We start from the raw sequence: 45970 nt of genomic DNA on the forward strand, positions 1-45970 counted from the left end.
ATCAATATTATTTTGAACTGTACTCTCTACATTGCTTGACCCACTTAGCCATTTCATCACATCATTTGCTCCGACGGCTTTTATATAATTGAGAGTTTTAATCACATCTACATTGCCCCCTTCTTCTTCCATGAGAGCATAAAGATCTTCTGGATGAATGGAGAACCCTTTGTCATATTTATCCACAACAATATAAATATCTTCTATTTTCTCCATATAAACAGCCAATATTATATTCCTCATAAGAGAACTATAGCCTTGTGATATTTCTGCTCCATAGCTATTGATAATTATTAAGTCTTCTAGTTTTCTATTTGTAATGTCTTCAAAATATCTTTCAATCTCTCTGTCTAAACCTGTTAAAACTAGTGCTTTGGTATTCTCCATAATAACTACCTCCTAATTAAGCAATTTTGCTATTTCATAATATAAGGGAATCCCAATAATTAAATTTAATGGGAATGTTACACCTAACGATAATCCCAAATAAATAGAAGGATTTGCTTCTGGTACAGATGTTTTTAATGCGGCTGGCGCAGCGATGTATGAAGCACTCCCTGCTAAAACTCCCATCAATGTAGCTCCACCTAGTGATAACCCTGTGCCATTTCCAATAAAAACTCCTAAAGTTCCCAAAAACAAGGGAACAATTAAACCAAACAATAAAAGCTTTACTCCGTGCTGCCTAACTTCTGTTAATCGTTGTCCGGCTATTAGTCCCATATTTAATAAGAAAAGAATAAGGACACTATTATATAGATCCATAAACAGGGGTTTCACTATAGGAATTATTTCTTCCCCAAGAGCCAAGCCAATCATCAAGCTACCAAGTAAAAGCAAGATACTCTTACCAAAAAGGCTTTCCCTAATAACTTCTTTATCAATCATTTTGGTGGATGCCGGCATAAACCCTATGCTTTGTGTGGGCACATTTAACGTCGTATTGTTTCTCTCCATTACTTTCATCAAAAAGATAGAAACCAAGATTGCAGGGCTTTCCATTAATACAACCATTGCATTCATAAACCCTTCATATTTCGTACCATTGCTATCGAGGAAGGAAACTGCAGCGCCATACGTAACAATACTAATAGAGCCATAGGTAGCTGCAAGACCAATAGAGTTTTTAATATCCATCTTCATAAAACGCATAATAAATAGGATGATAAATGGAATCATACCCCCTAAAAGCAGCGTCGCTATAAGGGGTCTAATAACAGAATGAAGGGAGTATTGGGATAGTTCGATCCCTCCTTTAAGCCCAATGGCAATTAGAAGGTAAATACTCAAACCTTCACTTAGTCCATTCGGAAACTTTAAATCGGATTTAAAGATTGCTGCTAAGAGTCCTAAAACAAAGAACAGGACTACTGGTGATAATAAGTTTTGCACAATAATTTCGGACATTGCAGGCTTACCTCCTACGTTTGATTCAATAAAAAAAACCGACAAATCTAGAAAAATAGCCGTTTACAGCCTTTTTCCATCAATTCGTCGGTTTACTTCCAATTGTTAATAAACCCTTGGAAAGTCTCCCTAATTATTTTTATTTTTTCCCAACTAGCTCCTCGAAGTTACTAGCTAGCTTAAAGACCATGACTCGCTCTCCTGTCACAGTACTAATATCTGTATAAAAGCTTTTCGTATCTTCTCCGGTAATATTTTTAATAATTTCTTTGAGACCTTCAACCCCAGACTCGACTAAATCCGAGCGGGTTCTTTTTATGGATATCATTCCTTCCTTCGTGCCACATATCGTTAACTCAGCGGGTGTTAGAACTCCCTTTAAATTTACTATAATCATATCGCGCAATATATCCGTTTTAACAGACACTGAGCCGCGTCCCAAATAGTCCTTTTCCCACTGTGTCAAGGCTTTGCTAATTTCTGATTCAATTGAACCTTTTGATTTCATAAGTGTTCCTCCCTTACATAACCACAAAAAAAACGGTATACTTCTTAACAGTATTCCCACGTTAAGAAATATACCGATTTATCTTGATCTCTTTCTAAATTTGAGCCAGAAAAATCTTTTTCACACAATCAATCCATTATTAACAGTGCGCTAAAGCATTCTAAAATCATCAGAAAGGATCCCAATCTGTCGGTTATTAACTTAAATAATACTTTACCTTTTATTATTTGGGATGTCAATCTCTAATTTCATTCCACCTTTTCTTCTTAACTTGAAAGACACTAATCCTCATCTAATAGTGACAAAACCCATTTTTTTATTTCTTTCATACGTAAATAGGATGGCTGTGAGTTAGTTCCTGTAACAACTAATGGAATCAATGAGTCTTGTTTATGAAGGCCGCCATGGCTTGCGCCTCCTACATGAGTGGGCGAGCCTTCACCGATGAACTCATACCCCGGCTTCGCGCTGACAACGATAAAATCGCCTTGATGGGAATAAAGACTACTATAAAGTCTTTCGAGGGCATCAGGATAGTCCCCATAATGAAGTTTATTGTCCCTTATTGTCAGATCCAGTAAATTTAAGTCTCCTTCGAGGTTCCATGATTGGTTATAGGAATCAATCAATGGTCCTCCCTTGCGGAAACGGAGTTCCCCTTCTGCTTTTCCGGCCTGAACTACTATGTAGGAACCATTCCTCCAAGCAATCACGTCAATTCGTTCCTCATTTTGCACGGTTTGAACAAGCTCTTCAATTGATAATTTTTGCTTATCTAATGTGTATATATAAGACATCCGTTCATTAACCGCCAACACTATTTGATTTTGAGGCTGATTTCCTTTTTTCAGCTTCATAATGTCATATTCACCAAATAGCTTCCTTAAATCTATCAGAGCCTTTTTTCGGTTGGAATCAATCCATGCCTGCCCATTGTCCCCCATCGTTAACCATATATTTTGATGGATGGCTTCTTCCCATGTATCATATACATTCAGCAGTTTCTGTAGATGGAGATCAACTTTTTCTATGCCTTGAATGTCCATGCGACCATGTTTGTGAACCCGCTGGTCCAGTTCGGGAAAGTAAACAATTGTAAATGCAGGTAATTGATCTGTTTTGATTAAATGGGTTAACTCTTGTATAGAAAAAGAACTATTGAAGCCAAACCTCTGCCACAGCCGTTGAAAACGGAATGAACCACTTATATTTTTTAGCGAACCATATGTAAAAGCTGCTGGAGCAGATGTTGGTCGGTCTTTTTTAATTTTGGTAAACCAGGTTATTAATTTTGGCAATTTATAAAAATGGGGAGAATAGCCGCGATAAATAAGTGCATTTATGGAAGCCGACTTTTTACCTTTTTCCTCTATCTCCTCATGAATCGTTTTTACATCCTTGCTGATATGGGAGCCGTTCATGTTAAATAAAATATCTTCAAGTGACTGGCTTATACCCAGCTTCCATAGTTCACGAATATGACTGCCATAATTCACGAGTCGATTTTCCTTGCTATCGAACCATACCAGTCCAGGTAGACAATGTTCATTGCAATAGGTACCTGTTAGAATTGTTGTATCCACATTGACTGACATGGTTGGAAAAGGACTAACCACATTTGGAAAATACCTACCTTTTCCAATTAAAAATTTTAGAGCAGGTGCTCGATTACCTTTTATAGCTTCCTGCAAAGGTTGGTCCATTAAAGTATCGATAACAAGCATAATAATTGGCTTTGATTTAGATGACACCATGTAAACCATCCTGTTCAATTATTTTAAGGAAGCGTAGGAACATACTCTCCATTTGTTAAACCTCAATAATTATAGGTAAGATCATCGGTTTCCTTTTCATTTGTTGAAACAAATATTGACCAACTGATTTTTTCATACTTTGTTTTATTATGTTCCATTGATTTTTGTCCTCTTTTTTCAAGTCGCTAACCGTTTTCTTGATAAGACTTTTAACGTCTCTGAAGAGATCTTCGGAATCCCTTTGAAACACGAATCCTCGAGAAATGATGTCTGGGTCATGAATTAGCTTTGCTTCCCTTTTACTCATTGTTAGTATAATTATAAGCATACCGTCTTCAGAGAGTTGTTTACGATCCCTTAAGACAATATCCCCAACATCACCGACTCCAAGTCCGTCAATATAAGTATTTCCAGTAGGGATTTTGCGAGTTTGCCGGGCAAGTGAATTGGTAATATCGACAACATCACCATTATTCATAATGAACGTGTTTCCTTGCTCTACTCCAACTGACTCAGCTAACAAGCGGTGATGGTATAGCATTCTATATTCACCGTGTATTGGGATAAAATATGTTGGTTTCATCAAGGTGAGCATCAGTTTTAAATCTTCTTGATAACCATGCCCAGAAACATGCATACCTGAAGAACTTCCCGTGCCATAAATTACTTTTGCCCCTAATGAAAGTAAATTGTCTACCACACGTGTAACATTCCGCTCATTTCCAGGTATTGGACCCGCGGCAATGATAACTGTATCCTCCGGTAAGATTTCAACTCCACGGAAATTTCCAGTTGATAATCTAGAAAGGGCAGCTAATGGCTCTCCTTGACTCCCTGTACATAAGATAGCCACTTTTTCAGGGGCCAGTTCATTGATTTCATGTTGTTCTATCAACATACCATCTGGTACTGTTAAATACCCTCTTTCCATGGCCACATCCACTACATTCACCATACTTCGTCCAAGCAGAGCAACTTTACGACGTGTTTTTTGAGCAGCATCGACCACTTGCTGGATTCTATTGATATTGGACGCGAAGGTAGAAAGGATTACTTTCCGCTCCGCTTTCATGAAGGCTTCCTCAACATGCTTACCCACCATTTGTTCCGATGGGGATAAACCTGGACGTTCTGCATTGGTACTTTCAGAGAGAAGAAGAAGTACTCCCTCCCTACCGATTTGGGCCATTTTATGAATATCAGAATGCTCATTGTTTGCAGGGGTTAAATCAAATTTGAAATCACCCGTATGTACTATTTTCCCCTCTGGTGTTTGAAACACTATCCCTAAGCAATCTGGAATACTATGATTTACCTTAAAGAATTCCACACCTATATCATCAAATCGTAAGCTTGAATCAGAATCTATTTCTACAAGTTCCGTCTCCCTTAACAGCTTATGCTCGCTTAATTTCAACTCTATTAATCCCAGCGTAAAACGTGTCGAGTATACAGGGACATTTATCTTTTTCAAAAAGAAGGGAATCCCTCCAATATGATCTTCATGGCCATGTGTAACAATTAGTGCCCTTATGTTTTCTTTATGTTCAAGCAAATAAGTTATATCCGGGACAATTAAATCTATCCCTAATAGACTTTCATCTGGAAATTTATTGCCACAGTCTATAATTACTATATTTTCTCCATATTCAATAGCATACATATTTTTACCGATTTCATTAAGACCGCCTAAAGCGTAGATGGATAATGCATTTGCCGTTGAACTCATGGTCCTTCCCCTCCACATTGTTTTTCAACAATAAAGTTTACAAACAGAGTAGATTTTATTCGTTAAAAAACAATCTAATAAATTTAAATTTCTTAAATAATGGTTATTAAAGCACCCTGCTACTTCCTCATGAATAATCTTTTGTAGGGAGTAAAAAGGAGGCTATAAAAGAATGAATTTACCAGCTGTTGACCTTGGAATTATGGCAGAACACTTAAGTACCCATGAAGGGGTCATTAATAGAATGAAAATGTATGATCATTCAGTACAAAACCCCATGCTAAAGAAATTATTGGACTTGCATATTAAAACATTAAAGAACCATGCTGAAACTATGCTTGCTCTTATTGAACCTGATAGGACACAAGAAATACACTTACCTGAAATGGATACTATTGTCTGGGAAGGTGATTTTGGGGAGCTCGAGGAATATGAAAAAGATATAGCATTAGACTTAAGATCTACTGCAAAACTTATGGGCAGTGATAATTTTAATTCGGCCTTAATGATGAAAGATTACAACGTAAAAAACATCCACCTAAAAATGTCCTATCAAGATGTAACTTTGCAGGTGATGTATGATCATTTAATAAAACTTGCTCAAGGGGAATTTATCCCAATAGTAAGTAAGGATATGCAACTATTAGTTCTAAACCACTATTACCATGTTTTAAATGAAAAATGAAAAATATATGCGGATAAAACGTAGAAAGCGTTAATTCAACCTTGAATTAACGCTTCCTCGTTTATTTAATGAATTGAATAAACCTCTTTTTACCTATTTGCAATACCTCACCGTTAATTAGTACACGGTCTAATTCATCGATACTTAATTTTTCTTTGTTGAGTTGGACTCCGTTTTGCTTGACTAAGCGCATGAATTCGCTTTTGCTTTTCACTAGTCCTTTTTCCACTAATTGTGGAATGATGGCTAGGACTGTTTCGGCTCCGACTTCTATTAATAATTCTGGAATGTCATCTGGTATTTCTTTTTTCCTAAAGGCAGTTTCATAGAATGCAATCGCTCTTTTAGTTTCTTCTTCTCCGCGGTATAGGCTTGTAATGATTGTAGCTAATTTAAGTTTAACATCTCTAGGATTTACTCCTTGTTCTAGTTGTTGTATCCAGGTTTGAATATCTTGCGGGTGTTCATCCGTCGCTAGTTCAAAGTATTTGATTATGAGTTCGTCTGGTACCTCCATTACTTTTTTGAACATTACTTCAGCAGGTTCATTGACACCGATGTAGTTACCAAGGCTTTTACTCATTTTTTCTACTCCATCTAATCCTTCGAGAAGTGGCATGAAGATGGCGACTTGCTTTTCTAAGCCCCACTGTTTTTGGAGGGTGCGTCCCATAAGAATATTAAATGTTTGGTCTGTGCCACCTAGTTCAATATCAGCTTGGATTTCGACTGAATCAAATGCTTGCATTAATGGGTAGAAGAATTCATGAATTCCGATCGGCACTTGGTTGTTGTATCTTTTTTGAAAATCGTCTCGCTCTAATATTCTTGCTACGGATGTGGTGGCTGCTAGTTTGATGATTTCCTCAAAGCTCAGTTTACATAACCACTCACTATTGAAACGGACCGTCGTTTTTTCTGCATCTAACACTTTAAAGATTTGCTCACAGTATGTTTGTGCGTTGAGTTTTACCTGCTCATCACTTAAGGCTTTCCGACCCTTTGCTTTTCCTGTCGGATCCCCGATACGCCCAGTGAAATCCCCAATGATAATGACGATTTTATGGCCCAGGTCTTGCATTTGTTTCATTTTCCTTAGAACCACTGCATGCCCCAAATGGATATCAGGTGCGGAAGGATCTAGTCCCAATTTTACTGTCAGAGGTGTCTTTGATTCAAAAGATTTCTCTAATTTTGCTAGTAACTCTTCTTTGTTTACAATTTCTTGTGCACCTTTCATGATGATGGTCAATTGTTCTTCTGGTTTAAGCAACATACTAACATCTCCTTGGAATATTATTTCTAATATTGCAAGATCTATAAGAACCAAAGGAATAAAAAAATCGCCCTTTTGGATTAACCAAAAGGACGATTTATCTCGTGTTACCACCTTTAATTCATAAGCAACTCACATTGCCTACCTTTGAAAGTACAGTCATATGACGATACTCCAGCACATGATTACGGGTGCTTCACCGGTGTAGCCTACTCAGTCATTACTTTTCGGTACACAGCTCCAAGATGTATTCACAATCGTTCAACATGCACCTCTCATCAGCCGGTAACTTTCTGTCTGTTTACATGATTGCTACTCTTTCTTATCATAGCCTTTGTTCTTATACTCCGAAATGTTGAAAACAAATCTTCGTTATGCAGATATTACTAGTTATTTTATCTATTTATTTACAAATGTCAATATATTTATTTTTGCTTATAATACGTAATCCCTAAAGCAAATGCGAGCACAAGGCCTTTGACGATATCCATCGCATAATAAGGAACAGACATCATGACAAGGCCGTTTTGCAGGATTCCTATTAATACTGCTCCAATAAATGTCCCGAATGCATTCGGTTTGCCCGCTCCAAGTACGGCAAACCCTATAAATGCCGCTGCTACAGAATCCATTAAATATGGGGTTCCGGCATTTATTTCCGCTGTCATAATCCTTGAAGCCAGCACCATTCCGCCGATTGCTGCTAATAAGGCAGAAAATAAATATGCCACTACTTTGTATTTATTTACTGCAATTCCTGAAAGCTTGGCGGCTTCTGCATTTCCACCGATGATGTACATAAATCTTCCATGCTTCGTGTAGGTGAGGAAAATATGAACCACCACCACAATCGTTAACATGATGACAATAATCCATGGGACCTGCCCTAATTTCTGAAAAAACGGGCTGATGGTTCCCGTTGCAAACGTACCGTCAGGCATGACCATATTTTGCGAAATAGTAGAGCCTTTTGTATAGGTTAAAGCGATTCCCTGAATGATGAACATTGTCGCAAGAGTCATTAGCATATCAGGAATTTTCAGCTTTACAATCATAAAAGAGTTGAAAGCCCCTACTAACAATGCTGCCGCGATTGCAGAAAAGATTGCCACTGCCGTATTTTGCAAAAACCAGACGAACATGGAGATTACAATGGCATTGGATAGGGAAGCAACAGAACCTACCGATAAGTCGAAGCCATTTACTGTTAGAGAGATGGTGATGCCGATCGCGATTATCGTAACAATTGATATGGATCTTAGGATGTTGATGACATTATTGGATTGAATGAAGGTTGGGTTCGCTAGGGCAAAAACGGCAATCAATACAAAAATGGTAATGATGGTCCCGTATTTATATAAGAAGTCGAATAATTCAAAGCGGAAAGTCGGTTTTGCATTCTCTTGAAATTCTATATCAGTTTTCATTTCTTTGTCCCCCTGTTGAAAAGTATAGAAGCTCTTGCTCGTCTGTTTCTGCGGTGGAAAGCTCTTTTGTAACCTTGCCGTCGTAAAGGACATACACCCTGTTGGTCAAACCGACAATCTCTGAAAGCTCTGATGAGGCGTAAAGGATGGCCTTACCGCTTTTGGCAAGGGCGGCAATCAGTTTGAAAATGTCGCGCTTTGCTCCAACATCCACTCCTTTTGTCGGTTCATCAAAAATATAGATATCCGCATCAGAGACAAGCCATTTCCCGATAGCGATTTTTTGTTGATTTCCTCCTGAAAGTGTGTGGACGCTCGTGTCGGGTGACGGCGTTTTAATTCCTAAAGCTCTGATGGTTTCTTGTGATTTTGTTTTTTGCGCTTTTTTATCAAGAAAATGCAGAGCCTTAGTGAATGCATGGAGATTAGCGGAAATTAAATTTGTTTGTACGGATTCGTGGAGGATGAGACCTTCTTTTCTCCGCTCCTCCGGGACAAAGGCCAATCCGTTTTGAACCGCAACATGAGGGTTTTTTACCTTTACCGTTTCCCCTTTGATTCGGATGTTACCAGTAGTTTTTTGTGTATCTCCGAATAGCGCCTTGCACAGTTCCGTTTTCCCCGCTCCAACAAGGCCAGCTATTCCCACCACCTCTCCTGCTTTAACGTAGAGGCTTACATCTTTCACCACACTATGGTCGCTGAGTTCTTCTATTTCTAGAATGGTCGCACCAAAGGTTGAATCGTGTTTAGGAAACTGCTGCTCCAGTTTCTGACCGAGCATCCACTCTACAATCTTTTCTGGTGTAAGGTTAACAACCATGTCCCGTTTGACCACTTGACCATTTCTCATAATCGTTATTTCATCACAGATCTCGACGATTTCAGGAATCCGGTGGGAGATAAAAATGATCCCAACCCCTTCCTCTTTCAATCTCTTGATAACAGAAAACAATCTTTCTGTCTCTCTATTGCTAAGGGGCGCTGTTGGTTCATCCAGAATCAAAAATTTACAATCTGTTGAAATGGCTCTTGCCAGGAGGACCATTTGTTTTTCTGCCAACGTCAGCGTGTTTACGAGACGATCGGTTGAGATGTTACTATCTAATTTTTTTAAGTGAGTTTCTGCTTTTTTATGTATCTCTCTCCAACGTATCCATTGCTTTTTTCCAGCGTGCTGCACCGTCTCTTGCAACATTATATTCTCCGCTACCGTCAAAGTAGGAATCAACGCCGCATCCACTTCCTGATAAACGATTTGTATCCCTGCCTTTTGGGAGTCAGATGGTTTAGAGATGGAGAGTCCCTTGCCACCGAGTTTAATTTCCCCGCTAAAATGATCGTACGCTCCAGCAAGCACCTTCATTAACGACGATTTTCCCGCTCCATTGGCCCCAATTAAGGCATGAACACTTCCGGGTTTTGCGGTAAATGTCACCTGGTCCAAAGCTTTCACGCCAGGAAATTCTAAGGAGATGTCTTTCATTTCAAGTAATGTGTTAATCATTCTGCTCCCCCTCTCTATAAAACACACAAACACTCTCTCCTAATGAAGAGAGTGCCTTTTATTATTTTTTGTAATGCTCTATCAACGTGTTCATCCATTCTTCTAAAAAGGCATCTGACTCTCCCCAGCCTTCTACTACAGATGAAAGGTTGCCCATGTTTACCGCTTCGCTAGATTGTTGCAATTCTTCTTGAGAGATTAACGAAGCTTCCAAGTCATAAGTTTGCGGTGTTTCTTCCCCGGCAAGCTTTTTCGCAAGCAAACGAAGGTTAATAGCACCAATCAATTTCGGATCCACAGCTGCTGTGTATTTCCAAGGGCTTCCTTCAGTACTGATTTCCTGCAAGTCTGCATTCGAAACATCAATTCCGTAAATCTTGATTTCCTCTCTGCCGGCCTCTTTCAACGCACGTGCCGCTCCGACTGCAAATGCATCCCATGTAGCAAAAATAGCATCAATGCTTCCTTTTGGATGTTTGTTCAACATTGCCGCAACCGCGTTCTGTGTTTGAATGGAAGTATCTGCCGCTGCCACTCCAAAGCGTTCCACTTCGTTCAGACCAGGATTATTTTCTAACGTTTGTTTATACACATTGTTACGTCGAACCATCGGTGGGAAACCGTCCACCCAAAGATACACCACATTCGCTTCCCCATTGAAATCATTGACCAATTGATCAAGTGCCAACGTTGCCAGTTCTTCATCATCTTGAGAAGTTAACGTAACGCCTTCAATGTTGCCCAGGTCTCCGTTAGAATCAAAAGTGACCACTTCTTTGCCACTGTCTATTAGCTGTTGAACACCTTCCACTGTTGCAGCATCATCGCCATGTGAAATAATGACCCCATCATAATCTTGGTTAACCGTCTGATTAATTGCGTCATGGAATTTTGCACTGTCACCATTTGCAGTAAACACATCTACTGTAAACCCAAAGGATTCTCCTTCCTCTTTCGCCCCTGCTAAAAATTGAGCCGTATGGTCATCCCCGCCAATCTTTCGGATAACTTTAATTTTTGCACCTTCTCCGTCAGCAAACTTATCAGGTACATTCTCAATTGGTCCCGTCGGCTTACTGCTAGCTGCAGAATCGCCTCCAGCACTACATCCTGCTAATAATAAAGTTGCTGTTGTTAATGCTACAATTCCTTTTTTAAAGATGTTCTTTTTCATTTTTTTTGCTCCCCTTTTTGCTTTATTTTTCTTTTGTTAAGTTGGGATAACCCAGCTGTTGATTGGAGCATAGAGCGAAGACTCCTGAGGGAGATAGCGCTAGGTGGATACCCCTCAAGCGTTGCGAGGAGGCTCCAGCGACTCCCCTAGGAAAGCGAAGCTCAGTGCGGAAATCAATCGCGGTGTTTATTCGAACCCAAAATAAAAAACCTCTCCAAGAAAGAGAGGTTTGAGCGCTAATTGAAAACAAAAAGACTTGTCCCTCTCTTATCTTTCAAAACATCACTGTTTTGCAGGATTTAGCACCAATTCCAAACGGAACGGTTGCTGGGCGTCATAGGGCCAGTCCCTCTGCCACTCTTGATAAGAGATCGAAATATTTAGTTTATTAAGAATTAAGTATTACTTTACCGCCTTAAAGAAGAGGTGTCAATGACTTTTTTTGAAGAATTATAAAAATTTCATGTTGAAGGTTTAAATTGTGGCCCACCTCGCCTACATAAGGTCGTTTCTCACCAAACTGACGTCTTGATAAGAGCGATGAAGACCTCGCTCCTCCCGTTCTCACCTTACTGACGTCTTCATAAGAGTGATGAGGAGCTCTCTCCTGCTTTTCTCACCTAACTGATGTCTTCATAAGAGCGATGAAGACCTCGCTCTAGCCTTTTCCACTTAACTGACATCCTCATATGGCCGATGAAGACCTCGCTCTAGCCTTTTCCACCTAACTGACGTCCTCATTATGGCGATGAAGACCTCTCTCCTGCTTTTCTCACCCTAACTGATGTCTTCATAAGAGCGATGAAGACCTTTCTCTAACCTTTTCCACCTAACTGATGTCCTCATATGGCCTATGAGGACCTCGCTCTAGCCTTTTCCACTTGACTGACGTCCTCATATGGCCTATGAAGACCTCGCACTAACCTTTTCCACCTAACTGACGTCCTCATATGGCGATGAAGACCTCTCTCATTAGATTTTATGGATAAAGAGGTCTTCATCATCGGCGCTTAGAAAATTCGTTACCTTTTCTCACCATAAAAAGAAAAGCCTCACCTAAAATGGTGAGACTTTCCCAAGCTATATCTTATTTCGAAACCACGTAAACACGAGTTTCATAAGGCTTCAATGTCAATTCAGACACACCTTTATGAGCAGCAACATCATAGTTTTGAAGACGAAGGTCAGCAGAAGCAACCTCAAGTTCTTCAAGCTCTATTGTGACTTCTTCTTCACTCAAGTTACATAATACAACAGCTATTTTGTTATCAAGCGTTCTTGTGTAACCGTAAACTTGTGTATCATCTTCAAGAATTAGGTTGTATTCACCATAGACAAATACTTCCTCTTCTTTACGGATTTTGATCATGTCTCTGTAGAAGCTTAATACGGAATTCGGGTCGTTCCATTGCTTTTCCACATTGATGGTTTTGTAGTTTTCATTCACGCCCATCCATGGAGTACCAGTGGTGAATCCTCCGTTTGGCTCGTCATTCCATTGCATTGGCGTACGGGAGTTGTCACGGCCTTTAGCCCAGATGATTTCCATCACCTTTTGGGCATACTCTTCCCCTTTAGCACTCTCAATATTGTAAAGGTTTTTCATGCCAACATCATCGTAGTCGTTAATGCTGTCAAACTTCACATTCGTCATACCAAGTTCTTGACCTTGGTAGATGAAAGGAGTTCCTTGCATTAGGAAATACAGTGCACCAAGGGATTTCGCACTTTCTACTAGGTATTCTTTATCATTACCCCATGTCGAAACAGAACGAGCCTGGTCATGGTTTTCAAGGAATAATGCATTCCAGCCGTTTCCTTCCAACCCTTTCTGCCATTTCGTTAATGTTTTCTTTAGTTGAAGAAGGTCTACGCCGCCTTCTGTTCCTTTTTCCCAAAGACCAAGATGTTCAAATTGAAAAATCATATTGAATTTCCCGTTTTCTTCGCCAACCCACTCATCCGCTTGGTTCAGCTTCACACCATTTGCTTCCCCGACAGTCATGATGTCATAACGCGCAAACGTTTGCTCTTTTAATTCCTCAAGGTGTTTTTGAATTCCTTCCACATTCATCATGTAGTCAAAAGATGGAACATAATCTAAACCTTTTGGATTCGGCAGGTCTGGGAATCCAGGTTCTTTTTTGATATGAGAAATAGCATCCACGCGGAATCCGTCAATCCCTTTATCCAACCACCAGTTAATCATATCGTACAATGCAAAGCGTACATCTTTATTCTCCCAGTTCAAGTCAGGCTGTTCTGTTGCAAAGATGTGCATGTAATACTGGCCAGTCTTCTCATCCAACTTCCAAGCCGGACCATTGAAAATACTCTCCCAGTTGTTCGGCTCCTTGCCGTTTTTTCCATCTTTCCAAATGTACCAATCGCGTTTTGGATTGTCCTTAGAAGATGCAGATTCAATGAACCACTCGTGTTGATCAGAAGTGTGGTTGATAACTAAATCTATGATAAGCTTCATGTCGCGGTTATGCACTTCTTCTAATAACTCATCAAAATCCGCCATGTTTCCGAAGTCTTCCATGATGTCCTGATAATCACTAATATCATACCCATTATCTACATTCGGAGACTTATACATCGGACAAATCCAAATAACATCTATACCCATATCTTTTAAATAATCTAGTTTAGAAATAACTCCTCTTAAATCACCAATACCGTCACCATTGGAATCCATGAAACTTCTTGGATATACCTGATAGGCAACTGCTTCTTTCCACCATATCTTTTTCAATCTTGATACACTCCCTTATCAACTACACTTCGCTATGATAACGGTTGCACGATTGCGTAACCGTTTGCACAAATCTACAAAAAAATATCACTTGGAATAATTCCACTACTTTACTATACCATCTTTTTCACTAATTTCAACTTAAATTCTGATTTTGTTTTATTCATGAAATGATGGTAGCTGGTAACACTAAGGTGTAGGAATATTTTAGGAGGATTTTATCATGAAATATTTATTGATTTGCCTATTGGCTGTAACTGTTGTTTTTGCACCTTTGTCTAGCTTTTCTGCAGCAACGGAACAACCAAAAGTTGCTTTTACAAGATACCATTCCTTATGGCTGTTTGATGGTACGAAGGAAGTCCCATTGCACGAAAACATTGAAGTAGGAAAATTTAATTGGTCAAATGACGGTAAATGGCTTGTTTATGAAGCTAAACAGGTGGATCTGCAAACAGAATCTGAAGAATATGACATCTGGTTATATAATTCAGAAACTATGAGTTCCAGTAAACTAAAAATTGCCGGGCATGATCCACAGTGGAATCCCGTTGACCGTACATTTGCCTTTCTGACAGGCTCTATTCTCTGTGTAGTGGAACTCACTTCCGGAACGCCTATTATTCATCAGCTTACAGGTGGTGTATCAAGTTTCACTTGGGATGCTGAAGGTGTTAACTTAATCGCCTCTGCTAGTGCGGCTTTGTTTCCTGATGGCTGGAGCCACCCGAGACTTTACGAAGTTCATTGGGGCGTAGAAAAAGAAGCTCACGAAATGGATGTAAAAGTAACACCTCTTCACACGGTTTCATCACCTCTAAAATACGAGGACACTTCTATTTTAGCAGTAGATGTAGAGGATTATTCTTGGTCTCATGACGGGAAAAACTTAGCGATGGTGGTTACCCCTACAGCTTCATGGTCAGCTGACAGCAATATGCTGAGTGTATATGTAAAAGAGAATAAGCTATTTATTCCACTTGGAGAAATGTTACTTGATCCCAACTGGATAAAGTGGGCACCGACTAAACCATTTCTTGCTTCTATTCAGGGCGGAGGTAGGATGACCAGTGGCGATGTGCAAAATAAGATACTGATGACAAGCACCATTATCCCGAATTATAAAAAAGCACATACACCACAAGGGTTTGCGGATGTAGATTTTGACTGGGTCGATGATGAGAATATTGTCGTGGCTCGCGGTAGAGAGACCAGTGAGAGCTCCGAGAAATTTGTTTCTTCTTTATATTTGGTAGGCTTGAAGGAAAAAGAGGCAGTTAAGATTTCGAAAACACCAGAAGGTTATTCTGATGGAGAGCCTGTGGTTTTGGGAGAAGGTTCATCTTTGGCTTGGATACGCGAAGATGCGGATGGCAGGAGGCATATTTGGATGAGTAAGGTTGATGGTTCTGACGGTAGGATGCTTGTGGAGAATGTGTTTGAGGTGGTTTGGTTTGGGAAGTGAAATTGGGTTTTAATCTATTTTCTTGTTTGAGTGGGGGTTGTTGGGGTTCGGGCGTAGAGACGGCTTCTCTCTTAATTTTTATGGTTTGGGATGCTGTTCGGGCGTAGAGACGGCTTCTCTGTTACCGTTTTTATGATTTGGGTTGCTGTTTGGGCGTAGAGACGGCTTCTCTCTTACCGTTTTTACGATTTTGATTGCTGTTCGGGCTTAGAGACAGCTTCTCTCTTACCGTTTTTACGATTTTGGTTGCTGTTCGGGCGTAGATACAGCCTCTCTCTTACCGTTTTTATGATTTGGGATGCTGTTCGGGCTTAGAGACAGCTTCTCTCTTACCGTTTTTATCAATATGGTTGCCGTTCGGGCGTAGATACAGCTTCTCTCTTACCGTTTTTATGATTTGGGATGCCGTTCGGGCGTAGAGACGGCTTCTCTCTTACCGTTTTCATCAATATGGTTGCTATTCGGGCGTAGAGATACCTTTTATTTCCTTCTATTGACACTTCATCCGGATTTCATTGAAGTTGGAGCTCATAGAACGCCTCTATTTTACGATTCAGCCAGGATTCACAGCCGTTCGGGTATATAGAAGTTATCTACTGGACACTTCACCCGGAACTCACAGGAGTTCGGGTTTATAGATTCCTTATATTAGAAAAATCACAACCCACAGAATGCGCACACAGCAACAAAAAAAGGAGAAGCCCCCCCATACCAACAACAAGGGACCTTCTCCTATTTTTTTAAAAAATCAAATTAAGCTCTTGAAACGTAAGAAGAATCAGTCGTATTGATAATCAATACGTCTCCTTCGTTCACGAAGAACGGTACGTTAACTGTTACACCAGTTTCCATAACTGCTGGCTTCGATCCGCCGGAAGCTGTGTCGCCCTTAATTCCTGGCTCTGTTTCAGCTACTTTTAGTTCTACTGTATTTGGAAGCTCGACTCCAAGCGTCTCGCTTTGGTACATCATGATGGCAACTTCCATGTTTTCTTTCAAGAATTTCAATTCGTATTCGATTTGAGCAGATGGAAGCTCCAACTGGTCATAGGACTCGTTGTCCATGAATACGTGCATGTCGCCGTTTGCATAAAGGTATTGCATTTTGCGGTTGTCGATCTGTGCTTTTGCTACTTTTTCGCCTGCACGGAATGTTTTTTCTTGGATAGCACCATTACGTAAGTTACGTAATTTAGAACGTACGAATGCCGCTCCTTTTCCTGGCTTAACGTGTTGGAAATCCATTACACGCCAAATCCCATTGTCTACTTCGATTGTTAAACCTGTACGAAAATCGTTTACTGAAATCATTTATTAGTTCCTCCTAAAGCTATGTAAAATAATGCCCTACACGTATTGTATCCTTGAGTGCGTTACTCTAGTCTACATCACGCAAGATACACTTTTACTAGATGAGCTTGTTATAACAACGCTGTTGATTTCCACGCAAGGCTCGCTTTCCTAGGGGCGCTGCTGGAGCCTCCTCGGCCTTCGCCTGCGGGGTCTCCGCCTAGCGCTATCCCCCTTAGGAGTCTTCGCCTTTCGTTCCAATCAACAGCTTTGATATATTCTTTAACAATGTTTACAAAATAATAAGTTCTTTTGTAGAGAAGGAAAGTGTTTCGTTACCTGTTTCTGTAACGATAGTATCGTCTTCGATACGCACTCCGCCTAATCCAGCAACATAAATACCAGGTTCTACTGTTACAATCATTCCCGGTTCTAAAACTGTGTCTGATTTTACAGATAGAGAAGGACCTTCATGCACTTCCATTCCAAGTCCATGACCTGTAGAATGTCCAAAGTACTCTCCATAACCCTTTTCCGTAATGTAATCACGTGTCAATGCATCCGCTTCACGGCCGGTGATGCCTGCCTTGATGCCTCTCATGCCTCGTAACTGTGCTTCCAATACAGTATCATAGATCGTTTTCAGCTCATCGCTTGGCTGTCCCACAGCAAGTGTTCTTGTAATATCAGAGTTGTAGCCTTTGTAGTAAGCTCCAAAATCAAGCGTTACAAACTCACCTTTTTCAATCACTTTATCTGAAGCGACGCCGTGTGGTAGGGCTGAACGGTAACCTGAAGCGACAATAATATCAAAGGATGAGGAAACAGCGCCTTGTTTTCTCATGAAGAATTCTAACTCGTTGGAAACATCCAATTCTGTTAGTCCTGGCTTGATGTATGTAAGAATATGTTCAAAAGCTGCGTCAGCAATCTGTGTAGCTTCCTTTAATATCTTAATCTCTTGTTCACTCTTAATCAAGCGTAACTTTTCAATTACGCCAGAAACAGGGACTAGATCCGCTTTAATTGTTGTTTTGTAGTTTAAATAGGTAGAAAAAGTGACATGGTCCTGTTCGAAGCCAAGTTTTGCTACTCCAAGGTCTTTGACCACATTTGCAATTTCATCTACAAGTCCGCCTTTGTGCTGGACAATGTCAAAGCCTTCACATTGCTTGGCAGCTTGTTCGGTGTAACGGAAGTCGGTGATAAATACAGCTTTGTCTGCAGTTACGATTGCCACACCTGCTGAGCCGGTGAACCCTGTGATGTATTGGCGGTTCTTTCCGCTTGTAATCAGTAATGCATCAATTCCTGAAGCTTGAAAGCTCTCTCTAAGTTTTGTTAATTTTGTCATCTTGCTATTCCCCCTTGTTCTGATGTAATAAAGCTAATAGTGCCAGTTCGTATCCGTAAAAGCCAAGGCCTACAATCTGGCCTATTGTTACTGGTGCGGTGACGGATGTGTGTCTGAATTCTTCCCGCTTATGTATGTTGGAAATGTGCACTTCCATTACCGGTACAGTTATACTTGCAATGGCATCGCGGATTGCATAGCTGTAATGGGTGAAGGCGCCAGGGTTTATGACAATCCCGTCGTAATGGCCTTCCGCATCGTGAAGCTTATCAATAAGCTCTCCTTCGTGATTGCTTTGAAAACAAGTTAGTTCACACGAATTTTTGCTTGCGAATGCTTGAAGTTGCGCTTCGAGATCCTGCAATGTTTGATTGCCATATACTGTGGGTTCCCTTAATCCCAATCTGTTTAGGTTAGGCCCGTTGAGAACAAGTAAGCGCATTCTGCGGTCTCCTTTTTATAAAATCAACACCCCTATTCAAAAAGAAAAAGAATGTCCAATTATTGAACATTCTATCACATTCCGTTATTCCCTACTACTCATTCGATGAGGATTGTGTTTGTTGTTGGGAGTGTTGTTTATCCTGATTCTGCATTTCATTGTGCTCGAATGAAATGGAATAGCCTACAAAAACCCCGAACAATATGTACAAACATACATTTGTCACGTTTGTATCTAGGGTAAGTTCCTTGACTGTTTTAATGGAAGGAAACATTGGGTTTAATAAGAAGAAAACCAGTCCCCATAGTGCAATGCCGTAAACAATCCCAATCCAGAATTGCTGAAACTTTTTTAGTATCGCGGCATAAATGAGCGCAGCGCCGATACCAAACAGCCCAAGCAGGATGATACTAATTACATACCCCAACCATCCCTTTTTCCAATCACCAATTGCCCAGGGTTGAAGCACCACATTTGGGCTGATTTCGGTAAAGCTGAATATGTAGGCAATATATCCGATAATACTCCAGAACACACCACCGACAAATCCGGTAACGATTACTTTTGTCATAAACCCCATCGGTTCTTCTCTTTGGTTTTGTTCTAATTTCTTATTATCACTCATGATTTTGCTCCCTTTCTTCTGCAGCATTACACATATCTTTCCATAAGAACGACAGAACCATACAGTACCAGGGAACTTTTTCAAACAAAGAATCTCAGGGAGTAGAGGTTTTTTGAAGATTCGGGTAGAATATTAAGTAATAGAAATTTTTTCTTCTTAGAAAAGTTAGGTTGGTGCTATTTATGTCAAATGAATCAAAACCTGTTTATGGAGGACAGGCTGTGGTTGAAGGCGTGATGTTTGGTGGAAAACGCCATTATGTTACTGCCATTCGCAGAAAAGATGACTCCATTGAATATCTGCAAGTGCCAAGAAAATCAAACCCGACATTACAGTCGCTTAAGAAAATTCCTTTTATTCGAGGAATTGTTGCAATAGTGGAAGCAGCAGGGAATGGATCCAAGCATCTGAATTTCTCCACGGAACGATATGATGTGGATCCGAGTCAAGATGAGGAAGAGATATATAATAAAAAAGAGCCATCCAAACTAGAAATGATCCTTAGCGTTGCAGCAGTCGGGGTTTTATCGTTTATTTTCGGGAAGTTCATTTTCACACTTGTTCCCGTCTTTTTGGCAGAACTAACAAAGCCCATTTTCCCAGGAGATTTTGCACAGGTATTGATTGAAACGGTCTTTAAATTAATGCTTTTATTGGCATACATATACTTCATTTCCTTTACCCCGATCATTAAAAGGGTATTTCAATATCATGGCGCAGAGCATAAAGTGATTAACGCTTATGAAAACGGGAAAGAATTAACTGTAAGCAATATCCAAGCGCAATCAAGATTGCATTATAGATGTGGCAGTAGTTTTATTCTATTTACAGTCGTTGTAGGCTTCTTTATATACCTTCTTGTACCGACAGATCCTTTATGGTTACGTGTTTTGAACCGTTTAGCTCTCATCCCCGTCGTTTTAGGTATCTCATTTGAGGTATTACAGCTTACAAACAAAGTCCGCGATATTCCTGTTTTAAAAGTTTTAGGGTATCCTGGTCTTTGGTTGCAACTGCTAACAACAAAGGAGCCAACAGATGACCAAGTAGAGGTTGCCATTCTTTCCTTTAAGAGATTATTGGAGCTAGAACAAGATTCAGAGAAAAAGATTACCGAAGAAATAGTATAAAAATCCGCAACAAGCCTTATCCTAGAAAATATACTATTAAAACAATCAGTGGTGGTAACCATCGAAAACAAGCATACTGGTTACCTGGGAGGTGGCGAAGATGAAAAGAAGCTATCGGAAACCAATTTTTTATACTCTTGTTTCTTTAGCAGCTTTTTATTTGATCATTCAATTATTTAGCAATCCAGGAGGATTATTTACAAGTCTCCTTTTAATTGTAGGGGGTGCAACCGTATTTTATTTGATTTTCCGCTATTTTATCCAAGGGAAAATCGGAGCGAAAACGGATGCCCGGTATAGTAAGGCTGTGAAGCAATCTAAAAAGAAATACGCAGCCACAGGAAGTGCAAAACCAACTATCAGCCCGATAACATCTAGCAGAGATCGTGCAAGCTCGAAGCCGTCAAAACCATCCGTACCAAAACGAAAAGCCCCGTCCCATTTGACCGTCATTGAAGGGAAAAAGGGCAAAAAGAAAAACCGAGCTTTCTTTTAAAGAAAGAAGCTCGGTTTTTTCTGTATTAGTAACACCACTTCATTAGAAATGCCTCTGCTCTTTTTCTCCCTATTTCCACCAGTCCCCTTTTCCTTTCCTCTGTTAACGCAAATTCCGTCACGGCAATATGGTCCATTGGTATAAAAATGACATCCTTCTCATGTCGACTTGAGATATGCTTGGCATCATGAGCATCCTTCATCGTCTCAAACAAAGCACCAAACATGGTGATGGCATTGTTTATTTTGTTGACTGGCCGATCCTCTTGTTTTGCACTTAATTGAATTCCGAGTACAGGGCGCACTTTTGGGATTCGATCATTATCAAATAGCCATATAGGAAAATTACTCAATACTCCACCGTCTACAAATAAATAGGTAACTCCCTTTCCCTTAAGCTTGACAGGTTCAAAAAAATACGGAATGCTGCAGCTCATCCTTACTGCTTTGGCTACAGAAAACTTCTTTGGATCCATATTGTATTTTGGAAGGTCATCAGGAAGGATGGCAATGGTCCCACTTGTAAGATCGGATGCAATAATTCTTAGATGATCCTTAGGCAGATCCCCAAATGTTCTTATCCCCTTTGCAGCAAGCTTCTTCTCTAACCACCTTTCCAACACTTCCCCCTTATACAAACCAAGTTTCCAATACAAAAGCAGCCATTTCGTAATGGGGGATGGCAACAATGTCCTTCTCTCATCCAAGAAATTCATGATATCCGTTTCATCTAGCATGTTACGGATTTCGTTTGCCGTATACCCTGCCGCTGTAAACGCGGCTACAATAGAACCCGCACTTGTCCCTGCTAAGCGCTGAAATTTTAATCCCCTTCCCTCCACAGCTTGAAGCGCTCCGATTAGCGCAAATCCTTTGATTCCGCCACCTGAAAACACACCATCTATCTTCAATGGAATCCCTCCATCACATTGAACCGGATAACTTCCTTTTACATCTTTAATAAGGAATCGGCGAAAATATACCCATTTCCTTGTCGAGAGCAAAAAAAGAGACAGACCTTACTGCCAGATGGCAAGGTCTATCTCTTTATTGGTTCTCTTCATTTTGTTTTTGGATGGTTTGCAAAGCTTCCACACGTTCTTTTTCTTCTTCAAAATATTGAACAAGATCACCAATACGATCAATGGCATTCCAGCTCAAGTGATGCTCAATACCTTCCACATCTTCATAAATATTTTCCTCATTTACACCTATCACTCTTAAAAACTGTTCGAGTAATTCATGACGATATACTAATCGCTTACCAATTTTCTTTCCTTTAGAAGTAAGAACTAGTCCGCGATATTTTTCATAGATTAAGTACTGGTCTTTATCAAGTTTTTGGACCATTTTTGTTACAGAAGAGGGATGTACCGCCAATGCTTCGGCAATGTCTGAAACCCGTGCATATCCTTTATCTTCAATCAACATGTAAATCTGCTCTATGTAATCTTCCATACTTGGGGTAGGCATAATATCCCTCCGTTTCCAATCCACGTTCTAAGCCGTCATATAAAATGATACCCTAACTCACTGGGGATGACAAGTTAGGGCTTTGTTTAATTCTTTTCGTATTCATAACTGTTGAAATGGAAGATTTGTATGTTAACCTTTACCTCTTTAAGTGAATCTTTTTGGAGATAAAATTTATGGGAGTCTTTTAATTCCTTATAGGCTTTGGGATGTTCTCGGTACCATTTTTCACCTGCGTTTAATAAATCCATTTTACTCTCCACCCCTTGTTCATAGAGAGTAAGAACTTGTCTTTTTAAATCTTCCTCTAATAATTTTTTCAGCTCATCTACAGAAACATCTTTTAATTTTTCAAGTAAGTCAGCACGAACTGAAAGCTCTATGGAGAAACTTGGTTCAGTTTTATTTTTGTCGTAAGTAATCTTCATTTTCGGGCTGGCAAGCTTTACTGCTGCAATTAATTCTTCCCCATCCTTTACAGGGTGATTTAGAGCTATTTCCTTTTCCACCAGCCAATCGAGAAGTACCGCATCTTCTAAGGTGATATTTTTTATAAATGCCTGCTGCTGAAATACAGAATATCCACCAAAATATAGTACTGGATATTCTTCGTCTGAACGCCATGAACTTGTGTCAATGGTCAGGGTAGGAATTTTAGCAATCCCCATCGGCTCATAATACGACCTTAAAAAGTACAAGAGCGTGGTAGGTTCTAATTCATCTTGAGCTGTCCCAATTGCTTTTTCTTTGAATAGGACCGTGTATATAGCAGGGTAGTCAAAGAGTGCTGTTACAGCAAAAATTTCTTCAATATTTTCTTCGGTTGTTACAATTCTCAGTCTATGCCTAAGAGATTTATTTCTGGCAACCTCCTCTAAGATTTCCTTTGACTTCCTATTTATTAATCGTTGACTAAGAACAAGCGTTTTCACATGACCGAAGTAAATCGGAGGCTCCGATTTACTATATAATTCACTCACAGCAAGGTTTAATGTCTTACCCCTTGCCGAACCAACAAAGCTTGGAATCGTTTCAGAAGGCTTCCCTCCATCTTGCTTAGCCACGTTTGCAAAATTCAAGCCCTGTAGATAGACGATGTACTCATCTTTTACTTCATCATAATCCATCCCTATTGCCACAATATAAGTTAGATCCTGTATATTCTTAATGCCCCCGCAACCCGTAAGCAGAAAAATACTGATAAAAACAGATAACCCTATATTGCGGTTCAATTATGCTCCCCCCTTGATGCATCATCAGGACTTGTTGAGGCAGTTCTTGATTTGTAGTATTGGACCGGTGCTTGTAAAAAGGACTTCACTACCTCTGTAAAGCTAATAGGCGATAAAGATCCAAAGTATGGTGTTCCAAATGAATTTAACGTAGAAAAATAGAAGACAGTTAAAATAAAGCCTAAAATCACGCCGAATAATCCAAAAAATGTACTCAAAAGTATTACAGTAAAACGGATAATAGTAATGGCTGAGCTTAATGATTGGTTCACTAGGGTAAAAGAAGCAATATAGGTGATAGCTGCAACCACTAACATGGTTGGGGATGTCAAGCCGGCTCTAATCGCGGCATCTCCAACAATTAATCCCCCGAGAACAGCTACAGTCTGACCGATTGCCCGTGGAAGCCGCACACCAGCTTCATTAAATAATTCAAAAAGAAATAAGATGATAAACATTTCAATTGGTGCAGACAATGGCAAACCAAAGCGTGAAACAGAAATGGTTGCAACAAGTAAATATGGTATTTGTTCGATATTGAAAGCAGAAAAGGCAATCCAAATACCCGGCAAAAAACCGGAAACCATTATTCCAAGCATCCTGATTAATCGCTCCAGTGATACATATGCATAATTTATATACGTATCTTCTGGCGATTTTGTTTGCAATAATAAATTTACTGGTGCAAAAGATACAGTAGGATTTCCATCCACTATTAATGCAAATCTTCCTTGATTTAAGACTTGCACAACAAAGTCGGGCCTACCTGAAAAATCCATCGTGGGAAAGACTGAATAAGGTCGATCACGAACGGAAGACTCCAACTCATATGCACTTGTTAAAATATCCAGTTCCACTCCATTTAGCCTCGTTCTTATTTCATGAAGAACTTTCTTATTGATGACATCATCTAGGTACATCAAAACAACCTTTGTCTTACTCCTTTTCCCTATTGTAAATTTCTCCAGGCATAGTGACGGTGTATTAAGTCTCCTTCTTATTAACGAAATATTAGTTTTGATGTCCTCAACAAATCCGTCCTTTGGTCCTCTGATTGACGTTTCTAGAGCAGATTCTTCCGGTTGCCGCTTTGGAAAATCTCCGGCCTTAATACTTAAAAGACTATCCCCGACATAAAAGATCACATTTCCTTCAAAAAGCAAAGAAGCCACATCCTCCAACGATTTGAAGGTGACCTCTTCTACTTGAAATAATGTCTGCATGTGTAATTTTATGGATACATCCTTATATTCATTTAATTTAGGTAAAATATATTGATCTAAATATTGCAAATTAACAAGGCTGTCTATGTAAATGATTTCAAATGTTGCTTCATCGGTTTTATGTTTTTGGCAAACGAAATCCTGGCTTTGACTAAATTGAGATTTTAACTGTGTAACTTTTTCCCAAAGACTGTCCTTACATTCCAGGGGTGTTTTGTTTTCCATGTGAACCCTCTCTCTTCCTCATTACTAGTACCAATAAGGCTGATATTAGTATTTGGAAAAGAAAAAATGCCATACATGCTGGTAAAAAATAACGATAGATAAACTCATAGAAATAAAAAGTTTCCACTTCCATCCACATTACACCAAAGAAAATCACATAAATACATACAACTAATATAGCATTCACTTTGTAATGTTTTTTCTTTTTGGTAAAAAAAGCAGCAGCAAGATAGATAAATAACCCAATTCTTATTATTGCCCCACTAAGCCATTGATAAAGTGCAAAAAAATCAAGCTGTGAAATATAATCACCAATGTTTAAAACCCGCCACTGTTCATAAGCAGGATAGCGGAAATTTGCAGATTCCACCGGCCCAAACTCCATAATAGCAGCTGTCAACGGACCAAGGATCAATCCCATTAACAAGGTAATTAAGATGAAAACATGTCTAAATTTTATAGGAGATTGTGAATATGGTTGCAATAAAATAACTAGGTAGATTTCAAACAGACCGGACAAAGAATAGATAATCCCTTTTATTACCGGTGTGTACCCTTCACTTAACAATGGGAACAAAAGGCTCGGATCTTTGATGGTTGTATTGGTAATGGCGATGAAAATACCAAAAATCATCACTAGCGGCAGCAAAAATCCACTAGAAATGGCCATATACTTTATTCCACCAAGTGTAACCACACAGCAAACCAATATCATAATGAAATTTATCATCGTAACAGAAGAATCTGACAAGAAATATGAATTCAACCAGATAATCAGATCTCGTAAGGTGATGTATGCACTCAAAAAAAGATAAACAACAACCGGCAATGAAATTATTGCGGAAACAACCTTGCCGAATCGCTTTTCCACCATTGAGAAAAATCCCTCATCAGAGCTATTTTTAGTAATAAAATAAACCAACCATGAAAAAACAAGCGCTATCGGGTAGGCTATTATCACACCAATCCAGCTGTCCCTGCCTGCAGCATTTAGTAGATTCGGTATTAGAATAACGTGGTTGAGTAGACCCGTTGATAGTATCAGCATCAAGAACAGCTGTCTCGGAATTAAAATTTTCGTTACGTTCTGCATAGGTCATCACCAGCTTCATAAAGATATATTTATGATGACCTGGTTTTGATAGAATATGCCAATTGGAAATCAGATAGGTGGAATCGTGGTTATGTGGAATGGTTTTTTTGAATTTGTGGGGGTGTCTCTTTTACCGTTTTGACTTTTGTTGGGTGGTTTCGGGCGGTGACAGGGCTTCTCTGTTACCGTTTTGCTACTTGTGGAGCGGTTTCGGACGGTGACAGGGCTTCTCTGTTACCGTTTTGGCTTTGGTGGAGTGGTTTCGGGCGGTGACGATCCCTCTCTTTTCCCAAAACAAAAACGAGTATGGAATACACTAGTATCCATACTCGTTTCGTTAGTATTATAATCCACACTTCAACTGCGCACCGCAATCTGTGCAAGTGTTGCAGCCGCCAATCTCTTTAACCGTTCCAATACGACATACTGGGCAGGTGTTCCCTACTTCTGATCCATATTGTACATTTGTAGAACGAAGATCATTTATTGTTTCTACAAGCACTACCGGCTTTTTGACGACATCTTCCATCTGAATCTGTTCGCCTTCATCCATTGTGTTCTCTTCTGCTTTTAGCGTTAGAACCTGAGAGTCACGGCTTCCATCCACATAAACGGTACCACCTTTTGCTCCACCTTTATAAAGGCGTTCGTAAACTTTTTTCACTTGATCGACCGTATATCCTTTCGGTGCGTTTACCGTTTTGGAAATGGAGCTGTCTATCCAGTTTTGGATGATGCATTGAACATCCGCATGTGCCTCAGGAGCAAGTTCCATAGCAGAGATGAACCAGTTTGGAAGGTTCTCTGCATCCGCTTCTGGGTTTGCATCCAAGTATTCTTGAACGATGTCCGCTTTTACTTCAATGAACTTCCCTAGACGTCCACTGCGGAAGTAAGAGAAGGAGAAGTATGGCTCAAGTCCAGTAGATACTCCTACCATCGTTCCTGTTGAACCAGTTGGAGCTACTGTTAACAGGTGAGAGTTACGGATACCTGAAGTCATGATACCTTCTTTGATATCTTCCGGCATTTTGCTCATGAAGCCTGTTTTCGTGAATGCTTCACGAAGGCGATTTGTTTCTTCTTCTGTATCACCAGTAAGGAATGGGAAGCTTCCTTTTTCTTTTCCAAGTTCCACAGAAGCACGATACGCAGTAACTGCGATTGTTTCAAATACTTTATCAACAAGCTCATTGCCTTTTTCAGAGCCGTATTCTGTTTCACAATAGATTAGAAGATCGTGTAGGCCCATTACTCCTAGACCAACACGGCGCTCTCCTAATGCCTGCTTTTTATTTTCTTCTAAGAAGTAAGGCGTTGCATCGATTACATTATCTTGCATTCTAACGCCGACTTCTACTGTTTGTTTTAGCTTTTCAAAGTTTACTGTTTTCGTTTCCTTGTCTGCAAATTGAGCCAAGTTAACAGCTGCTAAGTTACAGACAGAAAATGGTGCGAGGGGTTGTTCCCCACATGGGTTGGTTGCTACAACCTTTTGTCCGTATGCTTTTGCATTTGTCATATCATTGGCGTTGTCGATGAAGAAGATTCCAGGCTCAGCTGAGTATGTTGCACAAATATTGACCAGGTTCCAAAGTTCTTTTGCCTTAATCTTTCTGTACACTCTCACCTTGTGACCAAGTTTCTCCCACTCTCGTACGTCTCCAACTTCTGACCATTGATCATTGTAGATAGCCATTTCGTCTTTATCGTATGCTTCCACATCAGGGAAACGAAGATCAAAGTCAGCATCATTCTCAACAGCTTCCATAAACTCTTTTGTTAGGGTAATGGAGATGTTGGCTCCAGTTAGGAACTCTGAGTTATGAACGGTGTAAGTTCCACCAACTTTTAACTTCTGCTCTGCATCCTTGATGATGGCTTCTGTAAATCCGCCATATCCAGGGATGTGCTTGAAGTTTGTAACAGATTGGTACATCGTTATTTCTTGATCTGTTAATGGTGTAAACTTCAACTTGTCCTCTGCTGCTTTTTTGATGCTTTCATCATTTGTATTTTCAATTAGGTAGCGCAAAATTCTAGGGTTTTGCATTTTGGAGATGATGAATTCTACGATATCTGGGTGCCAGTCTGCTAGCATAATCATTTGAGCCATTTCGTTACGCCGATTCGCTAAATCGACTCTCTATGTCACCATAGAGTTCAGACCATATCTTACACTTGTAAAAGTGTCCTCGCACTTCGGATTCGCTTGAATCCTACTCTACTCACTTCTGCCAAACTTCGGCATGTTTTCGATGGTCGTTGAACCTTCACCATTTGACAGGTGCTTGGCTGCTGATTATCTTTGACCGCTTGTTGTTCTTAAGCATTCACGCTCACCGTTTCCAGTCACGTTGTAGCCAACAAGTCATGAAAGACTTTCCAGCAATTCACGAGGTTTGTTTATAGACGAGGCACTTAAGCTGATTTACCACGTCTTGATCCACCTTGTTCCACAAGATGCGTCAATTTTGCAATGTCATCCAACCATGAAACACTACCAGAAGATTTACCGTTCACTCCCCTTGCAAGCGCGTTTCGTGGACGAAGCGTTGATCCGTTTGTACCAACCCCGCCTCCGCGGCTCATGATTTCCATTACTTGTTTACGGTGTTCCGAAATTCCTTCACGGGAATCTTGCACAAACGGCATCACATAACAGTTGAAGTAGGTTACATCTGTGTCAGCCCCTGCTCCGTATAACACACGTCCTGCAGGTACAAAGTTCATGTTAACTAGTTCATGATAGAACTTCTCAAACCATTCCTGGCGCTTCTCTTCTGTCGTTTCTACCGCTGCCAAGCCTTTGGCGTTACGTTTGGCAATTTGCTCGTAGAAGACTTCTAGAGGCTTTTCAATGACATCCAGGGAACGAACAACTACGCCCGTTTCAGCTTCACCTTGCTTTGTCAGAACTCCACGATACTCTTCTTCAATTAGAACAGAAGCCTTCTTGGTAGACCAGTCTATGTCTTGAATGAAACCAAGACCTCTTGCAGGGAATTTGGGATCTTCTTTAATCGTTAATACAACAAAATCTCCAGCAGTAAGTGTTACTTTCTCTGTATCTTTGAATGCGTAACGATCGAGCATGACCAGGCGGGAAACACCTTTATGTGTGGTGGTCATGTCCTCTGTGATGGGGTGTACTTGAGGAAACAAGCCGATGTCCTTGTTCAAGCGTTCTACATTAATTTTCAATTTGTTTTCATTAATAGCAATGGTCATTATTACAACTCCTCTAAAACTAGTAGTTCTACCAAAAGTTACTTCTGTAAAATTTGTTTGTACAGATAAGGTATCATATCTGCCGGTAATATATCAACATATAGTATATAAAATATTTTCGACACTACTATATATTGATTTTACGCAGAATAAATCTAAATTTGTCAAATTGTAAAAGGGTCAATTTAGGGAGGATAATCAAGAGAAACGAAGATTATAATCTATTTTCGAGGCAGAATGACTTTTTTTGTCGGTTGCGCATTTTTACGAAATATAGCGAGCCTACTATACCAACGTTTTAAGAAAATCCTTCCTATTTGACGAAAAATATTTTTTTATTTTTCATTCTTGACTTTTACATATCTAGTTGACTCTTTACACTACCCCACTAGATGTAGTGCAAAACAAAAAGATAACGAGGAATATGCTCCTCGTTATCTTTTATAATTCCACTCATCTGTGGAATATTTCTTCTCCATTATGGCGTGCACTTCAGCTAGTTCCGCTTCTGTCAGTTCATATGGTTCAAGTGTAATGTTAAGTCCTTTTTCAAACCCTTCATAAAAAGCCTTTTTTGCTTCTTCCATGGTAACTGGAGTCTCACGAAGAGCATTGATTGCCACCGCTTTATTTTTGAAATTCTTTTGCATTCGTTCCTTTACGCGTTCACTTGGGTAGTTGAACAGGCTAAATAGCATGTCTTCATCAATATCTAGTAGAATAGAGCCGTGCTGCAAAATGACACCCTTTTGACGTGTCTGCGCGCTGCCGGCAACCTTTCTTCCCTCCACTACAAGTTCATACCAGGATGGTGCATCAAAACAAACGGAAGAACGTGGATTCTTCAATCCTTGCTTTTCCTCTTCTGTTCTTGGAATTGCGAAGTATGCATCAAGTCCAAGCGCCTTGAAACCTTCTAAAATACCTTCTGAAATGACTCGGTATGCCTCTGTTACCGTTTGCGGCATTTCTGGATGCTCTTCCGAGACAATAACACTATAGGTTAGTTCCTTGTCGTGAAGGACACCACGGCCACCTGTTGGTCTTCTGACAAACCCAAGGCCAAGTTCTTTTACACGTTCCATATTTATTTCTTTTTCTACTTTTTGAAAATAACCGACAGATAATGTCGGAGGGTTCCAACCATAAAAACGGATAGTGGGTGGAATGATGCCTTTACTGTGCCAATCTAATAACGCCTCATCAAGCGCCATATTAAATGCAGGAGATTGATTTTGTGAATCAATAAACCTCCAAGTTTCTCTTGTCATGTTATGTACCTCATTTATCTATATATGATGAACTAGTCTACCAAAAGTCCACCGGGATTTCAAAGTTAAAGCTTGGCAGTTTTTTATGACTGACTAGTAGAAAAGGATGACATTTCGGACGAGCTTTTATATAATATACTTTGGTATAAAAAGAAAAAGAGGGGTTGTCTAGTTTGGCTTTATACGTAACATTAGGAATTTTGGCGGCATTTATTGTCTATTCAGTGATCATGTTTATCTACCAACGTAAAATTCTAACAACCTTAACGGAAGAAGAATTTCGTGCTGGTTATCGTAAAGCGCAATTGATTGATGTTCGTGAACCAAAAGAGTATGAAGGCGGGCACATCCTTGGCGCAAGAAATATCCCTCTATCTCAAATGAAAATGAGAATGAGAGAGGTAAGACAAGACCAACCTGTTTATATTTATTGCCAGAACACCATGCGTAGTGGTCGTGCAGCTCATATGTTAAAGCGTAAAGGGTACACGCAGCTTTATCAGCTTAAGGGCGGCTTCAAGCAATGGGGCGGTAAAATCAGAACGAAGAACTAATAGATAAGAGCACTTGCAGAGTAAGTAACTGCAAGTGCTCTTTTGTGTTTATTGGACTGTATTGTTTAAAGTTTGGTTGATCTGTTCGATATGACGGCGCTCATGAAATCCAATCAATTGCACCCATTGTTGTGCGGAGAGATCTCCAATCCATCGATGATTGAAACCATATTTATGTAATGCTTCATCTTCCACTTCTTGGATGAATGTGTTCAAGTTATTTCTGGATTGCTCCAACAGCTCAACTAGTTCTGCTTTTGTATAAGGGTGTTCGGAAGGAGTAATGTCTTCCGGAGCCACCACTTTATATGTTCTGTTGGCTAGGATTTTTGCCAAATTCAGTTCTTTCTCTTCCACTTCATGCTTTACTTCAATCGCTTTTCTTAAGCCGTTGGTAATTTTGTTTTCAATTAGGTATAAGTGCTCTACGTTTTGAGAGACTGTCCAGAGGTTTTCGTGCTTTTGATGCAGTTGTTCTTCTGAGATTCCTTTTAATAATTCCAGCAGTTCTTCTCGTGCTTTATAGGTTTGCTCATAGTACATTTGCTTTCCCCTCCCTTTGTTTCTAGTTATATCTTAAGGGTTTTTGGGGAGTTTGAGAAGTGATATGTGCTGGAGGGTCATTCAAAATGGGAAGTTAAGATCATGGCTGGGTGTCGGTGTCGGGGGAAATGTAATGGATAAACTTGATTTACAATGGATATATCTTTTTTACAATTGATATAACTAATTTACAATGGATATTTCACATTTACAATTGATATAACGATTTTACAATGGATAAAACGAATTCACCTTCAAAATACCCCTTCCGATTGGCTTTTTAATTCCTCATTTTGCAGTAATGCGATACATTCATTTCTAAAGTCTTGTCCCTACGTCCCAAATCCACAAAAAAGAGAACAGGTCTCCCCGTCCTCTCTCTAAACAAAATCATATCCTATAATCAAGCTTCCTTCTTATAACGCAACACTGGCTTACGCGCTGCCAGCGTCTCATCCAATCGCTTAATCACGGTCGTATGAGGTGCTTCTTGCACCACTTCCGGATTTTCTTCCGCTTCACGTGCGATCTGAATCATGGCTTCAATGAAGGAATCCAATGTTTCTTTTGATTCCGTTTCTGTCGGCTCGATCATGATGCACTCTTCCACATTCAATGGGAAGTAAATCGTTGGCGGATGGTATCCGAAGTCAAGCAGGCGTTTAGCAATATCCAATGTACGTACGCCAAGTTTCTTCTGACGCTTGCCGCTCAATACGAATTCATGCTTACAATGTCTGTCAAACGGCAGGTCGTAGTGCTCTGCTAGACGGCGCATCATATAGTTCGCGTTTAAAACAGCATATTCCGTTACTGCTTTCAATCCATCTGGACCCATAGAACGGATATACGTGTATGCACGAACATTAATGCCGAAGTTACCGTAGAACGGCTTCACGCGACCGATAGATTGTGGACGATCGTAATCGAAACCGAACGTTCCATCTTCTTTTTTCACCACTAACGGTTTTGGCAAGTAAGGGATCAAATCAGCTTTAACGCCGACTGGGCCGGAACCAGGGCCACCGCCACCGTGAGGGCCTGTAAATGTTTTATGCAAGTTCAAGTGAACCACATCAAAGCCCATGTCTCCAGGACGTGCTTTGCTTAGAACCGCATTTAGGTTTGCTCCGTCATAATAAAGCTTTCCGCCTGCATCATGGACAATGCGGGCCATTTCTAAAATATTCTCCTCAAAAAGGCCAAGCGTGTTCGGGTTGGTGAGCATCAAAGCAGCCGTGTCTTCCCCTACCACTCTGCGAAGATCCTCTAAATCTACCAAACCGTTTTCGTCAGATTTTACCGTGATGGTTTCAAGACCAGCGACTGTTGCAGATGCCGGATTTGTTCCGTGTGCGGAGTCAGGAACGATCACTTTTGTACGGTTATGGTCATTGTTTGCTTCATGGAATGCGCGAATCATCATTAGTCCAGTCCACTCACCATGTGCTCCGGCAGCAGGTTGCAGTGTCACTTCGTCCATTCCTGTAATTTCAATTAAGTGCTCTTGTAGGTCGTGCATTAACTCCAAGGCACCTTGGACAGTTGACTCGTCCTGCAGTGGATGGATGTGTGCAAAACCTGGGAAGCGTGCCACGTTTTCATTGATTTTCGGATTATACTTCATCGTACAAGAACCAAGCGGGTAGAACCCTGAATCCACACCGTGGTTACGATTACTCAATGCCGTATAGTGACGCATAATATCAAGCTCAGAAACTTCCGGTAGTTCTGGTGCTTCCTCACGGATGTATTCAGCTGGGAAAAGCTCTGCCAAATCTACTTCTGGTACATCGTTTTCAGTTAGGCTGTATCCGATACGACCCTCTCTGGACATTTCAAAAATGAGTGGTTGATTTTGCTTCTTCATTGCTGATGAGCCCCCATTTCTCTCGCTAGTGTGTCAATTTCTTCTTTCGTGCGTAATTCTGTAACTGCAAGCAGCATATGGTTTTCCAGTTCAGGATAGTATGTTCCTAGGTCGTAGCCACCGATCATTCCTTTTTCAAGAAGCTTGCGATTGACTTCTTTGATTGGAGTGGAAAGCTTTACAACAAATTCGTTGAAGAACGGACCGCTGAACGTAACTTCAAGACCTGCCGCTTCTAAAGAACGCTTAGCATAATGTGCTTTTTGGATGTTTTGAACGGCCATCTCTTTTACACCCTTTTTGCCAAGAGCCGTCATGGCAACAGATGCTGCGAGTGCATTCAACGCCTGGTTGGAACAGATGTTGGAAGTCGCTTTATCACGACGGATATGTTGTTCACGTGCTTGCAGCGTCAGAACAAATCCGCGTTGGCCTTCCTCGTCCACTGTCTGACCTACTAATCTACCAGGAACTTTACGCATCAACTTGGATGTTACCGCAAAATAACCACAATGAGGACCACCGAATTGTGTTGGGATACCAAATGGTTGCGCATCACCTGTTACGATATCAGCACCAAATTTACCTGGAGGTGTCAAAGCACCAAGAGCCAACGGGTTAGAAGAAACAACAAACATTCCCTTGTCTGTATGGGCTAATTTTTCAATTTCTTGCAGAGGCTCTACTTGACCGAAGAAGTTTGGATATTGAACCATAACTGCCGCAACGTCAGATGACATCATTTCTTCTAATGCAGCTACATCGGTTACTCCATTTTTCGTTGGAATTTCTACCACTTCCACATATTGTCCCTTGGCATAAGAAGTTACCACTGCTTTTGCTTCAGGGTGAACGGCGCCCGAAATAAGGACTTTTTTCTTTTTCGTATGACCGCATGCAAGCATCGCTGCTTCTGCGAAGGCTGTTGGGCCGTCATACATAGACGAGTTTGCTACGTCCATGCCTGTTAGTTCACAAATCATTGTTTGGAATTCAAAGATTGCTTGTAATTCCCCTTGTGAAATCTCAGGCTGGTAAGGAGTGTAGGCTGTATAAAATTCTGAACGGGAGATAACATGGTCGACAATGACCGGCATGTAGTGATCGTATACGCCAGCTCCCAAGAAGGAAGCATGCTTTCGTAAATCTTTATTTTTAGCAGCAAGCTCGCTTAACTCGCGCATCAATTCTGATTCAGATTTTGCTTGTTTGATTTTCAGTTCTCCGTCAAATCGTACGCTTTCCGGGATGTCTGAAAATAATTCGTCAATAGTTTGAACTCCTATTACTTGCAGCATTTCCTGAATGTCTTGGTCTGTCATCGGTAAATAACGATGTTTCATGTGAGTTCCCCTCTCCGGTTAGTTTTTTGGGCGTTGATAGAATGGTGCTTTAACCACTTTAGCTTTTAGACGCTTTTTGCGAACTTGCACTTCCACTTCTGTATCAAGCTCAGTGAATTCTTTCTTTAAAAGTGCGAGGCCGACATTTTTCTTTAACGTTGGAGATTGAGTACCAGTTGTTACTTCTCCGATTTGCTCGTCACCTATAAATACTTCATAGCCGTGTCGAGGAATTCCTTTGTCTATCATTTCAATACCAACGATACTTCGAGGTGCGCCGTTTTCTTTTTGTTCTTTTAACACTTCTTTACCGAAGAAATCTTCTTCTTTGTTCGTTTTGACTGCGAAACCGATACCAGCTTCAATCGGAGTTATGTCTTTTGAAAGCTCTTGACCATATAGAGCAAGCTTTGCTTCAAAGCGCAAGGTGTCACGGGAACCTAATCCGCATGGAACTAGCCCGTCTTCTTTTCCAGATTCAAGTAACATGTTCCAAAGTTGAACTGCGTCTTCTTGCTGACAATAGATTTCAAAACCGTCTTCCCCTGTGTAACCTGTTCTTGAAACTAGGGCAGTAACTCCATTAATATCTACGTTTTCTTTAAATTTAAAAAATTTAATTTCTGAAAGGTCAGTACTTGTCAGCTTTTGCAAGACTTTTTCTGCCACTGGACCTTGAATTGCAAGCTGTGCGATACTATCTGAGATATTTGTGACTTCTACTTCTTCTATTGCATGGCTTTTTAACCAATCATAATCTTTTTCTATATTGGATGCGTTCACAACAAGCAGGTAATCCTCATCTGCTTTTTTGTAGACTAGAAGATCGTCTACCGTCCCGCCGTCCGGATAACACATTGCTGTGTATTGTGCACCACCGTCTTTGAGTTTGGAAACGTCATTTGTCATCATTTTCTGTAGGTAAGCAAGACTGTCTTTTCCTTTTACTTCAATTTCTCCCATGTGGGAAACATCGAATAAACCGGCTTTTGTTCGAACCGCTTCGTGTTCTTCTTTAATACTTGAAAATTGAACGGGCAAATCCCATCCACCAAAATCAATTGTTTTACCACCATGTTCTTTGTACACGTCGAATAATGGTGTTTTTTTAAGTTCAGTCATTACTTTTTCTCCTCCTTTTACTAACCAAAAAGAATGTAAACCTACTAGTTTGCCTCTTTGCTCTGATCCAAAAAAGGACAGAGAAACCCCTTTTTCAAAAAAGAGTTCTCTGTCCTTTGCACCTGAAAGTTTACCTTTTGTAGAAGGCTTTCCCCTTTGGTGGTTTATTCTGAATGAAATGGAATAAACGCTCTCCAGAGTTGCGTCCAACAAGAGTCTTTTTGCCTGAGAGATTCACAGTCAGTCTGCTTGCTCCTTCGGCGCTGCCGTATTTTTGATGGCAGTCTCTCCCCTTGTTCTCATTCGCAATATAATATTTTCTTCAAACATGGTCATACTAATAGAAGCTACAACATTCATGTTTATATAGTCAGGCAAACTGCCTTAAAAAGCTCACTATTATCCTACCATTAGACAAAGGAATCTGGCAATAAAAAAACACTTATTATTATTATTTTTATATAGCTAAATGTTCGTGTTTAAACAAGTAGATTATCAATATTTTCTAATGAAAACGCTATCCTTTTGCAACATACTATAAATTGGATAATTCAGAAAGGATGCACAACAATGAATGTAGAGATTGTTTTTGATAAAGAATGGCAGGACGAACTGTTAAAACGTATGGAAGATGATGGTCCTTGGGCTAATTACGAACTATTCAAGCTTGCGTTAGAAGTGGAAAGTCATCTTAGCATCCCAGAATTTGAAGGATTGCTTGCTCCTTCCCACTTGCCACAACTGACTCCACTTCCTCACCAATTGGAAGTTGCCAGAAATGTGGTGGAGGAGATGAACGGAAAAGCCATCCTTGCCGATGAAGTGGGGCTAGGTAAAACCATTGAAGCTGGACTTATTCTTAAAGAATATATGATTCGAGGACTAGTGAAGAAGGTATTGATTTTAGTTCCAGCATCCCTTGTATCACAATGGGCCATTGAATTGAATCAAAAATTCTACATCCCTGCCATCGGTCAAAAAAAGAGTTATGTTTGGGAGCAATGTGATGTTGTGGTTTCTTCTATTGATACCGCAAAAAGGAGTCCGCATCGCGAAATCATCAATAGCTTGGAATACGACATGGTGATCATTGATGAGGCTCATAAACTGAAAAATAATAAAACCAAAAACTATGAATTTGTGCAGAATTTAAAGAAGAAGTTTTGCCTCTTGTTAACAGCCACTCCTATTCAAAATAAAGTGGAAGAGATTTTCAACCTAGTGTCCCTTCTAAAACCTGGCCACCTAGGGAGCGAGAGTAATTTTACGGAAGTATTTCGTGCAAAAGACCGAAAGCTTGAGAACGACGATTATTTAAAAGAACTCGTCAATAAAGTGATGATCCGAAACAGGCGCGGGGATACGGGCATCGATTGGCCAAAAAGAAATGTGGAGTCTTGTATCATTGAATTTTCAAAAGAGGAACAGGATCTTTATGATGCCATTAATCAGTTAAAGACAGACCCTTATGTGCCGATTACCAGTCAATTCTCCATCATGACCTTGCAGCGGGAAGCTTGCAGCAGCAGAGAAGCTGTCTATTATACCGTTAAAAACATGATTGAACGGAAGCAACAAGAAAATCCACATTATCAACCCTCACAGGGGCTTTTGAACATTTTTGAAAAAATTGATTTGGTTGGACGGAACTCTAAAGCAGAGAAGGTTTTAGAGCTGATTCGAAATGTAAATGACAAGGTCATCATTTTCACCGAATATAGAGCGACACAAATGTATCTCCAATGGTTCTTAAAGCAAAATGGCATCACCTCCGTTCCTTTTCGCGGTGGCTTCAAGCGGGGTAAAAAGGATTGGATGAGAGAGCTGTTTAAAAATCATGTGCAAGTGCTGATTGCGACAGAAGCCGGGGGCGAGGGGATCAACCTGCAATTCTGTAACCATATTATTAACTATGACCTTCCCTGGAACCCGATGAGACTTGAACAGCGCATTGGCCGGATTCACAGGCTGGGACAAGAGCGCGATGTGAACATCTATAATTTTGCCACAAGCAACACCGTTGAGGAACATATCTTAAAGTTGTTATATGAAAAAATTAATCTGTTTGAACGCGTAATTGGAGAGCTTGATGATATCTTAACGAAGATGGAAATCAAGAATTTAGAAGAACACATACAAGATATCATGCTTCATTCAAAATCAGAGGGTGAAATGAAGATAAAGATGGAGAACCTCTCCTCTATTATTGAATTTGCCGATCAGATGAAAAAGGAGGACGGCCCACATGCAGCAGCGGGAAATTCATAGGTTTTTGGAGCGATATTTTACGGCAAACAGCTGTGAAATAGTCGAGAACACGAACAGCCATCTTGCCGTACAATTGACCATTGATATGGACAAAGAACTGATGAACCGGCCTTTTTATTGGCACTATCTAGAGAAAACAGGCGGCGTGCCGAATCCAATGAAAATGACATTGATTACCGACAGCAACAAGGCACCGGAAGACTTAAAAGGGGATCATGTCCATTTTGGTTCTCCTCGGATGCATCAAATTTTTGAATCCACGAAAAGTCTTGCAGGGTATATTCGGCTGTATGAAAATATTCCTTCTCATACCGGTGCAGGCCATCTTCCGCTGCATCCGTGGCTAAATGTAAATATGAAAGTAAGTTATCAATGTGACCGCAAGAAAGACGTCATTATGTCACTTGGTATCCATCTGATTACTGGTACGATTGTAGAGAAGTTTCAAGAAGAAGTGGAAAAGATCAATCTGACCCCTAAAATTCCTGATTTTTGCTTTACCATGACTCCGATTATAAAGCCAGCAAGTGGCCTTACTAGGCTTGAGCATTACGTAAATGGGTTTATAGCAAGTGAAGATCATCAATGGGCAGAAGACGCACGGAAAAGATGGGATCAAGATCTTCAGCTTTTAAAGCATTTTTACGAGGATGACGAAGAAAAACCTGAAGCCTATGAAACGGAGAAGAAGGCTCTTCAAGAGCAATATGAGCCGAAAATTCATGTGACAACCATTAACGGCGGGCTTTTCTATTTGGGTCCCAATTTTATCAATACCATACACAGTGGTAGATGAATACTACCATTGTGTATGTTTTCAATTTAAATAGTAGTAGATCCAGTAGATATGTAGGAATGTGACAAGGCTATATCCACACACGGCGGTAAGGCAGACCACTTTAAGGAGGGCCGACTTGAGTTTCAAGTTATTTTTTATGAAAAAGAGTAATATTGCGGAAACTCCAAGTTTAAAGAGTAAAAATAAGGCCGGGCTTGTCTCATAGAGGGATTTCATTAATGGATTGCCTTCATTAATTAACTGAAAGTGCAGGCCAAAATAGGTGGCAACTCCGTCAAATATGTTTAATAACAGCAGCGCGATTAATAGCTTTTTGACCATCCCACACCTCCACGAAAATTACGTTCTTTTTCAAGAACAATTATACCTTTGATATTTTCTATAAAGCAAGTATTTTGTTCTTTTTTAAGAACGAATAACTATTATTATTTCTCCAGTCTATCCATTTTGAGTAGAATTATAAGTTGTTGTGGTGTTGGGGTAGATTTCTTGTGGTATAAAAATTTGTATGGAGACAGATTTCGGGGCTAAATGTTTTTTCTGGCATCGTTCCGCTCCTTAGATGCCAGAAATTGCGGGATTCTGCTCTTTCTTGCACTTATAGAGATTTCAATACTAAAACCATGCTCGGTGCATACTTTCTAAAAAATCTTTAGTAATAGGAAACCCTGAACTTTCACCAAGAACTGGATCAATTCCGCAATGGGGACATAAGGCCGTTTGATCTTGATCAATCCATTCCTTTATAAGAGAAGGACTGTAAATTTCCAGACAAAAAAAACACCCACATTTCCTATCCTTTTCTAAATCTCCTTTATGATGACTGCTGAATTTGTGCGCATTAGCAATATAACCTTCCATACTATCTCTCCTCTCTATTTTCAAAAAAAACAAGAGTCCACCTTTTCACGACAAGGTGGACTATCTACCATTTATTTTATCGGTATCCAAATCTCTGAGTAAAGATCCGGGTTTGACGGATCCTCATCTGTGTACAATTCAAAATCCGGTGCTCCAGAATGTTCGTAGCTGTTGGATGGAAACCACTCCGAGAAGATTCGCTTCCAAGTATCTTGCATGGCATACGGCATAGGACCGTGTACTTCAAAGACTACCCATTTTGAAGCAGGAATCTCCATTTTCTCCAACTCTTCTGGGATCTCCCCTTCTACAGAAGTAGCCACCCAATAGTCCATCACTTGATCCGACTTCATTTCTTCTGTAGTTCCTTCACATACACCAAGGACGCCTTTAATGGCACCATTATTTAATGTAAACAGCTTATCTGTGAAACCTTCTGCATTCACATCCTGCCAAAACTTCGGGATCTCCCTGGACTGCTCATCATTAGCACATGAAAATCTTCGTTTTTTCCCAGCTACTGTGAATGCCTCTTTGTTCACTACACTATACTTCATCGGTTCTGCCCCTTCCAATGTCACCTGGATCACCAGGCGGTTATAAGTTTGCAGCTTCCCTTCATGCTTCCGCACTTCTGTTGGAGAAGTACCATGTTGCCTTCGGAATGCCTTCGTGAAAGCCTCGGGAGTGTCGTAACCATATTTGTAGGCGATATCGATGATTCTGTTGTCTGTTGTAAGCAATTCCTGTGCAGCAAGTGTCAACCTTCTTCTTCTCAAATATTCTGCAACCGATGTATCCGTCAACAAACCGAATGTACGTTGAAAATGAAAGGAAGAAACATTTGCATGTCTAGCTATATCCCCAATCGTAATGTCTTCTGTCAGGTTCTTTTCCATATATTCGATTGCCTGCTGAATCGACTCTACCAACGCCATATTACCTCACCCCTTATGTCTATCCTATCAGCGTGAACAATTGGTTTCCTGTTCATTTGTGCTATGTTTTGGCAGGTTTCTTAATCGATCTGCTTCTCTTATATTGTCATGTAAATAGGCTTCCGTCTGGGGATGATTAATTATCTCTTCGGTCGTCAACCAACGCACAGCCTCCACCTCATCCGGACTCTTAGGATAAGGCTCGCCACTCTTCCATTCACACAAGAATACGATGTCCACAACTTCCCGGCCATCCGTCAAAACGAAAGAGGTATTGCGGACATACGTCATATTTTCATGAACCTTGATTCCCACTTCCTCCATTAACTCACGTCTCAAAGTCCGTTCTAAAATATTAGAAGAAGCACCTTCTGGATCAACCGTCCCTCCAACAAAGGAAAGCATCCCTCCTGCATGCTCCTCCTTGTGACTCCTTTCAATCATCAGCCATTTGTCCCCTCTGTACACCGCACCTTCCACATTAATAAAAAACATCCTAATCCCCCTTATTTTCTGGCTTTAATAATTAGTGTCGATGGAAACCTACGCGTTTTATAAAGAGAATAGTAGCGGTCAGATACCGGGGCGTCTTCACCTTTAAAGCGTTCTCCCACATCACTTTCCACTACTTTTTCAATGGTAAAGCCTGCTTGAATCAGTTCATTTATGTAGGTTGCCAGTTTTCTAGTATGGATTGTCATCGGTGCATCTTCCCCTTTGAACTTTTCAAAGGTGTGCAGTCCTTCTTGCTGATAGGAGCCGTCTAAAGTCAGGACACCATTTTCGCTACTAATATGAGCGTATAAAGGGTGATCCCAGCTGAAAAGGAAGCTTCCTCCTTTTTTCAGATAAGAATGGATTAATTGTAAGGTTGCCTTCAAATCCGTCGTCCACCCCAATGCATAGATGGAATAAACACAATCAAAATAATCTTTAGGAAGGTTAATTTCTTGCTCCATCGGCGCACAAAATAAGCGGGGTTTCAGTCCTTGAAGTGTCTTTTCTGCAGCTGATTTTTGCTCGGAGGAAAGGTCCACTCCCCATAGTTCACTTACACCTTTTTCCTCTGCCATGTATTTTAAAGAATGACCACTTCCAAACCCGATATCCAAGACCTTTTTGTTTTGCAAATCATCCAAAAGCTGCAATTCATCTTCAGTTTGACTGAAAGGCCCGTAACATGGAAGGGCATCCACCCCGTTGAAATAATGGGCGACCTTGTCCCAGCTTTTGCGATTACTTTCCAATAGTTGATTCATCCCTACTACCCCTTTATATCTTTAATAAATGCGATTAATCTGCTTGATTCCTTAAAACCCATTCCAATGTGGAAATCATAGCTTACATGATTGTCCAGATGGATGTCTGAACCGATTTGCTTGCAGCCTTTCTTTTTAAGCCACTTTTCTCCTACCTCCACTAGCTTTGCGGAGTACCCTTTCCTTCTGTAATGAGGCTTCACATATACCCCTTCTATGTACCCGGTTGGTGATGATTCCGTTCCTTCCACATAATCCACTCTGATAGAAAGATGGATAAAGGCGACAAACTCGGAACCTAAGCAGTAAAATAAAATCTTGTCCCGGTTGGAAGCCATAATCTCACGAAAGGAGTCATGGAGTTCCTCCTCGGTGCTTTCCGGCCAGAGGTCTAACGCCATTTCGGTGTAATGCTCTTTATGAACGGTCAAAGCTCCCACTACCTTATGATCCTTGGTATCATCTGCTGTTTTTAATTCTAATCTTGCCAGCTGCTCTCCCCATGAAGCCATCTCCGTTTCTACAAAACCAGCATTTTCATACATCTTTTTCGCTAGGTGGTTTTTCGGTTCAAAGCCAAGCACGACATACGGAATCCCTGTGGAGTTTGTGTTTCTTATGTCCTTCAGCACTTCATTAAGTGCAGCCTTTCCAAATCCTTTCCCTTGCGATCTTTCATCTATCATTAAACGGTAGATCCAGTAGTGCCCGTCATCCGCGTCAATCCCATACATCGTAAAACCAACCATTTCCTCTTCCACATAAACTCCCATTACCTTAAATTCCGGTAAGAACTGCACTTGCGCAAGGGAATACAGGTTCGATGCGACGAAGTTTTGTTGGTCCTCTGATACTTTTAATTTAATTGCTTTTTGCCAGTTTCCAGCTGTTATTTGGCGTAGTGTAATTTTCATGGTTTTGTCCCTCTTCTATTCTAATATCTTCACGACTAATGCTGACGGGTCTCTCTTTTACTTGCATACCTCAAGGAATAAATAATAAAAAGAACAAAAGCGGCAATTCCAAGCAAAATATGCGGTAGGAGATTCCTCCAATGAAAAGGTGCTTCATGGAGGTATACAGCTTTTACCCACTCCCCACTACGAACTTCAACCGCTATGGATGTATCAGGTCCAACCCCCTCAATGGCATAATACTTTGTGCCTCTAGCAAAAAGGTTAGATGCATCTCCATAATATTTGCCAGAGTACTCATCAGCCCTGCTTTTTACCTCACCAATCTCATCACCAATTTCTCCAGTAGTGAGTCGTTCTTCAGTCACTTCATACACTCCACCTTTATAAACCACAAATGGATAAGCCCAATCCAAGGCAAACACCTGATTTGTAGCTAGAACTGTGATAAGAAGACAAAGTATCATTATCTTTTTCAACTACTCATCCCTCCTTATTAAACTAGCTTTTCTAATAGTTCTATTTCAGTGAGTTTAAAACCTTCCCTATTTAACTTCCAATTGAGTACTCCTTACCAGTTTTAGAAAATCTTTCTTTTTATTTTACCAAAAGAAAAAGCAGGTGAACTTCTTTTTCAAAAAGAAATTCTCCTGCTCTATGTTTAGATTGCCCATTCTCCATCTGTCATGATTGCTTCTTTAACTCCATCTTCCGTTTCCCCTTCTATGTTCAGCTCCCCTGAACCAATCATGAAGTCTACGTGGATCATGCTGGTGTTGATTCCCTTTGCTTCTAACTCTTCCTTGCTCATTTTTGCGCCACCCTCAATATTGATCGGGTAGGCAGAACCTAGAGCCAAATGACAAGAGGCATTTTCGTCAAACAGTGTATTAAAGAAAATAACTTCCTGTTTGGAAACTGGTGAGCTGTGTGGAACAAGCGCAACTTCCCCTAAATGTAGGGCTCCTTCATCGGTTTCCAAAAGTTTTTTCAACACTTCATATCCTTGCTCTGCAGTGAACTCTACCACCTTGCCTTCTTTAAATGTAAGGCTGAAGTTGTCTACCAAATTTCCGTTCAAGTTTAACGGCTTAGTGGATGCCACTACACCGTTTACTCCGGTTTTTACAGGTGCCGTAAACACCTCTTCGGTTGGTAGGTTCGGAACGAAATAAGTACCTTGATCATTGTTCATTCCACCGCCAAGCCAAACCTGTTCGTTTGGAAGCTCGATAGTTAGGTCCGTTCCTGGGGCTTTGTAATGAAGCTTTTTGTATTTTTTCGAGTTAAGTACATGTAACTTTTCTTGTAAGGTTTTGATGTGCTTATTCCAAGCTTCTACAGGGTCGTTTTCATTAACACGTGTTACTTGGAAAATGTTTTCCCAAAGGCTTGCAACCTGGTCTTCAGGAGATTTGCCTGGATATAGCTTAGCTGCCCACTCTTGTGATGGTACGGAAACTATCGCCCAGCTGACTTTAGCAGTTTGGATGTATTTCCGGTAGTTTTGCATGGCTTTTGCCTGAGCTTTATTAGAAATGGATACGCGCTCAGGGTCTACGTCTTTCAGAAGATCTGGGTTGGAAGCAACGATGGACATAAATGCCGCTCCATCTTCCGCCATTTCCTCCATGCCTTTTACTTTCCACTCGCGAACAGTCTGGAGAGAGTCTGTTGAGGCCGTTTCATATGTAATCTTTGTTAGTTGTTCGTCGTTCCATTCAGTATGTACGTATTTAGCACCTAGCTTGTATGCGATTTTTGCCACCTCTCTGACAAATGGTGCTGCTGATATTGGGGCATTGATGACTAGAGGCTGGTTTTCTTGCAGGTTGATCCCAACTTTTAGCGCAAGTTCTGCGTATTTGGTCAATTTTTCTTGTATCACTATGTATTACCTCCTTTTGGTTGATGAGAATATTGTATCATAGGTTGCAGGTGTGTAGGTTTAGGTAGAAATATTATGTTTTAGAACCAAGAACATAATTGCTAACGTGACCTAAAACCCCGTTTTAATCTCTTTCTTGGGAAATTTCTCGCTTTTCGCATAGCTTTGAAATAGTGGCCTTGGCCGGATCTTACCTTTCCGCTTCATCTATGACATTTCAATGAAATTTCATTGTCACCAAGGTCTTTATATTGGTGATGAGGACACCTCTCCTCCTTTTTTCTCGCCACTGAGGTCTTCATCACGGTGATGAGAACTTCTCTTCTCCTTTTTTTCTCGTCACTGAGGTCTTCATCACGGCGATGAGGACTTCTCTTCTCCTTTTTTCTCGCCATTGAGGTCTGCATCACGGTGATGAGAACTTCTCTTCTCCTTTTTTCTCGTCACTGAGGTCTTCATCACGGCGATGAGGTCTTCTCTTCTCCTTTTTCCTCGTCACTGAGGTCTTCATCACGGCGATGAGGACTTCTCTTCTCCTTTTCCCTCGTCCCTGAGGTCTTCTTCACGACTATGCGGACACCTCTCCTCCTTTTTTCTCGTCACTGAGGTCTTCATCACGGTGATGAGGACACCTCTTCTCCTTTTTCCTCGTCACTGAGGTCTTCATCACGGCGATGAGGACACCTCTCCTCCTTTTCCCTCGTCAATGCGGTCTTCATCACGGCGATGAGGCCTCCTCTTCTCCTTTTCCCTCGGCACTCAGGTCTTCATCACGGCGATGAGGACTTCTCTTCTCCTTTTCCCTCGTCACTGAGGTCTTCATCACGGCGATGAGGA

At 40.5% G+C, this 45970-nt stretch carries 39 protein-coding genes, 3 pseudogenes, 3 riboswitches and 1 other annotated feature (1 of these 46 only partly in view); of the genes and pseudogenes, 7 read left to right on the forward strand and 35 right to left on the reverse strand.

Annotation, left to right across the window (positions count from 1 at the left end):
* From HC179_RS13185 to HC179_RS13205, 5 genes are all read right to left on the reverse strand, one after another.
* Positions 1 to 387: the 5' portion of a carbonic anhydrase gene (locus HC179_RS13185; protein ID WP_168864715.1), read on the reverse strand. 87 nt of this gene lie to the left of the window's left edge; the window shows 387 of its 474 coding nt (coding positions 1–387); the start codon lies at positions 385 to 387; the stop codon falls past the left edge of the window.
* Between the two features lie 12 nt (positions 388 to 399).
* A complete protein-coding gene (locus HC179_RS13190; protein WP_168864716.1) occupies positions 400 to 1407 on the reverse strand; it encodes a sodium-dependent bicarbonate transport family permease in 1008 nt (335 codons plus the stop codon).
* A 139-nt stretch (positions 1408 to 1546) separates the two neighbouring features.
* Entirely contained in the window at positions 1547 to 1915 is a 369-nt protein-coding gene (locus tag HC179_RS13195) for a Na-translocating system protein MpsC family protein (protein ID WP_168864717.1), read from the reverse strand.
* 281 nt (positions 1916 to 2196) lie between these two features.
* Positions 2197 to 3669, reverse strand: a complete 1473-nt coding sequence (locus HC179_RS13200; RefSeq protein WP_168864718.1) for an alkaline phosphatase family protein — start codon at positions 3667 to 3669, stop codon at positions 2197 to 2199.
* A 55-nt stretch (positions 3670 to 3724) separates the two neighbouring features.
* Entirely contained in the window at positions 3725 to 5398 is a 1674-nt protein-coding gene (locus HC179_RS13205; RefSeq protein WP_168864719.1) for a ribonuclease J, read from the reverse strand.
* 172 nt (positions 5399 to 5570) lie between these two features.
* Here HC179_RS13205 and HC179_RS13210 point away from each other — a divergent pair, with 172 nt between their 5' ends.
* Entirely contained in the window at positions 5571 to 6083 is a 513-nt protein-coding gene (locus tag HC179_RS13210; RefSeq protein WP_168864720.1) for a hypothetical protein, read from the forward strand.
* 61 nt (positions 6084 to 6144) lie between these two features.
* Here HC179_RS13210 and tyrS read toward each other — a convergent pair whose 3' ends face one another.
* From tyrS to HC179_RS13235, 5 genes are all read right to left on the reverse strand, one after another.
* Positions 6145 to 7359 carry a tyrosine--tRNA ligase gene (gene tyrS, locus HC179_RS13215; protein ID WP_205825319.1) on the reverse strand — a complete coding sequence of 405 codons (1215 nt, stop codon included), beginning with the start codon at positions 7357 to 7359 and terminating at the stop codon, positions 6145 to 6147.
* Positions 7360 to 7444: 85 nt separating this feature from the next.
* Positions 7445 to 7697: a binding site (T-box leader), on the reverse strand.
* Between the two features lie 87 nt (positions 7698 to 7784).
* Positions 7785 to 8786 (reverse strand): ABC transporter permease, encoded by a 1002-nt coding sequence (locus tag HC179_RS13220; protein WP_168864721.1) that lies wholly within the window; start codon positions 8784 to 8786, stop codon positions 7785 to 7787.
* The gene (locus HC179_RS13225; RefSeq protein WP_168864722.1) at positions 8776 to 10293 is read right to left on the reverse strand and encodes a sugar ABC transporter ATP-binding protein; all 1518 of its coding nucleotides are present in this window, start codon (positions 10291 to 10293) and stop codon (positions 8776 to 8778) included. Before HC179_RS13225 ends, HC179_RS13220 begins: the two co-directional genes overlap by 11 nt.
* Before the next feature lie 61 nt (positions 10294 to 10354).
* Positions 10355 to 11467, reverse strand: coding sequence for a sugar ABC transporter substrate-binding protein (locus HC179_RS13230; protein ID WP_168864723.1), 1113 nt, complete (start codon positions 11465 to 11467; stop codon positions 10355 to 10357).
* A 264-nt stretch (positions 11468 to 11731) separates the two neighbouring features.
* A riboswitch (SAM riboswitch) is annotated at positions 11732 to 11837 on the reverse strand.
* A gap of 717 nt (positions 11838 to 12554) precedes the next feature.
* On the reverse strand, positions 12555 to 14225 hold the full coding sequence (locus HC179_RS13235) for an alpha-glucosidase (RefSeq protein WP_168864724.1): 1671 nt from the start codon (positions 14223 to 14225) through the stop codon (positions 12555 to 12557).
* Positions 14226 to 14448: 223 nt separating this feature from the next.
* Here HC179_RS13235 and HC179_RS13240 point away from each other — a divergent pair, with 223 nt between their 5' ends.
* Complete coding sequence (locus HC179_RS13240; RefSeq protein ID WP_168864725.1) at positions 14449 to 15690, forward strand: TolB-like translocation protein; 1242 nt, start codon at positions 14449 to 14451, stop codon at positions 15688 to 15690.
* A 753-nt stretch (positions 15691 to 16443) separates the two neighbouring features.
* Here the strand turns inward: HC179_RS13240 and efp are convergent.
* From efp to HC179_RS13260, 4 genes are all read right to left on the reverse strand, one after another.
* Entirely contained in the window at positions 16444 to 17001 is a 558-nt protein-coding gene (efp, locus tag HC179_RS13245; RefSeq protein ID WP_060664926.1) for an elongation factor P, read from the reverse strand.
* Between the two features lie 271 nt (positions 17002 to 17272).
* The gene (locus HC179_RS13250) at positions 17273 to 18334 is read right to left on the reverse strand and encodes a M24 family metallopeptidase (RefSeq protein WP_168864726.1); all 1062 of its coding nucleotides are present in this window, start codon (positions 18332 to 18334) and stop codon (positions 17273 to 17275) included.
* Positions 18335 to 18338: 4 nt separating this feature from the next.
* Positions 18339 to 18776, reverse strand: coding sequence for a type II 3-dehydroquinate dehydratase (gene aroQ / locus HC179_RS13255; RefSeq protein ID WP_168864727.1), 438 nt, complete (start codon positions 18774 to 18776; stop codon positions 18339 to 18341).
* 94 nt (positions 18777 to 18870) lie between these two features.
* The gene (locus tag HC179_RS13260; protein WP_205825320.1) at positions 18871 to 19401 is read right to left on the reverse strand and encodes a YqhR family membrane protein; all 531 of its coding nucleotides are present in this window, start codon (positions 19399 to 19401) and stop codon (positions 18871 to 18873) included.
* A gap of 182 nt (positions 19402 to 19583) precedes the next feature.
* Between HC179_RS13260 and HC179_RS13265 the strand changes: the two genes are divergently transcribed.
* Complete coding sequence (locus HC179_RS13265) at positions 19584 to 20531, forward strand: DUF1385 domain-containing protein (protein ID WP_168864728.1); 948 nt, start codon at positions 19584 to 19586, stop codon at positions 20529 to 20531.
* Positions 20532 to 20631: 100 nt separating this feature from the next.
* A complete protein-coding gene (locus HC179_RS13270) occupies positions 20632 to 21027 on the forward strand; it encodes an SA1362 family protein (RefSeq protein WP_168864729.1) in 396 nt (131 codons plus the stop codon).
* A 25-nt stretch (positions 21028 to 21052) separates the two neighbouring features.
* Here the strand turns inward: HC179_RS13270 and HC179_RS13275 are convergent, their stop codons facing one another.
* The 8 genes and pseudogenes from HC179_RS13275 to HC179_RS13310 all read right to left on the reverse strand — a co-directional run bounded on the left by HC179_RS13275 (position 21053) and on the right by HC179_RS13310 (position 30774).
* Positions 21053 to 21937: a patatin-like phospholipase family protein gene (locus HC179_RS13275; RefSeq protein WP_168864730.1), complete on the reverse strand. Its 885-nt coding sequence runs from the start codon at positions 21935 to 21937 to the stop codon at positions 21053 to 21055.
* Positions 21938 to 22073: 136 nt separating this feature from the next.
* Entirely contained in the window at positions 22074 to 22499 is a 426-nt protein-coding gene (mntR, locus tag HC179_RS13280; RefSeq protein ID WP_060664933.1) for a transcriptional regulator MntR, read from the reverse strand.
* An 86-nt stretch (positions 22500 to 22585) separates the two neighbouring features.
* Positions 22586 to 23731: a Ger(x)C family spore germination protein gene (locus tag HC179_RS13285; RefSeq protein WP_168864731.1), complete on the reverse strand. Its 1146-nt coding sequence runs from the start codon at positions 23729 to 23731 to the stop codon at positions 22586 to 22588.
* On the reverse strand, positions 23728 to 25179 hold the full coding sequence (locus tag HC179_RS13290) for a spore germination protein (RefSeq protein ID WP_168864732.1): 1452 nt from the start codon (positions 25177 to 25179) through the stop codon (positions 23728 to 23730). Before HC179_RS13290 ends, HC179_RS13285 begins: the two co-directional genes overlap by 4 nt.
* The gene (locus HC179_RS13295; protein WP_168864733.1) at positions 25151 to 26272 is read right to left on the reverse strand and encodes a GerAB/ArcD/ProY family transporter; all 1122 of its coding nucleotides are present in this window, start codon (positions 26270 to 26272) and stop codon (positions 25151 to 25153) included. The genes HC179_RS13290 and HC179_RS13295 overlap by 29 nt, the downstream gene beginning before the upstream one ends.
* Positions 26273 to 26615: 343 nt before the next feature.
* A pseudogene (locus tag HC179_RS13300) lies at positions 26616 to 28385 on the reverse strand (vitamin B12-dependent ribonucleotide reductase); the annotation flags it as partial.
* A gap of 320 nt (positions 28386 to 28705) precedes the next feature.
* Positions 28706 to 29503, reverse strand: a pseudogene (locus tag HC179_RS13305) (ribonucleotide reductase N-terminal alpha domain-containing protein); the annotation flags it as partial.
* A 434-nt stretch (positions 29504 to 29937) separates the two neighbouring features.
* Positions 29938 to 30774, reverse strand: a complete 837-nt coding sequence (locus tag HC179_RS13310) for a lipoate--protein ligase family protein (protein ID WP_168864735.1) — start codon at positions 30772 to 30774, stop codon at positions 29938 to 29940.
* Between the two features lie 173 nt (positions 30775 to 30947).
* Here HC179_RS13310 and HC179_RS13315 point away from each other — a divergent pair, with 173 nt between their 5' ends.
* A complete protein-coding gene (locus HC179_RS13315; RefSeq protein ID WP_168864736.1) occupies positions 30948 to 31328 on the forward strand; it encodes a rhodanese-like domain-containing protein in 381 nt (126 codons plus the stop codon).
* A 48-nt stretch (positions 31329 to 31376) separates the two neighbouring features.
* Here the strand turns inward: HC179_RS13315 and HC179_RS13320 are convergent, their stop codons facing one another.
* The 4 genes from HC179_RS13320 to gcvT all read right to left on the reverse strand — a co-directional run bounded on the left by HC179_RS13320 (position 31377) and on the right by gcvT (position 36206).
* Positions 31377 to 31871 (reverse strand): DinB family protein, encoded by a 495-nt coding sequence (locus HC179_RS13320; protein ID WP_168864737.1) that lies wholly within the window; start codon positions 31869 to 31871, stop codon positions 31377 to 31379.
* A 403-nt stretch (positions 31872 to 32274) separates the two neighbouring features.
* Positions 32275 to 33741: an aminomethyl-transferring glycine dehydrogenase subunit GcvPB gene (gene gcvPB, locus HC179_RS13325; RefSeq protein WP_168864738.1), complete on the reverse strand. Its 1467-nt coding sequence runs from the start codon at positions 33739 to 33741 to the stop codon at positions 32275 to 32277.
* Positions 33738 to 35084: an aminomethyl-transferring glycine dehydrogenase subunit GcvPA gene (gcvPA, locus tag HC179_RS13330; protein WP_168864739.1), complete on the reverse strand. Its 1347-nt coding sequence runs from the start codon at positions 35082 to 35084 to the stop codon at positions 33738 to 33740. Before gcvPA ends, gcvPB begins: the two co-directional genes overlap by 4 nt.
* 18 nt (positions 35085 to 35102) lie before the next feature.
* Complete coding sequence (gcvT, locus tag HC179_RS13335; protein ID WP_168864740.1) at positions 35103 to 36206, reverse strand: glycine cleavage system aminomethyltransferase GcvT; 1104 nt, start codon at positions 36204 to 36206, stop codon at positions 35103 to 35105.
* Between the two features lie 107 nt (positions 36207 to 36313).
* Positions 36314 to 36406: riboswitch (glycine riboswitch) on the reverse strand.
* A 3-nt stretch (positions 36407 to 36409) separates the two neighbouring features.
* Positions 36410 to 36509, reverse strand: a riboswitch (glycine riboswitch).
* A 267-nt stretch (positions 36510 to 36776) separates the two neighbouring features.
* Here gcvT and HC179_RS13340 point away from each other — a divergent pair.
* Positions 36777 to 38474 (forward strand): DEAD/DEAH box helicase, encoded by a 1698-nt coding sequence (locus tag HC179_RS13340; RefSeq protein WP_168864741.1) that lies wholly within the window; start codon positions 36777 to 36779, stop codon positions 38472 to 38474.
* Complete coding sequence (locus tag HC179_RS13345) at positions 38452 to 39270, forward strand: YqhG family protein (RefSeq protein WP_168864742.1); 819 nt, start codon at positions 38452 to 38454, stop codon at positions 39268 to 39270. Before HC179_RS13340 ends, HC179_RS13345 begins: the two co-directional genes overlap by 23 nt.
* Positions 39271 to 39291: 21 nt before the next feature.
* On the opposite strand, the gene HC179_RS13350 is transcribed toward HC179_RS13345, so the two are convergent.
* The 9 genes and pseudogenes from HC179_RS13350 to HC179_RS13385 form a co-directional block, all read right to left on the reverse strand.
* On the reverse strand, positions 39292 to 39594 hold the full coding sequence (locus HC179_RS13350) for a DUF5658 family protein (RefSeq protein WP_168864743.1): 303 nt from the start codon (positions 39592 to 39594) through the stop codon (positions 39292 to 39294).
* A 294-nt stretch (positions 39595 to 39888) separates the two neighbouring features.
* A complete protein-coding gene (locus tag HC179_RS13355) occupies positions 39889 to 40134 on the reverse strand; it encodes a cytoplasmic protein (protein WP_168864744.1) in 246 nt (81 codons plus the stop codon).
* A 71-nt stretch (positions 40135 to 40205) separates the two neighbouring features.
* A complete protein-coding gene (locus HC179_RS13360; protein ID WP_168864745.1) occupies positions 40206 to 41072 on the reverse strand; it encodes an AraC family transcriptional regulator in 867 nt (288 codons plus the stop codon).
* 27 nt (positions 41073 to 41099) lie between these two features.
* Positions 41100 to 41567, reverse strand: coding sequence for an NUDIX hydrolase (locus tag HC179_RS13365; protein WP_168864746.1), 468 nt, complete (start codon positions 41565 to 41567; stop codon positions 41100 to 41102).
* An 11-nt stretch (positions 41568 to 41578) separates the two neighbouring features.
* The gene (locus HC179_RS13370; protein ID WP_168864747.1) at positions 41579 to 42331 is read right to left on the reverse strand and encodes a class I SAM-dependent methyltransferase; all 753 of its coding nucleotides are present in this window, start codon (positions 42329 to 42331) and stop codon (positions 41579 to 41581) included.
* A gap of 5 nt (positions 42332 to 42336) precedes the next feature.
* Positions 42337 to 42732 carry an aminoglycoside 6'-N-acetyltransferase gene (gene aac(6') / locus HC179_RS13375; protein WP_277351324.1) on the reverse strand — a complete coding sequence of 132 codons (396 nt, stop codon included), beginning with the start codon at positions 42730 to 42732 and terminating at the stop codon, positions 42337 to 42339.
* A 72-nt stretch (positions 42733 to 42804) separates the two neighbouring features.
* Positions 42805 to 43245: pseudogene (locus HC179_RS21010) on the reverse strand (GNAT family N-acetyltransferase); the annotation flags it as partial.
* A gap of 35 nt (positions 43246 to 43280) precedes the next feature.
* Complete coding sequence (locus HC179_RS13380; protein WP_168864748.1) at positions 43281 to 43724, reverse strand: hypothetical protein; 444 nt, start codon at positions 43722 to 43724, stop codon at positions 43281 to 43283.
* A 182-nt stretch (positions 43725 to 43906) separates the two neighbouring features.
* Complete coding sequence (locus HC179_RS13385) at positions 43907 to 45136, reverse strand: aminopeptidase (protein ID WP_168864762.1); 1230 nt, start codon at positions 45134 to 45136, stop codon at positions 43907 to 43909.
* Between the last annotated feature and the right edge of the window lie 834 nt (positions 45137 to 45970).

The sequence above is a fragment of the Bacillus sp. RO1 genome, from assembly GCF_012524115.1.
GTDB lineage: Bacteria > Bacillota > Bacilli > Bacillales > Bacillaceae_I > Sutcliffiella_A.

What these genes read in the sequence shown, in the direction of transcription:
- HC179_RS13320 (WP_168864737.1), bottom strand. Translation starts at nt 31,871, where the DNA reads ATGTACTATGAGCAAACCTATAAAGCACGAGAAGAACTGCTGGAATTA.
- HC179_RS13220 (WP_168864721.1), bottom strand. Translation starts at nt 8,786, where the DNA reads ATGAAAACTGATATAGAATTTCAAGAGAATGCAAAACCGACTTTCCGC.
- aroQ (WP_168864727.1), bottom strand. Translation starts at nt 18,776, where the DNA reads ATGCGCTTACTTGTTCTCAACGGGCCTAACCTAAACAGATTGGGATTA.
- HC179_RS13370 (WP_168864747.1), bottom strand. Translation starts at nt 42,331, where the DNA reads ATGAATCAACTATTGGAAAGTAATCGCAAAAGCTGGGACAAGGTCGCC.
- HC179_RS13340 (WP_168864741.1), top strand. Translation starts at nt 36,777, where the DNA reads ATGAATGTAGAGATTGTTTTTGATAAAGAATGGCAGGACGAACTGTTA.
- HC179_RS13250 (WP_168864726.1), bottom strand. Translation starts at nt 18,334, where the DNA reads ATGACAAAATTAACAAAACTTAGAGAGAGCTTTCAAGCTTCAGGAATT.
- tyrS (WP_205825319.1), bottom strand. Translation starts at nt 7,359, where the DNA reads ATGTTGCTTAAACCAGAAGAACAATTGACCATCATCATGAAAGGTGCA.
- HC179_RS13190 (WP_168864716.1), bottom strand. Translation starts at nt 1,407, where the DNA reads ATGTCCGAAATTATTGTGCAAAACTTATTATCACCAGTAGTCCTGTTC.
- mntR (WP_060664933.1), bottom strand. Translation starts at nt 22,499, where the DNA reads ATGCCTACCCCAAGTATGGAAGATTACATAGAGCAGATTTACATGTTG.
- HC179_RS13270 (WP_168864729.1), top strand. Translation starts at nt 20,632, where the DNA reads ATGAAAAGAAGCTATCGGAAACCAATTTTTTATACTCTTGTTTCTTTA.
- HC179_RS13230 (WP_168864723.1), bottom strand. Translation starts at nt 11,467, where the DNA reads ATGAAAAAGAACATCTTTAAAAAAGGAATTGTAGCATTAACAACAGCA.
- HC179_RS13345 (WP_168864742.1), top strand. Translation starts at nt 38,452, where the DNA reads ATGCAGCAGCGGGAAATTCATAGGTTTTTGGAGCGATATTTTACGGCA.
- HC179_RS13350 (WP_168864743.1), bottom strand. Translation starts at nt 39,594, where the DNA reads ATGGTCAAAAAGCTATTAATCGCGCTGCTGTTATTAAACATATTTGAC.
- HC179_RS13290 (WP_168864732.1), bottom strand. Translation starts at nt 25,179, where the DNA reads ATGGAAAACAAAACACCCCTGGAATGTAAGGACAGTCTTTGGGAAAAA.
- HC179_RS13260 (WP_205825320.1), bottom strand. Translation starts at nt 19,401, where the DNA reads ATGAGTGATAATAAGAAATTAGAACAAAACCAAAGAGAAGAACCGATG.
- HC179_RS13265 (WP_168864728.1), top strand. Translation starts at nt 19,584, where the DNA reads ATGTCAAATGAATCAAAACCTGTTTATGGAGGACAGGCTGTGGTTGAA.
- HC179_RS13240 (WP_168864725.1), top strand. Translation starts at nt 14,449, where the DNA reads ATGAAATATTTATTGATTTGCCTATTGGCTGTAACTGTTGTTTTTGCA.
- HC179_RS13205 (WP_168864719.1), bottom strand. Translation starts at nt 5,398, where the DNA reads ATGAGTTCAACGGCAAATGCATTATCCATCTACGCTTTAGGCGGTCTT.
- HC179_RS13310 (WP_168864735.1), bottom strand. Translation starts at nt 30,774, where the DNA reads ATGACAAGAGAAACTTGGAGGTTTATTGATTCACAAAATCAATCTCCT.
- HC179_RS13355 (WP_168864744.1), bottom strand. Translation starts at nt 40,134, where the DNA reads ATGGAAGGTTATATTGCTAATGCGCACAAATTCAGCAGTCATCATAAA.
- HC179_RS13200 (WP_168864718.1), bottom strand. Translation starts at nt 3,669, where the DNA reads ATGGTGTCATCTAAATCAAAGCCAATTATTATGCTTGTTATCGATACT.
- HC179_RS13360 (WP_168864745.1), bottom strand. Translation starts at nt 41,072, where the DNA reads ATGGCGTTGGTAGAGTCGATTCAGCAGGCAATCGAATATATGGAAAAG.
- gcvPA (WP_168864739.1), bottom strand. Translation starts at nt 35,084, where the DNA reads ATGAAACATCGTTATTTACCGATGACAGACCAAGACATTCAGGAAATG.
- HC179_RS13195 (WP_168864717.1), bottom strand. Translation starts at nt 1,915, where the DNA reads ATGAAATCAAAAGGTTCAATTGAATCAGAAATTAGCAAAGCCTTGACA.
- HC179_RS13365 (WP_168864746.1), bottom strand. Translation starts at nt 41,567, where the DNA reads ATGTTTTTTATTAATGTGGAAGGTGCGGTGTACAGAGGGGACAAATGG.
- gcvPB (WP_168864738.1), bottom strand. Translation starts at nt 33,741, where the DNA reads ATGAAGAAGCAAAATCAACCACTCATTTTTGAAATGTCCAGAGAGGGT.
- efp (WP_060664926.1), bottom strand. Translation starts at nt 17,001, where the DNA reads ATGATTTCAGTAAACGATTTTCGTACAGGTTTAACAATCGAAGTAGAC.
- HC179_RS13210 (WP_168864720.1), top strand. Translation starts at nt 5,571, where the DNA reads ATGAATTTACCAGCTGTTGACCTTGGAATTATGGCAGAACACTTAAGT.
- gcvT (WP_168864740.1), bottom strand. Translation starts at nt 36,206, where the DNA reads ATGACTGAACTTAAAAAAACACCATTATTCGACGTGTACAAAGAACAT.
- HC179_RS13225 (WP_168864722.1), bottom strand. Translation starts at nt 10,293, where the DNA reads ATGATTAACACATTACTTGAAATGAAAGACATCTCCTTAGAATTTCCT.
- HC179_RS13295 (WP_168864733.1), bottom strand. Translation starts at nt 26,272, where the DNA reads ATGCAGAACGTAACGAAAATTTTAATTCCGAGACAGCTGTTCTTGATG.